Source organism: Arthrobacter sp. NPDC057009 (genome assembly GCF_042673905.1).
Classification (GTDB): domain Bacteria; phylum Actinomycetota; class Actinomycetes; order Actinomycetales; family Micrococcaceae; genus Arthrobacter.
Map to the genome: position 1 here is coordinate 519,353 of NZ_JBHUSB010000001.1, position 57,671 is coordinate 577,023.

General features: G+C 67.5%; 46 protein-coding genes and 1 pseudogene (2 of these 47 running past the window's edge). 15 read left to right on the top strand and 32 right to left on the bottom strand.

What is annotated here, in order from left to right:
* The 7 genes from ACFTR6_RS02425 to ACFTR6_RS02455 form a co-directional block, all read right to left on the bottom strand.
* On the bottom strand, positions 1–2,742 hold the 5' portion of the coding sequence (locus ACFTR6_RS02425; RefSeq protein WP_377956741.1) for an AAA family ATPase. Its footprint begins 1,410 nt before the window's first position; 2,742 of the gene's 4,152 nt are visible here — the first part of the coding sequence; its start codon is at positions 2,740–2,742; its stop codon lies beyond the left edge, outside the window.
* Positions 2,743–2,900: 158 nt separating this feature from the next.
* Complete coding sequence (gene guaA / locus ACFTR6_RS02430; protein ID WP_377956742.1) at positions 2,901–4,490, bottom strand: glutamine-hydrolyzing GMP synthase; 1,590 nt, start codon at positions 4,488–4,490, stop codon at positions 2,901–2,903.
* 71 nt (positions 4,491–4,561) lie between these two features.
* Positions 4,562–5,062 (bottom strand): DUF3817 domain-containing protein, encoded by a 501-nt coding sequence (locus ACFTR6_RS02435; protein WP_076801379.1) that lies wholly within the window; start codon positions 5,060–5,062, stop codon positions 4,562–4,564.
* On the bottom strand, positions 5,059–5,892 hold the full coding sequence (locus tag ACFTR6_RS02440; protein ID WP_377956743.1) for an SURF1 family protein: 834 nt from the start codon (positions 5,890–5,892) through the stop codon (positions 5,059–5,061). Before ACFTR6_RS02440 ends, ACFTR6_RS02435 begins: the two co-directional genes overlap by 4 nt.
* Positions 5,893–6,033: 141 nt before the next feature.
* Positions 6,034–6,522, bottom strand: a complete 489-nt coding sequence (locus ACFTR6_RS02445; RefSeq protein ID WP_076801374.1) for a PTS sugar transporter subunit IIA — start codon at positions 6,520–6,522, stop codon at positions 6,034–6,036.
* 49 nt (positions 6,523–6,571) lie between these two features.
* On the bottom strand, positions 6,572–8,323 hold the full coding sequence (locus ACFTR6_RS02450) for a glycerol-3-phosphate dehydrogenase/oxidase (RefSeq protein WP_076801371.1): 1,752 nt from the start codon (positions 8,321–8,323) through the stop codon (positions 6,572–6,574).
* Between the two features lie 110 nt (positions 8,324–8,433).
* A complete protein-coding gene (locus tag ACFTR6_RS02455) occupies positions 8,434–9,570 on the bottom strand; it encodes a GuaB3 family IMP dehydrogenase-related protein (protein WP_377956744.1) in 1,137 nt (378 codons plus the stop codon).
* A 31-nt stretch (positions 9,571–9,601) separates the two neighbouring features.
* Between ACFTR6_RS02455 and ACFTR6_RS02460 the strand changes: the two genes are divergently transcribed.
* The 4 genes from ACFTR6_RS02460 to ACFTR6_RS02475 all read left to right on the top strand — a co-directional run bounded on the left by ACFTR6_RS02460 (position 9,602) and on the right by ACFTR6_RS02475 (position 12,444).
* On the top strand, positions 9,602–10,246 hold the full coding sequence (locus tag ACFTR6_RS02460) for a hypothetical protein (protein ID WP_377956745.1): 645 nt from the start codon (positions 9,602–9,604) through the stop codon (positions 10,244–10,246).
* Positions 10,247–10,315: 69 nt separating this feature from the next.
* Positions 10,316–11,197, top strand: coding sequence for a hypothetical protein (locus ACFTR6_RS02465; RefSeq protein WP_377956746.1), 882 nt, complete (start codon positions 10,316–10,318; stop codon positions 11,195–11,197).
* An 81-nt stretch (positions 11,198–11,278) separates the two neighbouring features.
* Positions 11,279–11,935 (top strand): hypothetical protein, encoded by a 657-nt coding sequence (locus ACFTR6_RS02470; protein ID WP_377956747.1) that lies wholly within the window; start codon positions 11,279–11,281, stop codon positions 11,933–11,935.
* A gap of 5 nt (positions 11,936–11,940) precedes the next feature.
* The gene (locus ACFTR6_RS02475) at positions 11,941–12,444 is read left to right on the top strand and encodes a hypothetical protein (RefSeq protein WP_377956748.1); all 504 of its coding nucleotides are present in this window, start codon (positions 11,941–11,943) and stop codon (positions 12,442–12,444) included.
* A gap of 31 nt (positions 12,445–12,475) precedes the next feature.
* On the opposite strand, the gene ACFTR6_RS02480 is transcribed toward ACFTR6_RS02475, so the two are convergent.
* From ACFTR6_RS02480 to ACFTR6_RS02490, 3 genes are all read right to left on the bottom strand, one after another.
* The gene (locus ACFTR6_RS02480) at positions 12,476–14,335 is read right to left on the bottom strand and encodes an ABC transporter ATP-binding protein (RefSeq protein ID WP_076801358.1); all 1,860 of its coding nucleotides are present in this window, start codon (positions 14,333–14,335) and stop codon (positions 12,476–12,478) included.
* A gap of 75 nt (positions 14,336–14,410) precedes the next feature.
* Positions 14,411–15,922, bottom strand: coding sequence for an IMP dehydrogenase (gene guaB / locus ACFTR6_RS02485; RefSeq protein ID WP_377956749.1), 1,512 nt, complete (start codon positions 15,920–15,922; stop codon positions 14,411–14,413).
* A gap of 238 nt (positions 15,923–16,160) precedes the next feature.
* Entirely contained in the window at positions 16,161–18,230 is a 2,070-nt protein-coding gene (locus tag ACFTR6_RS02490) for an acyltransferase family protein (RefSeq protein WP_087874408.1), read from the bottom strand.
* A gap of 206 nt (positions 18,231–18,436) precedes the next feature.
* Between ACFTR6_RS02490 and ACFTR6_RS02495 the strand changes: the two genes are divergently transcribed.
* On the top strand, positions 18,437–19,405 hold the full coding sequence (locus ACFTR6_RS02495) for a DUF389 domain-containing protein (protein WP_377956750.1): 969 nt from the start codon (positions 18,437–18,439) through the stop codon (positions 19,403–19,405).
* A 167-nt stretch (positions 19,406–19,572) separates the two neighbouring features.
* On the opposite strand, the gene groL is transcribed toward ACFTR6_RS02495, so the two are convergent.
* The 3 genes from groL to ACFTR6_RS02510 form a co-directional block, all read right to left on the bottom strand.
* Complete coding sequence (gene groL, locus ACFTR6_RS02500) at positions 19,573–21,183, bottom strand: chaperonin GroEL (RefSeq protein ID WP_377956751.1); 1,611 nt, start codon at positions 21,181–21,183, stop codon at positions 19,573–19,575.
* An 84-nt stretch (positions 21,184–21,267) separates the two neighbouring features.
* Complete coding sequence (gene groES, locus ACFTR6_RS02505; RefSeq protein WP_003805290.1) at positions 21,268–21,561, bottom strand: co-chaperone GroES; 294 nt, start codon at positions 21,559–21,561, stop codon at positions 21,268–21,270.
* Positions 21,562–21,801: 240 nt separating this feature from the next.
* Positions 21,802–22,218: a hypothetical protein gene (locus ACFTR6_RS02510; RefSeq protein ID WP_377956752.1), complete on the bottom strand. Its 417-nt coding sequence runs from the start codon at positions 22,216–22,218 to the stop codon at positions 21,802–21,804.
* A 54-nt stretch (positions 22,219–22,272) separates the two neighbouring features.
* Between ACFTR6_RS02510 and ACFTR6_RS02515 the strand changes: the two genes are divergently transcribed.
* On the top strand, positions 22,273–23,520 hold the full coding sequence (locus ACFTR6_RS02515; RefSeq protein ID WP_377956753.1) for an SAM-dependent methyltransferase: 1,248 nt from the start codon (positions 22,273–22,275) through the stop codon (positions 23,518–23,520).
* 48 nt (positions 23,521–23,568) lie between these two features.
* Here the strand turns inward: ACFTR6_RS02515 and ACFTR6_RS02520 are convergent, their stop codons facing one another.
* Positions 23,569–24,396: a shikimate 5-dehydrogenase gene (locus tag ACFTR6_RS02520; RefSeq protein ID WP_377956754.1), complete on the bottom strand. Its 828-nt coding sequence runs from the start codon at positions 24,394–24,396 to the stop codon at positions 23,569–23,571.
* A 62-nt stretch (positions 24,397–24,458) separates the two neighbouring features.
* Positions 24,459–25,952, bottom strand: coding sequence for a glycoside hydrolase family 3 N-terminal domain-containing protein (locus ACFTR6_RS02525; protein WP_377956756.1), 1,494 nt, complete (start codon positions 25,950–25,952; stop codon positions 24,459–24,461).
* A 401-nt stretch (positions 25,953–26,353) separates the two neighbouring features.
* Here ACFTR6_RS02525 and ACFTR6_RS02530 point away from each other — a divergent pair, with 401 nt between their 5' ends.
* Positions 26,354–27,505 (top strand): glutamate--cysteine ligase, encoded by a 1,152-nt coding sequence (locus ACFTR6_RS02530; protein ID WP_076801343.1) that lies wholly within the window; start codon positions 26,354–26,356, stop codon positions 27,503–27,505.
* Positions 27,506–27,541: 36 nt separating this feature from the next.
* Here the strand turns inward: ACFTR6_RS02530 and tsaD are convergent, their stop codons facing one another.
* From tsaD to ACFTR6_RS02560, 6 genes and pseudogenes are all read right to left on the bottom strand, one after another.
* Positions 27,542–28,684 (bottom strand): tRNA (adenosine(37)-N6)-threonylcarbamoyltransferase complex transferase subunit TsaD, encoded by a 1,143-nt coding sequence (gene tsaD / locus ACFTR6_RS02535; RefSeq protein WP_377956758.1) that lies wholly within the window; start codon positions 28,682–28,684, stop codon positions 27,542–27,544.
* Positions 28,685–28,821: 137 nt separating this feature from the next.
* Positions 28,822–29,241: pseudogene (rimI, locus tag ACFTR6_RS02540) on the bottom strand (ribosomal protein S18-alanine N-acetyltransferase); the annotation flags it as partial.
* 119 nt (positions 29,242–29,360) lie between these two features.
* Positions 29,361–30,032 (bottom strand): tRNA (adenosine(37)-N6)-threonylcarbamoyltransferase complex dimerization subunit type 1 TsaB, encoded by a 672-nt coding sequence (tsaB, locus tag ACFTR6_RS02545; protein WP_377956759.1) that lies wholly within the window; start codon positions 30,030–30,032, stop codon positions 29,361–29,363.
* Entirely contained in the window at positions 30,032–30,631 is a 600-nt protein-coding gene (tsaE, locus tag ACFTR6_RS02550) for a tRNA (adenosine(37)-N6)-threonylcarbamoyltransferase complex ATPase subunit type 1 TsaE (RefSeq protein ID WP_377956760.1), read from the bottom strand. The genes tsaB and tsaE overlap by 1 nt, the downstream gene beginning before the upstream one ends.
* The gene (gene alr, locus ACFTR6_RS02555) at positions 30,628–31,896 is read right to left on the bottom strand and encodes an alanine racemase (protein ID WP_377956761.1); all 1,269 of its coding nucleotides are present in this window, start codon (positions 31,894–31,896) and stop codon (positions 30,628–30,630) included. The genes tsaE and alr overlap by 4 nt, the downstream gene beginning before the upstream one ends.
* Positions 31,897–31,976: 80 nt before the next feature.
* A complete protein-coding gene (locus ACFTR6_RS02560) occupies positions 31,977–33,068 on the bottom strand; it encodes a carbohydrate kinase family protein (protein ID WP_076801330.1) in 1,092 nt (363 codons plus the stop codon).
* A 125-nt stretch (positions 33,069–33,193) separates the two neighbouring features.
* Between ACFTR6_RS02560 and ACFTR6_RS02565 the strand changes: the two genes are divergently transcribed.
* From ACFTR6_RS02565 to ACFTR6_RS02580, 4 genes are all read left to right on the top strand, one after another.
* A complete protein-coding gene (locus tag ACFTR6_RS02565; protein WP_377956762.1) occupies positions 33,194–34,678 on the top strand; it encodes a 6-phospho-beta-glucosidase in 1,485 nt (494 codons plus the stop codon).
* Positions 34,679–34,866: 188 nt separating this feature from the next.
* Complete coding sequence (gene mshA, locus ACFTR6_RS02570) at positions 34,867–36,144, top strand: D-inositol-3-phosphate glycosyltransferase (RefSeq protein ID WP_377956763.1); 1,278 nt, start codon at positions 34,867–34,869, stop codon at positions 36,142–36,144.
* 21 nt (positions 36,145–36,165) lie between these two features.
* Positions 36,166–37,869, top strand: coding sequence for a formate--tetrahydrofolate ligase (locus ACFTR6_RS02575; RefSeq protein ID WP_377956764.1), 1,704 nt, complete (start codon positions 36,166–36,168; stop codon positions 37,867–37,869).
* 166 nt (positions 37,870–38,035) lie between these two features.
* The gene (locus tag ACFTR6_RS02580) at positions 38,036–38,992 is read left to right on the top strand and encodes a hypothetical protein (protein WP_377956765.1); all 957 of its coding nucleotides are present in this window, start codon (positions 38,036–38,038) and stop codon (positions 38,990–38,992) included.
* A gap of 111 nt (positions 38,993–39,103) precedes the next feature.
* Here ACFTR6_RS02580 and ACFTR6_RS02585 read toward each other — a convergent pair whose 3' ends face one another.
* Positions 39,104–39,640, bottom strand: a complete 537-nt coding sequence (locus ACFTR6_RS02585; protein WP_076801318.1) for a DUF2306 domain-containing protein — start codon at positions 39,638–39,640, stop codon at positions 39,104–39,106.
* 99 nt (positions 39,641–39,739) lie between these two features.
* Between ACFTR6_RS02585 and ACFTR6_RS02590 the strand changes: the two genes are divergently transcribed.
* Positions 39,740–40,363, top strand: coding sequence for a MerR family transcriptional regulator (locus tag ACFTR6_RS02590; protein WP_377956766.1), 624 nt, complete (start codon positions 39,740–39,742; stop codon positions 40,361–40,363).
* Positions 40,364–40,474: 111 nt separating this feature from the next.
* On the opposite strand, the gene ACFTR6_RS02595 is transcribed toward ACFTR6_RS02590, so the two are convergent.
* The 9 genes from ACFTR6_RS02595 to ACFTR6_RS02635 form a co-directional block, all read right to left on the bottom strand.
* The gene (locus tag ACFTR6_RS02595) at positions 40,475–41,560 is read right to left on the bottom strand and encodes an inositol-3-phosphate synthase (protein ID WP_076799957.1); all 1,086 of its coding nucleotides are present in this window, start codon (positions 41,558–41,560) and stop codon (positions 40,475–40,477) included.
* Positions 41,561–41,739: 179 nt separating this feature from the next.
* Positions 41,740–42,780, bottom strand: a complete 1,041-nt coding sequence (gene mgrA, locus ACFTR6_RS02600; protein WP_377956768.1) for an L-glyceraldehyde 3-phosphate reductase — start codon at positions 42,778–42,780, stop codon at positions 41,740–41,742.
* A 121-nt stretch (positions 42,781–42,901) separates the two neighbouring features.
* Entirely contained in the window at positions 42,902–44,710 is a 1,809-nt protein-coding gene (gene treZ / locus ACFTR6_RS02605) for a malto-oligosyltrehalose trehalohydrolase (RefSeq protein ID WP_377956769.1), read from the bottom strand.
* On the bottom strand, positions 44,707–47,019 hold the full coding sequence (gene treY / locus ACFTR6_RS02610; RefSeq protein ID WP_377956770.1) for a malto-oligosyltrehalose synthase: 2,313 nt from the start codon (positions 47,017–47,019) through the stop codon (positions 44,707–44,709). The genes treZ and treY overlap by 4 nt, the downstream gene beginning before the upstream one ends.
* Entirely contained in the window at positions 47,016–49,400 is a 2,385-nt protein-coding gene (gene glgX, locus ACFTR6_RS02615; RefSeq protein WP_377956771.1) for a glycogen debranching protein GlgX, read from the bottom strand. The genes treY and glgX overlap by 4 nt, the downstream gene beginning before the upstream one ends.
* 111 nt (positions 49,401–49,511) lie before the next feature.
* Entirely contained in the window at positions 49,512–51,056 is a 1,545-nt protein-coding gene (locus ACFTR6_RS02620) for an NAD(P)H-hydrate epimerase (protein ID WP_377956772.1), read from the bottom strand.
* 18 nt (positions 51,057–51,074) lie between these two features.
* Positions 51,075–51,422: a holo-ACP synthase gene (locus ACFTR6_RS02625; protein WP_011692749.1), complete on the bottom strand. Its 348-nt coding sequence runs from the start codon at positions 51,420–51,422 to the stop codon at positions 51,075–51,077.
* 4 nt (positions 51,423–51,426) lie between these two features.
* Positions 51,427–53,319, bottom strand: coding sequence for a glutamine--fructose-6-phosphate transaminase (isomerizing) (gene glmS, locus ACFTR6_RS02630; RefSeq protein WP_377956773.1), 1,893 nt, complete (start codon positions 53,317–53,319; stop codon positions 51,427–51,429).
* An 80-nt stretch (positions 53,320–53,399) separates the two neighbouring features.
* Positions 53,400–54,020 (bottom strand): signal peptidase I, encoded by a 621-nt coding sequence (locus ACFTR6_RS02635; RefSeq protein WP_377956774.1) that lies wholly within the window; start codon positions 54,018–54,020, stop codon positions 53,400–53,402.
* A gap of 149 nt (positions 54,021–54,169) precedes the next feature.
* Between ACFTR6_RS02635 and coaA the strand changes: the two genes are divergently transcribed.
* Genes coaA through mscL form a run of 3 tightly spaced genes read left to right on the top strand, consistent with a single transcriptional unit; the run spans position 54,170 to position 56,586 of the window.
* Positions 54,170–55,135, top strand: a complete 966-nt coding sequence (gene coaA / locus ACFTR6_RS02640; protein ID WP_377956775.1) for a type I pantothenate kinase — start codon at positions 54,170–54,172, stop codon at positions 55,133–55,135.
* Positions 55,136–55,140: 5 nt separating this feature from the next.
* The gene (locus tag ACFTR6_RS02645; protein ID WP_377956776.1) at positions 55,141–56,127 is read left to right on the top strand and encodes a D-alanyl-D-alanine carboxypeptidase family protein; all 987 of its coding nucleotides are present in this window, start codon (positions 55,141–55,143) and stop codon (positions 56,125–56,127) included.
* 51 nt (positions 56,128–56,178) lie between these two features.
* Positions 56,179–56,586 (top strand): large conductance mechanosensitive channel protein MscL, encoded by a 408-nt coding sequence (gene mscL, locus ACFTR6_RS02650; protein ID WP_377956777.1) that lies wholly within the window; start codon positions 56,179–56,181, stop codon positions 56,584–56,586.
* A gap of 79 nt (positions 56,587–56,665) precedes the next feature.
* Here the strand turns inward: mscL and glmM are convergent, their stop codons facing one another.
* A protein-coding gene (glmM, locus tag ACFTR6_RS02655) for a phosphoglucosamine mutase (RefSeq protein ID WP_377956778.1) crosses the window boundary here: on the bottom strand, positions 56,666–57,671 show its 3' portion. It continues 353 nt past the right edge of the window; only the last 1,006 of its 1,359 coding nucleotides appear in the window; its start codon lies beyond the right edge, outside the window — the gene reads right to left on this strand; the stop codon is at positions 56,666–56,668.

Genomic DNA, 57,671 nt, shown 5'->3' on the forward strand with positions numbered 1-57,671 from the left:
ACGGTAGACCGAGCGCAGCGGCGCCGTCGGCAGCACCGCCGAAAGTGCGGTAAAGGCGCTTTCGACGCTCTGGTGCGACTGCTCACCGGCCGCGAGCCGCTCGACGGCCACCGTGAAGGTGCGGGGACTGGCGATCTTGTCGTCACCGAAGGCGATCACCTGCCGGGCACGGGCGACGGCGGGGAGCACGGCCTGCAGCGACGTCGCCTCGGCGTCGAGGATCACCACGGCGTCGAACTTCTGCTCGGCGGGGAGGAGCCCGGTCATGAGGTAGGGGCTGACCGACCAGACAGGCACCAGCATGGGAACCAGCGCGGGGGCCTGCGCCGTCAGCGCGGCCAGCGTGACCCGTCCGTCCTTGAGCAGGCTTCGGAGCAGGTCCGCCTGGCGGGAATGCTCCTCGATGCCTGCGCGCCAGCGCTCGGCCAGCTTCCACCGCATCCGGCCTGCGCCGCTGGCGATGTGGGCGTTGTCCGCGAGGCGGTACTCGGCCTCAAGCTGGCGCAGCGCATCGCCGTCGGACATCGCCAGATAGTCGTCCCCGCTGATCATCGCCTCTAGCGCCGACTGCCACCAGGCCAGGTCCAGTTCCGCGGCGACGGACTCTGCCCCGACCTCGCGTTCCGCGAGGTCTGCCAGCAGTTCCCCCAGCCCATGCTCGCGCATGTTCTCGATGAGCAGGGTGCGTTCGGGCAGGGTCTGCAGCGTCTGGGTGTCCGCGACCAGCAGTTCCAGGCGCTCCATAAGCTCCGGGTACGGAATGGTCTCGAGCGAACCGCCCGCCGCCGTATGCCGCAGCGCCTCGCCCAGCATCTTCATCTCGCGGGTAAGACCCCGGTGCATGATGCTGATTTCGGCGAGGCCTGACGGCACGGCCGGGTGCCGCTGCGTGGTGGCGTACCCGGCCCACTGGGCACGCTGTTCCTGCACCAGCACCAGCGAGCTGTGAAGGTCAGAAATGTGCACCCCCGGGCGGACATACTCCTTGGCCACCCGGCGCAGGCGGGAGCGCTGCATGGAGGCCATGTCGATGCCGCGTTCCCGGCGCCAGGAGGACGACGCCGTCGCGGAAATCAGGTCAGTCACGGGCCGGTCAAAAATGTCCGGCGTGAACTTGTCCAGGCTTTCGCGGACAGCAACCAGGAGCTTGAGCTGGGAGCCCCATTCGGCGAAGGTGGCACCCAGCCGGATTTCGGCGTGGCTGGACACGTCCTTCATCCGTTCCTGCAGCAGCGGCAGCTTCTTCGCCACTGAACGCGCCAGCTCCTGGGCTTCCTCGGTTTCCTTGCGGGTCACCAGGCGTGCACCATGCCAGGGGCTGGTGGTCGATGCCCTGCTGAACGCCCCCAGTTCGGCCGCCCGCTTCAGCCGGCCCGCCAGCTCCTCGCGGTCCCGGATGTTATCCAGGACGCTGCGCTTCAGGCGGACGGTGGTGGCGGGTGCGGGCTGGATGGAGGTCAGCTCAGCGAGCGACTGCATGGCCTGGTACGGCGAGCAGCCCCACCGCTGCCGCACGTTGTGCAGCGAGGCCACATGGTCCAGAAGGGCGTGGCGGTGCTCGGTGAGGGTCTTGTGCAGGCTGCCGAGCTGCGGCTCCTGGGCCTTCTCGTTGCGCACGATGGCGCGCACCAGCTGGCCCTTGAGCTGCTGCGGCGTTGCGTTTCCGGTCAGCTGGAAAAGGATGGACTCCAGGCCCAGGTTTTCGAGGCGCCCGGCCACTTCGTTCAGGCTGGCACGCCGGTCCCCCACCACCAGGACGGTCTTGCCTTCATCCACCAGCGCACCAATCGTGTTGATGGCAGTCTGCGTCTGGCCGGTGCCCGGCGGGCTACTCACCACCAGCGAGTCCCCCGCACGGACCGCGTCGATCACGTACTGCTGGTCGGCGTCGGCATCGAGGAGGAGCAGCTCCTCCCCCGGGTCCCGCTCGTCCACGCTGGGAAAGCGCCCCGGCTGGAGCTCCGGCACGTCGATGACTTCGCCGGACGCGGCCTTGGCCAGGGATGACACCAGCGCGTTCTGCCCGTTGATCCAGGGATCGTCGAGGTTCCCGGAAAGGTCCGCGAAGGTCGAGACGAGCAGGTTGTGCTCCACGTCGGCGCCGTGGATCGGCTTGACCAGGGTGCTGATCCGGTCCAGCACGGGAAGGGGGTCGAACCGCGCGGTGCTGTATGCCATCCGGGTTACGGCGTTGACGTCGAACACGATCCCGTGGATGGTCTTCAGGTGACGGATCAGGGCCGGATTGATGTGCGCCTGCTCCGTGAGCTGCAGTTCGTAGTCGTCTTCCCCGGGGCGGATGGTGAGCGACATGGCGGTCAGCATCACCGGTGCCGAGACGCGCTGCGGCTTGCCTCCGACGGCGGAGGTCCACACCACGGTGCCGGCGGAGAAGTACCCGGCCTCGATGCCGCGGTCATTGGCCAGTTCGAAGATCTTGGAGCGCAGGTTCCGGCAGGCGCGCGCCGCCACTACGTACTGCTGCTGGTCACGGATCAGCGTCGAGAGCCGGGTGCGGCGCCCTGCCATGAGCTGCGCCAGGCCGGAAGGATGCGCATGCGTAAGGTCGATGGAACCCTCGGGCGTCTTGGTGAAGCGCAGCATGGTGTCTGCCCCGGTAACGGGCTTGAGCCCGGACAGCCACTTCCGGAGCTCCTCCGAACCCTCGGAGTCGAGCTGACCTACTGACACTACTGCCTTCTTTTCTGCGCTTGCACGTGACGCCTTGGACCATACGGGCATAGCTTCGAGCGTAGCCGGAAACCCGCCGCGGTTGAGAGACCGCAACACTGGGCGGCCCAAGTTGCGGCGCATTTCGCACATGCGGCCGCCGGGAAAGCGCAGCCGCCGGGATGCAAAAATGGCCGGCCTCCCCGCGGAGGCCGGCCATTTTTACAACGCTATTCCCACTCGATGGTTCCCGGCGGTTTGCTGGTGACGTCGAGCACCACCCGGTTGACGCCGTCGACCTCGTTGGTGATCCGGTTGGAGATCCGGGCCAGCAGGTCGTAGGGAAGCCGTGACCAGTCCGCGGTCATGGCGTCCTCGGAGGAGACGGGGCGCAGCACGATCGGGTGGCCGTAGGTGCGGCCATCGCCCTGGACGCCGACGCTGCGGACGTCCGCGAGAAGCACCACCGGCATTTGCCAGACGTCGTTGTCGAGTCCGGCGGCGGTCAGCTCGGCACGGGCGATCGCGTCGGCCTTGCGGAGCAGGTCCAGGCGCTCCTTGGTGACTTCGCCGACGATCCGGATTCCCAGGCCGGGGCCAGGGAACGGCTGGCGGCCGACGATTTCCTGGGGCAGGCCGAGCTTGGCGCCCACGGCGCGCACCTCGTCCTTGAACAGGGCACGAAGCGGCTCGACGAGCTCGAACTGCAGGTCCTCAGGCAGCCCGCCCACATTGTGGTGGCTCTTGATGTTTGCTGCACCCTCGCCGCCGCCGGATTCGACGACGTCCGGGTACAGGGTGCCCTGCACGAGGAACTTGATCTTTTCGCCGTGCGCTGCGGCGTCGGCGATGATGGCGCGCTCGGCCTCTTCGAAGGCGCGGATGAATTCGCGGCCGATGATCTTGCGCTTGGTCTCGGGGTCACTGACGCCTGCCAGCGCGGACTGGAACCGCTCCTGCTCGTTGGCCACGTAGAGGTTCACGCCGGTGGCGGCAACGAAGTCGCGCTCCACCTGCTCGGCCTCGCCTTCGCGCAGCAGCCCGTGGTCGACGAAGACACAGATCAGCTGGTCGCCCACGGCGCGCTGGACAAGGGCGGCGGCAACGGCCGAATCCACGCCGCCGGAGAGGCCGCAGATGACCCGGGCATCGCCGACCTGCTGGCGGATGCGCTCCACCTGCTCCTCGAGGATGTCACCCGTGGTCCAGTTCTGTTCCAGCTTGGCGCCCTTGAACAGGAAGTTCTCCAGCACCTGCTGGCCGTAGGCCGAGTGCTTCACCTCGGGGTGCCACTGCACGCCGTACAGGCACTTCTCCTCGTTGGCGAAGGCGGCCACCTCGGCACCTGCCGTGGTGGCCAGCACCTCGAAGCCCTCGGGTGCCGCGTGGACGGAGTCGCCGTGGCTCATCCAGGTGTTCTGGTGCTGCGGCATTCCCTCCAGGATGGAACGGTCGTCACCGAGAATGGTGGTCTGGGTGGAGCCGTACTCCCGCAGGCCGGTCTTGTCTACCTTGCCGCCAAGGGCGTTCGCCATGGCCTGGAAGCCGTAGCAGATACCGAAGACCGGGACACCGGCCTCGAAAAGGTCGGCGCCGACGCTCGGAGCACCGTCGGCGTAAACGCTGGCGGGGCCGCCGGAGAGGATGATGGCGGCAGGGTTCTTGGCCAGGAGCTGCTCAGTGCTGTAGGTATGCGGAACCACTTCCGAATACACATTCGCTTCCCGGACGCGGCGGGCAATTAGCTGCGCGTACTGGGCACCGTAGTCAACTACCAGCACCGGCTTCTGGGAAGTTTGGGATGCAGTGGGAGTAGTCACCGTACTAGCCTACTTGGCGCGCTTGCCCCCACGCACCTTGAGCGGGCCCGCTGTGACGCACGGAACGCCGATCAGTAGCGGCTGGCAGCCTGCGGGTTGGCGGCGAGTTCGGCCTCGACCTCGGCATGGAACTTCTTCTCCACGATGAAGGACAGGAACGGGATGACGCCGCCGAGTGCCAGCAGGATCATCTTGAGGAACGGCCAGCGCATGAGCGTCCAAAGGCGGAAGTTGGACATCAGGTACACGACGTACATCCAGCCGTGGACGATCAGCACGGTGACGGACACGTTGAACCCGCCGAGGACGCCCTTCGGTTCGGCCTGGGCGAAGCCGAAGCCGAACGGCTGGCCGGTCAGGGCGTCCGTTCCGCCCGCGAAGAGGTACTGGCCGAAGCCGTAGCGGGCAACGAGCTCCGCACACAGCAGCAGCAGCATGGCACCGGTGAGGTAGGCCATGACCTTGTAGAACTTCAGGGCGGAGCGGATCTGCGCCTCCGTGCCGCCGAAGCGTCGCTTCTTCGCCGCCCCGGCGGGGTTCGAGGGCTGGATGGCCGGCTTGGGTTCGATCATGGCTGTACCTTTTGTTGGATCTCGTGGGGTTGGGTGTGCTCTGGTCCGTCGTCATCCTCGGCGTCCTCGAGGCTTCTGCGGTGGTCATCCTTGACCAGCCGCCACCAGATGAACAGGGCGAAGCCGGCGAACACGATCCACTCCACGGAGTAGAACAGGTTCAGCCAGTTGACCTTCTCGGCCGGGGGCTGGGCGGGAATATTGAGCGGCTCCAGGCCGCTGCCAGCGGCAGCACCGACGTCGTCCGTTCCTGCTTTTTCCGCCGTGGCGGAAACGAAGGCGGGGTAGCTGCTGACGTTCCAGGCGTTGATGAGTTCAGCGACGGAGACGGCGGTCGCCCGGCCCGGTTCGGGGGCGGTGTTGGGCACCGGCGCCTCGGACGGCAGCAGCCGTCCGGTCAGCTGGATGGTGCCCGACGGCGGGGCGGCGGCCTTCGCCGGTTCAGCGATCCAGCCGCGGGCCACCGGGATGTAGGTTTTCGGTGAGGCTGCCACGCCCTTGAGCACGGGGGCATCCGCCACCGCGAAGGCGGTGACCACCCAGTATCCGGTCTTGCCGTCCTTGAGGCGGCCGGGCACGAGGACCTGCTTCGCGGCATCGTAGCTGCCGGATGCGGACACCATCTGGTCGGCCACGGAAGCCCGGAAGAAGTCACCGGGCTGCAGCGTTTCGGTCAGCGGTTTGACCTGTTCCGTGGCGGAGTTGACCGGCACCTCGGGCTGCGTGGAACGGCCGAACTGCCACTGGCTCAGGAGCACAAAGACACCCGAAACGGCGATCGCAAAGACCAGGCCTGCGATCCACCGGGGCTGGAGGGCTGTTTTCCACACCCCTTAACGTTACTTCGTCCTCCTGTAGAACAACGAACCGCGGGTAGCGCGAACGTACACTTGTGGCCCCTCGCAGAGGGGCCGCAAGTGTCCGTTCGCGCTGTGCAGGGCGCCCAAGAGCGGGGCAGCCGGGTTCAACGATCAGTGGTCGAAGAAGACCAGGCTGGAGTTGATGAGCTCGGCGATAACCTCGGCGTCGTAGGCCCGGCGCAGCGATTCCCGGAACGATTCCTTGGACAGGGACCGCGCCAGGGTGGCCAGCACCTCAAGGTGGTCGGAGAAGGAACTCGCCGGCGTGGCGATGAGCAGGACCACCGTGGCCGGACCGTCAGCGGCGCCAAAGTCCAGGGCCTTGCCGTACTTGGTGATCCCGACGGCGATCGAGGTCTCGGAGACGAACTCACTGCGGGCGTGCGGCAGGCCCACTCCCCCGGGCAGGCCGGTGGCCAGCTGGTGCTCCCGGGCGTTGACGTGCCCCAGGAAACCCTCGAGGTCTGAGACGCGGCCGGCGTCGAACAGCTTGCGGGCCAGCTGGCTGGCCGCGTCCACCTTGTCCTCGGCGTCCATTTCGAGGATCACCAGGTCAGGTGTGGTGAGTTCCGCGTCGTAACGGTCCAGTGGTTCCGCCAAGTGGTGTCCCTTCAGTGGGGCCGGGCCTGTCCGGCGGCGGGTTGCGGTCTCAACGCAGCGGGACGATATCCTCCGCGCCCAGCCGGGCAGCGTCCGCCGACTCGTCATCGGGCTGCTGCTGGCTCAGCCGTTCGGCTTCCACCCGCGCCAGGTAATGCTTGATTTCGCTTTCCCGCTGCGCATCGCTCCAGCCAAGAATTTCTCCCATAAGCTTAGCGACTACCGGCACGGCAGACACACCGCGGTCCCAGGCCTCGATGGAGATCCGGGTCCGCCGGGTCAGGACGTCGTGCACGTGCCGGGCGCCCTCATGGGTCGCCGCGTAGACCGCCTCGGCCTGCAGGTAGTCGTCGGCCCCGGGCAGCGGTTCGGCCAGTTCGGGCCGTTCCTGGATGAGCGCCAGCACCTCTGACGCCATGGAGCCGTAACGGTTCAGCAGGTGCTCCACCCGTGCCACGTGCACACCGAATTCCTCGGCTGTCCGGTTGCGGCGGTTCCAGGCGGCCCGGAAACCGCTGGCTCCCAGCAGCGGGATCGTCTCGGTGCAGCTCTGCGGCACGCGCTCGTCCATGCTGCGGGCCGCCTCGTCCACCGCGTCCTTGGCCATGACGCGGTAGGTGGTCCATTTGCCGCCGGCCACCACCACCAGGCCGGGCACGGGATGGGCAACGACATGCTCGCGGGAGAGCTTGGCGGTGGAGTCGCTTTCCCCGGCCAGCAGCGGCCGCAGGCCGGCATAGACGCCCTCCACGTCTTCCCGCGTGAGGGGGCGTTTCAGGACCGTGTTGACGTGCTCCAGCAGGTAATCGATGTCCTTACTGGAGGCTGCGGGGTGGGCCTTGTCCAGATGCCAGTCGGTATCCGTCGTGCCGATGATCCAGTGCCGCCCCCACGGGATGACGAACAGCACGGACTTCTCGGTCCGCAGGATCAGGCCCACAGTCGACTGGAAGCGGTCCCGCGGCACCACCAGGTGGATACCCTTGGACGCGCGCACCTTCAGCTGGCCGCGCTCGGTGACCATGGCCTGCGTTTCGTCGGTCCAGACGCCGGTGGCGTTGATGACCTGCTTCGCCCGGATGTTGAAGCTGGAACCGTCCTCGCGGTTGACCACCTTGGCGCCCACCACACGCTCCCCTTCGCGGAGGAAGTCGACGACGGCGGTCTGGTTGACTGCGTGGGCACCGTAGTAGGCGGCAGTGCGCACCAGGTTGGCTACGTACTTGGCGTCGTCCACCTGGCCGTCGTAGTAGCGGATCGAGCCGACGAAGGCATCGTCCTTCAGGCTTGGGGCGGCGCGCAGGGTGCCGCGCCGCGACAGGTGCTTGTGGAACGGCACGCCGCGCTTGTGCCCGCCGGAGATGGACATGGCGTCGTACAGCGCGATGCCGGCGCCGATGTAGGGGCGCTCGACGAAGTGCTTGGTGAGCGGGTACAGGAATGGCACCGGCCGGGCCAGGTGCGGCGCCAGCTCGGAAAGCAGCAGCCCCCGTTCCTGCAGCGCCTCCTTCACGAGTGCGAAGTCGAGCATTTCCAGGTAACGGAGGCCGCCGTGGATGAGCTTGGAGGACCGCGACGACGTCCCGGCGGCCCAGTCGCTGGCTTCCACGATGCCGACGTTCAGGCCGCGGGTCACAGCGTCGAGGGCGACCCCGGTGCCGACGATGCCGCCGCCGACGATGAGGATGTCCAGTTCCTTGCCGGGCTCCGCCGATGCCTTCAATGCGGCCAGCGCGGCCTCCCGCGCCTCGGGCCCCAGGGCACCCCTGGCAGCCGCCGGACGTTCACCGAAACCGTTCATGACAGGCCTCCATCCTCATCGAACGTTGTAGTTCACCAGAGTACTTCGAACGTCTGCCGATGGGCAGGGCGCGAACTGTGTTGCCGGGGGCTGTGTTGCCGGCGGCCGGATCAGTTTCCGGCGTAGGGCGAAACCACGACGTCGACGCGCTGGAACTCCTTGAGGTCCGAGTAGCCGGTGGTGGCCATGGAGCGGCGGAGCGCGCCGATCAGGTTGGAGGTCCCGTTGGTGTGGTGGCCCGGCCCGAAGAGCACTTCTTCCAGGGGACCGACAGTCCCGATGTTGACCCTGTCGCCGCGGGGCAGTTCCAGGTGGTGCGCTTCCTGGCCCCAGTGCCAGCCCTTTCCGGGGGCTTCTTCCGCACGGGCGAGGGCGGTGCCGAGCATGACGGCGTCGGCCCCCATGGCGATGGCCTTGACGATGTCGCCCGAGGAGCCCATGCCGCCGTCGGCGATCACGTGGACGTAGCGTCCGCCGGACTCGTCCATGTAGTCGCGGCGGGCGGCGGTCACGTCGGAGATGGCCGAGGCCATGGGCGAGTGGATGCCCAGGGCGCGGCGCGTGGTGGTGGTGGCTCCGCCGCCGAAGCCGACGAGGACGCCGGCCGCGCCGGTGCGCATGAGGTGCAGGGCGGGGGTGTAGCCGGCGGCACCGCCCACGATGACGGGGACGTCGAGTTCGTAGATGAACTGCTTGAGGTTCAGCGGTTCGTGGTCCTTGGAGACGTGCTCGGCGGAAACCGTGGTTCCGCGGATCACAAAGATGTCGACGCCGGCGGCCACCACAGTCTTGTAGTGCTCCTGGGTGCGCTGCGGGGTGAGGGCTCCGGCCACGGTGATGCCTGCCGCGCGGATTTCGGCCAGCCGCGAGGTGATCAGTTCGGGCTGGATGGGTGCCTGGTAGAGCTGCTGCATCCGGCGGGTGACGGCCGGGCTGTTGGTCTCGTCAGCGAGCGCGCCGATCTCGTCCAGGACCGGCTGCGGGTCCTCATAGCGGGTCCAGAGGCCTTCGAGGTCCAGGACGCCCAGGCCGCCGAGCTTGCCGAGCGCAATCGCGGTCGCCGGGGACATCGCGGAGTCCATGGGGGCGGCGATGACCGGCATGTCGAACTTGTAGGCATCGATCTGCCACGAGACGGAGACGTCCTTGGGGTCACGGGTGCGACGGTTGGGGACGATCGCAATGTCGTCCAGGGAGTAGGCACGACGCCCACGCTTGCCACGGCCAATCTCAATCTCGTAAGTCACTGCTCTAGGTTATCCCAGCTAGAGTGGCTGGATGGGCAGCCGGTGGATCTTCGACGGCCACATAGCGGGGATCGGAACCGGTTCCGGCCTGCGCGCGGTGACGGGGATTTGGCAGGAGTCGCCCTTCGGTCCGTTTGCCGACGTCATGGTCCAGCTGCCCTCGGGGCGGCGGTTGCTGCTGGCACCGAGGGAGGACGTGGCTGAGTTCATTGCCGCCACCTACCGCTTCGAGGAGGTCCGCGTCGTGGACGTCGCTGCCATCCTGACTGGGCAGGCATTGACGATCGAAGCCGGGCCCTTGCTGATTCGGGCAGGCATCGGCGGCCGGGCCTTGCTGGGCGCACTGCTGCGGACGGTGCCCCGGCCGATTGCCGTACACACGAGCTGGCTGGCCGCAGTCAGCCCGCTCGTGACTGCGGCCGGCACCGGAACCCGGACCTTCGGCACGGCGGGCAACGGCAGGCTGGAGTATTACGGGGTGAGCGACCTGCACAACGTGAGCTCCGCCGTCGTCAGCTGGGAAGGCAGGGACGCTGGACCGCTGTCCCCCATAAGCCCTCCGGTGACCTTCGGGTTCAGCAGCGTTCCGGTGCGGCCCAGCCTCGCCCGCGTCCGGACCACCGTGGTGGAAATCCGCGCGGCTGGGGACAACTCCCCATCGAAGCCGGCTGGATGATGCGGTAGCTTGGAGCACTGTCCGGACGGCCGCCGCCGACGGCGAGCACCAAACTTATTGGGGGAATCAATGGCATCTGGAATTTACGGTGCTGACATCGACCAGCTTCGCGCCCTGTCCAAATCAATAGGCCAGTCCAAGCAGCGTCTTGAGAACGTGGAGTCCACCGTGAATTCCCTTCTGCAGTCAGCAGCCTGGAAGGGCGCCGACGGGGACAAATTCCGGAATGCCTGGACCTCGTCCCTGCGCCCGATGCTGAGCAAGGCGACGGAGTCCCTGGAGCATCAATCCAAGTCGCTGCTGACGCAAGCGGCCGAACAGGAAAAGGCAAGCAGTGCCGGCGGTGTGAATACGTCCCTCACGAGGGGAATATCAGTCCAGGCGTCCACGGGCAAAAGCAGGAATTGGGGCGGCGCATTTACCGACCCGAACTATGACCATGCGCCCTCAGGAGTGGAATGGATGGTGGAAAAGTTCGGAGCCGAGGACGGAAATGCCGCTTCCGACATCGCCAGTGCCATTCAGTTCGTGGCGGACAAGTTCAGCTGGACCACTGACCTTGGCCAAATCGAAAAGGGAGTCAGCAAGTTTTTTGACTTCATGAGGCCCGTCGGCAAGGTGTTGGGCGTGCTGGGAGCCGCTGTCGGGGCCTTGGATATAGGCTCCGGACTCGAGGGCAAGGATCCATTCAGAATGGCCGACGGCTTCATCGGCGCCGGCCTCTCCGTAGCGGCCATTGCGGCCACTGGAACCATCCTCGGAGCACCGGCCGGCATAGTGCTGGGCGGGGTCGCGCTCGGCTGGGGACTGCTGGGCATGATGTCCGGCGATGTTCCGGTCACCAAGAGAATCTGGGATTTTGGAGCAGGATTAGTAGGCGGCGTTAGGGATATGTTGGGGACCGCCAAGGACGCCAAGGGGCGGTCGGGCGGTAAGTTCGAATTCGGCTAGGGCACACCCTGCACACCCTGCACACCCTGCACACCCTGCACACCCTGCACACCCTGACCGGAAACTACCCCACATTAGGACATGATGACCGACTCCGCCACGCCCTCAGCGGCGTACCGCATGACCAGTCACGAGATTCTGGCGCTGCTGGCTTTCGAGCCTGGTGCAGGAACAGCCCTGACCCGCAGGGTGCTTGGACTTGCCGAGCTCGCAGACGATCACGACTTGGTGCGGGCAGGCATCGGCACTCTGAACATCCGGGATACCGTGGAAGTCCAAGGCGAAGAAGTGGCCCTGCTCGCCGAGGCGAAAATTCTGGCCCGCATCTTTGCAACGTCTTCCACATGGTTTGACATCACCCGGATCGGGTCAGCCGCCTTTTCTCCCAGCTACTTGGTGGACTCCCCTGCGGGCCGCGCAGCAATCTTCCTCCGACCGCTAAGCGAGTATTTGTGCCTTCCGCTTCGGGACGATGTGGACCTCCTGGATTTCGTGCAGACGACGGTGGACGGCGCAGTGGCGGCTATTAGCGAGGAGGGCGGAGGAATAGTCAGCTCCCGGCGGTACAGCGCAGAGACGGCTGCGCCTGTGGTTGCCAATATCAAGGTATCCGAAGCCGGATCCCTGCAACTCGCATCTGCCCCGTTGGATGAAAACGGACAACTCCGTGTCCGCGACCTGGACGGCGGGGAGCAACCCGGCCACGTAATCCGTACCCTCTTGGCAGCCGCGCCATGATAGGGATGGCCGAGCCCCGCAACCTTGATGCGAAGAATCTTGCACTGGGGTACGCGCATCGCCGCGCCCGCGTCTTCTGGTTCTGGTGGATGGGAGTGGTCTTCGCCATCCCGGGCGTTGCCCAGGGGGCCGCTTTGGCCGCAACAGGGCAAAATCCAGAGAACGGCCTAGTGCTCGCGAGTTTGGGGCTGGGGATTTCGGGGATTGGCTGGCTGTTGGCAATCGGACCAAGGTTTACACGCACTCCACCGCAACCTGCCGACGACGTCGCCCGCGCCGAACAGTATGTCCGCATTGTTCCCGGTGTCGCCATAGCCTCGGTGCTCGCCATGTTTGTGATCGTAACGGCCTTGATGTTCGCTACACCGCGAGGAACATCCCCGGAGGTACTGCCCATCCTGGCGTTCCTGGCTGCATTTCCGCTTCCGGTTGCGGCGGGCATGCTCTATTCAAGGCATTTGCACCGTGACCGCGACCGCCTGTATGCAGCGTGGCTGGGACGTCGTTAGATAAAGCAGGGCGGTGAGTACTGGTGAACATTCAGATCCCGCCGGCCTCCTCAACGCTGAGCTGTGACTCGAACATCCGGAAGTAGCGGCCGCGCAGGGCCACCAGTTCCCGGTGCGTGCCCTGTTCCACGATCCGGCCCTCCTCCAGCATGTACACGATGTCCGCCTTTTCGATCGTGGCAAGCCGGTGGCTGATGGCGATGATGGTGCTGCTCCGCTCGGCGAACAGCCGGGTGAAGATCCGGTGCTCGGCCAGCGCGTCGATGGCCGAGGTGGGCTCGTCCATGACCATGAAGGAAGCGTTGCGGTAGAAGTTCCGGGCCATGGCGAGCCGCTGCCACTGCCCGCCGCTGAGTCCGCTCCCCTTGCGGCCCCGAGGATCCTCCATCCAGTTGCTGACGTGGTTGTCCAGGCCGTTGGGCAGTTTGTTGATGAAGTCCAGGGCCTCAGCATCGGCAGCGGCGTTCCGGATCCGTCCGTCGTCGCGCGGCGAATCGACATCGCCGAAGAGTATGTTTTCGGCTGCTGTCGCGAACTCGTACTTAAGGAACTCCTGGCTCAGGACCGCCAGGTGGCGGTGCCAGGAGGTGACGTCGACGGCGGCGAGGTCGACGCCGTCGAGCATCACCTGGCCGGAATCCGGCCGGTAGAGTCCGGCCAGGATGCGGATCAGGGTGGACTTGCCGGCGCCATTTTCCCCCACGATGGCGATATGCTGGCCGGCGTGGATGGTCATGGAGATGCCCTTGATGACCTCGAGATCGCTGCCCGTGTACGTGAAGCGGATATCTCTTAGCTCAACGGTCTTTGGCGCCTCCAGCAGCGGCGGTGCGTGGCTCGAATGGACAGGCAGCGCCATGAACAGCTCGTAGTCCTTGAGGTTGGCCAGGTCCTCGTCGATGGAGCTGAGCGAGGACACCAGGCCGTTCGCCGTGGACAGCGCTCTGCTGACGATCTGCTGGACGTAGAGGAACTGCCCCACCGGCTGGGCGCGGGCGATGATCTGGCCGACCACCCAGATGAGCGAGACCACCTCCGCGGCGTACTGCACGGCGTCGGCGGCGAGCTGCTTGGGGATGTACCGCTTCTGGAAATCCAGCCTGCGCTTCTCGTCGGCGTCCCGGAGCCGGGAGCGGAAGTCCATGAGGTACCGGACGATCCCGTACAGGCGCATCTCGGCGATGTGCTGCGGGCGGAGCAGGTTGGTCTCGATCATCCGCCGCTGCCGCCGTGAATCCACCTGGGTGTTCCAGTGTGCAATCTGCTCACGGGACAGCTTGAACTGCAGGTAGACGCTGGGGACGATCGCGACCAGCACGATCACGGCAATCCACCAGCTCACCAGCAGCAGCGCGCCGACGGCCAGGACCACCGACACCAACTGCGTGAAGATGGCCGCGATCCGGTCCAGGACCCTGGCGTAGGAGTCGGAGAACCGTTTGGCGCGGTCGTAGAGGTCTACGGTTTCCTTGTCGTCATACCGCCAGAAATCCAGCGCAAGGAACCGCTCATACATCAGGTCGCCCACGATGGCCCCGACCCGGAAACTCATGACCTGCTGGATGTAGCGGTCCACGCTGCTGAACGCGCCCCAGAACAGGCCCAGCGCAGCGGTGATGATGACGTACACGACGGCCTGCTGCCCGGCGCCGGCGTCCCCGTTGTAGGCGGCCGCCAGCGCAGTGGTGGTCAGGCCGGCAAAGTACGTGGTGACCAGCGGCAGCACCGCGGAGATCAGTGATCCGGCCACCTTCATGAGCACGGCACCCGGCGACGCGCGGAAACTGACGCGCAGCACCTGTGCCACGGCACGGGCATAAGGCTTCAGTGCCAGCCGCCGCTGGGGTTCCCTTTTAGGGTTCAGTTCGGCGGGGTGGCGTGGTTGGGACATGGCTCCAGCCTAGCCCCGCGGGAAACGCAGAGAGGGCTCGCCGGGACGTCGGCAAGCCCTCTCAGCGGCCAGTGGCTAGCGGGAACCGTAGTTCGGCGCCTCGACCGTCATCTGGATGTCGTGCGGGTGCGACTCCTTCAGCCCGGCCGGGGTGATCCGGACGAACTTGCCGCGCGCCTTCAGATCAGCAATGGTCGGAGCGCCGGTGTAGAACATCGTCTGGCGGAGCCCGCCCACCAGTTGGTACGCCACCGAGGCCAGCGGGCCGCGGTACGCCACGCGGCCTTCGATGCCCTCGGGGATGAGCTTGTCATCGCCGGAGACGTCGGCCTGGAAGTAGCGGTCCTTGGAGTAGGACGTGTTCTTGCCGCGGGACTGCATGGCGCCGAGGGAGCCCATGCCGCGGTAGCTCTTGAACTGCTTGCCGTTCACGAAGATGAGCTCGCCCGGGGATTCGTCACAGCCGGCCAGCAGGGAACCGAGCATCACGGTGTCGGCGCCGGCAACCAGCGCCTTGCCGATGTCGCCGGAGTACTGCAGGCCGCCGTCGGCGATCAGCGGAACGCCTGCCGGAATGGCGGCCTTGGCCGATTCGTAGATGGCGGTGATCTGCGGAACGCCCACACCGGCCACCACGCGGGTGGTGCAGATGGAGCCCGGACCCACGCCCACCTTGATGCCGTCGGCGCCGGCGTCGATCAGGGCCTGGGCACCTTCGCGGGTGGCAGCCTGGCCGCCGATGATGTCCACGTGCGCCGCCACCGGATCGGACTTGAGGCGGCGGATCATGTCCAGCACGCCCTGTGAGTGGCCGTTGGCGGTGTCAACGAAGAGGGCGTCGACGCCGGCGTCGATCAGTTTCATGGCGCGTTCCCAGCCGTCACCGAAGAAGCCGATGGCGGCACCGACGCGGAGCCGGCCCTCATCGTCTTTGGTGGCCAGCGGGTACTGCTCAGCCTTGGTGAAGTCCTTGGTGGTGATGAGGCCCTTCAGGCGGCCCTGTTCGTCCACGAGCGGGAGCTTCTCGATCTTGTTCGTGGCCAGCTTGTGCGAGGCTTCCTCGCGGCTGATGCCCACATGGCCGGTGACGAGCGGCATCTTGGTCATGACGTCGCTGACCAGCCGGATCGGGAAGTCGGATTCCGGCACGAAGCGCGTATCGCGGTTGGTGACGATGCCGAGGAGCCGGTTGCCGTCGTCGACCACGGGCAGGCCGGAGACGCGGTAACGGGCGCACAGCTCGTCGAGTTCCTGCAGCGTGGCCTCGGGGCCGATGGTGAGCGGGTTGGTGATCATGCCCGACTCGCTGCGCTTGACGCGGTCTACCTGGTCGGCCTGGTCGTCGATCGCGAGGTTGCGGTGGACGACGCCGAGGCCGCCCTGGCGTGCCATGGCGATGGCCATGCGGGATTCGGTGACGGTGTCCATGGCCGCGGACAACAGCGGCGTCTGGACGGTGATGCGCTTGGAGATCCGGGACGACGTGTCGGCCTCGGAGGGGATCACGTCGGTATGGCCGGGAAGCAGCAGGACGTCGTCGTACGTCAGGCCGATGAAGCCGAAGGGGTCGTGCTCGGGCTGGGTCATGAGTGCGCCTCTTACCTTGGTTTACAGGTTCACGGGTAGGGGTTGCAGCCGATGACCAGCCCGTCATTACGGGACTGGCCTGTGCAGGGTTGGCCCTGTGCTGGTTAAAGCGGGGCCAGGAGGTGGTTCTGGAGGAATTGAATTAATACTAGAACCTTGGCGGCGATCCCCATATTCCATCCCGGCTTTGTGAGCAAGGGCACCCCCAACCGCTGGGCGCGGGCCCGCCAAACACCCCCTACTTCCACCCCGTGGCAGCCAGCAGCCGCTTCTCGAACATCGGAATCATCGACTGGACGTAGGTCTTGGTGAGGTGGTTGTCGTCCTTATAGACGTAGACGTTGCCCACCACGGCCGGGCAGATGCCGCCGGCGCAGATGAAGTCGCTCATGTCCATCAGGTAGAGTCCCTTCACCTTGCCCCGGTACGCGTCCAGCGGCGACTTCGCGGCAAGCGATTCGCCCAGAGGCGGGTTGCACTCCGGCGCGTCGGTGCCGTACTTCTGGACGCATTCGGGCATGTTGATGGTGAACCTGGGGTTGTCCCGGACACCCACCACGTCGATCCCGGCGTCGGTGAACGGTTTGATGCCCTCCAGGTAGGCGGGAACCTCGGTTTCAAACGGGGCTTCCTTGTGCGTGAGGGATGCCACGGTGAACACCGCATCCGGCTTGTGCTCCATCACGTACGCGGCGCTGGCCTTGTTGAAGGCGTTGCAATCTGCGTCGCGCTCCGGCGATTCGGCACCGAACCGGCAGTTGCCCTTCAGGAGGGTGACGACCTCCCAGCCGTGGTCCCTGGCGATCGGCCCGAGCGCGGCCATGTACTGCTGGGCGTGGGAATCGCCGAGCACCACGATCCGCTTGGTGACCTTGGCCGGTTTGCTGTTCTGGAGGCAGCCGTTGAGCAGCGGGTCGCTGGGGACGTTGTCGCCGGTGCACAGCCCGTCGATGTCCGCCCACTCGTTCTTCATGGCGGCCGGGGCGGGAATGACGGTGGCCTCCGGCGTCGGCTTGCCGGCGTTCTCAGGTGCCAGCGCGGCGGCACCGGGGGTCAGTTCGCGCGGCTGCGCCGCCGCTGCCGCCTCGTCGGCGGTCAGTTTGGTCTGCCACAGCGCCACCGGCCCTGCCAGCAGGGCACCGCAGGCAACAATGACGACGGCGGTGCGCCAGGCGCGCAGCTGCGGCCAGTGCCATTCGCGCAGGGGCTTTTCGACGAACCGGGTGGTGAGCACGGCCAGCACCACGGAGCAGGCCACGATGACCAGGCCCTGGAACAGGTTGGGCGCCGAGATGCCGCTGCCGGCCAGCGCCAGCACCAGGACCGGCCAGTGCCAGAGGTACAGGGCGTAGGAGTTGTCACCCAGGGCCACCAGCGGCTTCGAGGAGAGGATCCGGTCCACGCCGAACCGGCTGCCGCTTTGGCCGGCAACGATGATGGCAGCCGCGGCCAGCGTGGGCCACAGCGCGACGAAGCCCGGGAAAGACCGGTCCACGGTGAGCAGCAGGCCGCAGGAAATCATGGCGGCGAGCCCGGCCCAGCCCAGCACCACACGCAGCACCTTGCCCGGCTTCACGTAGGGCAGCACCAGGGCCAGCAGTGATCCCAGCGCGAATTCCCACAGCCGGGTCCGGGTGTCGAAGTAGGCGTAGGCCTGGTTGGTGGCCGTCTGGTCGATCGAGAACACCAGCGACGCGATGAAGATGCCGCCGAAGGCAACCATCAGGACAGTCCGGTAGCTGACGGCACGGCGGCGCTGCAGGAGACGCCACACCAGGGCGGAGCCGGCGAAGACGAGGGGCCAGAGGATGAAGACCTGACCTTGGATGGACAGCGACCAGAAGTGCTGGAGCGGGCTGGCGCCGGAGTGGTCCTGCGCGTAGTAGTCCACGGCCGTGTTGGCCAGCAGCCAGTTTTGGCCGTAGAGCAGGGATGCCCAGGCCTCGTTGAGAACGTCCGGCCAGCGGCTCTGCGGCAAGACCAGCCAGGTGCCGGCCAGCACGCCCAGGATCACGACGACGGCGGCCGGGATTAGCCGCTTGAAGAGGTGCAGCCAGTGGTTCACGAGGCGCAGTGGCGTGCCCTTCTCCACCTTGCGGACGAAGGACAGGGTCAGCAGGAACGCCGAGATCAGCAGGAAGATGTCCACGCCGCCGGAAACCCGGCCAAGCCACACGTGGTAGGTGACCACCATGAGCACCGCCAGGGCACGCAGGCCCTGCACCTCGGGCCGGTAGCCCGGCTTTGCCTTCAGCCGGGCAGCGCGCGGCTCATGGTTTTCTTTTCCTGCCGGCTCCTCGCGCGGCATGCTTTTCAGCGGGTCCGTCGTTCTCGCTTCTGGCACAGATAACCCCTCAAACGGCAGCACAAAGTACCCATGTTACCGATTCGTGATATTCGAGACGAATCAAACGCGCCTAGTGTGATTGGCGTCTCAGCCTGGCCGGGTCCGGCATTTTTAGGCGTTGTAGAGTCGGCCTCACAGGAGTTTCGGCGTGGCGATGGGAGTGTCCGGTGATCGTGCAGATGCGGATTTGCGTCCCGGCAGAACTGACGGGCCTCGTAGCCGAACAGTGCGAACAGCAGCCCGGCACCGCGGAGGTGGCGGTGCATGCGGGGGCCTCGGTCCATCCCAGGGGAGACGTCGTGGTGGCGTACATCGCACGGGAATCGGTGGAGGAACTGCTGGAAAAGCTCCATGTCCTGAAGATCGAAAGTCTCGGGTCCATTGCCGTGTCCGCCCCGGAGTTCGTCCTCTCAGACCGGGCTGACAGGGCCGAGGAGACCGCCCCGGGGGAAGGTGCCGACACGGTCATTTGGGAGGAGGTATCGCGGCAGACCGGCGAGGAGTCGCGGCTCAGCTGGACCTTCCTGTCGTTCCTCGTGCTGGCCACCCTGCTGGCCGCCATCGGCATCGTTACCGATTCGACCATCGCCATCGTCGGCGCCATGGCCGTGGGGCCCGAGTTCGGGCCGCTTGCTGCCCTGGCTGTCGCCGTGGTGCGCGGCAACTGGAGGCTCGGCGGGCGCGCGTCGCTGGCCCTCGGCCTGGGCTTCCCGACGGCGATGCTCACCACCGCGCTGATCACCTGGCTTGCACTGCCCGCCAACCTGTTCCCCCGGGACGTGCTGGACCGCGCCTCCGCTGCGGAGTTCATCTACCACCCCGGACCGTTTTCCCTGGTCGTGGCCGTCCTCGCCGGCGGCGCCGGGATGCTGTCGGTCATCAGCGGGCGCTCGGCCGCCCTGATCGGGGTCTTTATTTCGGTGACCACCGTCCCCGCGGCCGGTTTCGTCGCCGTGGCACTGGTCCTGGGCGAATTCAACAAGGCGGCCGGTTCTGCCCTGCAGCTGCTCGTGAACCTCGGCGGCATCGTGGCAGCCGCCGTCGCGGTCCTGTACTTCCACCGGCTGGTCACCAGGCGGCTTTCCGACGGCGCGGCGCTCCGGCTTCGGCGGCAGGCCCTCCGCGCCCGGCGCTAGGATCAGCGCGCTGCGCTGGACGTGCTGCGCTCGACGCGCTGCGCTGGACGCGCTGCGATAAACCGGGCTAACGGGCTCAGGCAAGCAGGTCCCTGCAACACCAAGGGACCCGGCCCAGCGTCAGCTGGACCGGGCCCCTTTCGGAAACCGCGGGTGCGGGCAGCAGCTTAGTGGCTGTGGCCTGCGTGCTCGTCTTCCTCGGCCGGCTTGTCGGCCACAAGGGTCTCGGTGGTGAGCACCAGCGCAGCGATGGAGGCTGCGTTGCGCAGTGCTGCGCGGGTGACCTTGACGGGGTCGATGACGCCCGCTGCGATCAGGTCCTCGTACTCGCCGGACTTGGCGTTGAAGCCGTGGTTGTTGTCCTGCTCGGCAACCCGTGCGGTCACAACGTAGCCGTCGTGGCCGGCGTTCTGGGCGATCCAGCGCAGCGGCTGGACCAGCGCACGGCGGACGATGCCGACGGCGGCAGCCGCGTCACCTTCGAGCGCCGTGACGGCCGGGTCCTCGTCGAGTGCCTTCAGCGCGTGGATCAGGGCGGAACCGCCACCGGCCACGATGCCTTCTTCAAGGGCGGCGCGGGTAGAGGACACTGCATCTTCGATGCGGTGCTTCTTTTCCTTCAGCTCAACCTCGGTGGCTGCGCCGACCTTGATCACGCCGATGCCGCCGGCCAGCTTGGCCAGGCGTTCCTGCAGCTTTTCCCGGTCCCAGTCGGAATCGGTGCGGGCCAGCTCGGCGCGCAGCTGCGCAACGCGTGCGGACACGTCTTCAGCCGAACCTGCGCCGTCAACGATCGTGGTGTTGTCCTTCGTCACCGTGATGCGGCGGGCGGTACCCAGCACCTCGAGGCCAACGGTATCCAGGCTCAGGCCGAGTTCCGGGGAGACAACCTGCGCACCGGTGAGGGTGGCGATGTCCTGCAGCATGGCCTTGCGGCGGTCGCCGAAGCCCGGGGCCTTGACCGCCACGACGTTCAGGGTGCCGCGGATGCGGTTGACGATCAGCGTGGACAGGGCCTCGCCGTCGACGTCCTCGGCAATGATGAACAGGGGCTTGGACGCCTGCAGGGCCTTTTCCAGCAGCGGCAGGAATTCCTGCAGCGAGGAGATCTTGCCCTGGTTGATCAGGATAAGGGCGTCCTCGAGGACGGCTTCCTGGCGGTCCGCGTCGGTGATGAAGTACGGGGACAGGTAGCCCTTGTCGAACTGCATGCCTTCGGTGAGGGCCAGCTCGGTCTGCGTGGTGGAGGATTCCTCGATGGTGATCACACCATCCTTGCCAACCTTGCCGAATGCCTCGGCGAGCAGCTCGCCAACCTCTTCGCTCTGGGCGGAGATGGCGGCAACGTTGGCCACCTGCGTGCCTTCGACGGGACGGGCGTTCTCCAGCAGGCGCGCAGCGATGGCCTCCACGGAGACCTCGATGCCGCGCTTGATCTGGCCCGGAGCGGCGCCGGCGGCTACGTTGCGCAGGCCTTCCTTGACCAGTGCCTGGGCGAGCACGGTGGCGGTGGTGGTGCCGTCACCGGCGACGTCGTTCGTCTTGGTGGCGACTTCCTTGGCCAGCTGGGCGCCAAGGTTCTCGTACGGGTCGTCCAGCTCGACTTCCCGGGCGATGGTCACGCCGTCGTTGGTGATGGTGGGGGCGCCCCACTTCTTGTCCAGCACGACGTTGCGGCCGCGGGGACCAAGCGTCACCTTAACCGTGTTGGCGAGCTTGTCGATGCCGGCTTCAAGCGACCGGCGGGCAGCGTCGTTAAACGCAAGCTGCTTTGCCATGGTTTGTCCTTTCAAGACAGAACCCCGTGCAGCCGCCCGGTCAGAAAAAATCAGACGCGGGCAGCGGCACGGGGACCCAAAGAGTTACTTAACGACGATCGCCAGAACGTCGCGGGCGGAAAGCACGAGGTACTCGGTGCCGCCGGTCTTGACTTCGGTTCCGCCGTACTTGGAGTAGATGACGACGTCGCCAACGGCTACGTCCACCGGCACGCGGTTGCCGTCTTCGAAGCGGCCGGGGCCCACTGCTACAACTTCGCCTTCCTGCGGCTTCTCCTGTGCGGAGTCCGGGATAACCAGGCCGGAAGCGGTGGTCTGCTCGGCTTCGAGCGGGCGGACAACAATGCGATCCTCAAGAGGCTTAATAGAGACCGACACTCGGACCTCTCCTTTTCGTCAAAATTCATGGACAGTAAAAACTGTTGCGCCGTGGCGGCAGACCGTCGTCGCGGTGCCGGCAGCAGCCAGGCTGGCAGCTCTTCGTGTATTAGCACCCGCCTAGGGAGAGTGCTAATGATGACTCTATGTAAGGGGTTAGCACTCGGTCAAGGCGAGTGCCAGAAATTCACCTCACGTAACCCACGCTGCCCCGGCCCGTAACCGTTCCGGCTGCGGCAGTCAGCGGCCGGCGAGGTCGTCGAACCCCAGGTCCTCGCCGCCGTCGGCGTCTCCTGTCTTCCGCTGCTCGCGGACCAGGACGGCGGCGGACGCCGCGGCGGTCAGGACCGACACAATCAGCACCACGATGCCGCCTATACGCGCGCCCAGATACAGATCGCGGATCTGCCGGGCTTCCTCGGTGGCGTCGCTGATGTCCTTGCCGCCCACTGAATAGACGGTGGCGTTGAAGGAGTCCAGCAGGAAAATGATCACCAGCAGGACAAGGCAGACGACGGCGACCACAGCGCCGGCGATCAGCGCCGGGCGCGCATACCGGACCAGGCGGCCATGCTGCTCCGGCACCGGATCAGGGTTGTTGCGTTCGGGCTGACCTGAACCGGACTGACCTGGGGCGGGCGTTTCGCTGGATTCCATTCAGACCACCCTATCGGGAACAGCCGGGGCGGCCGCTCCACTAGGCTTGATCCCATGTCTGAAGCACCGCAGGACCAGATCGCCCCGCTCCTCACAGAAGAAGGATGGGAGCTGCTGGCCTCGCTCGGACCCTACCGGGAAGACGATTCCTTCACCCTCACAGCAAACCTCCGCAAGGCCGGCCACTCCCCCGAACTCGTGTCCGCCGTCCTGACCCAGTCACGGCTCCGGACCAAGGCCGAGGCCAAGTTCGGCGAATTCGCCCGGCAGATGCTCTTCACCCAGGCCGGCCTGGAGCAGGCCACCCGGCTCAACGTCGCGGCCCGGCATGCGCAGCGCTTTGCCCAGGCCGGCGTCCGGCACGTCGCCGACCTCGGCTGCGGCCTCGGCTCCGATGCCATGGCCCTGGCGTCGCTGGACATCGCCGTGACCGCCGTGGAGGTCGACGAGACCACCGCCGCCTGCGCCACCATCAACCTGATCCCCTTTCCGCACGCCAGGGTGGTCCATTCGGACGCGACGTCGGTGGAGCTGGAGGACGGGGCCGGCGTCTGGCTGGACCCGGCCCGCCGCACCACCACCACGTCCGGCACCAAGCGGATCTGGGATCCCGAGGCCTTCTCTCCGCCGCTGTCCTTCGTGGAGTCGCTCGCCGCTGCAGGGCGCGCCGTCGGCGTCAAGATGGGCCCCGGCATGCCACATGAATCGGTGCCTGCCGGCTGCGAGGCGCAGTGGGTCTCCGTGGGCGGGGACGTCACGGAAGTCACGCTGTGGTTCAACGCCGTGGCCCGTCCCGGCGTCCGCCGCGCCGCCCTGGTCATCGGGCCGGACGGCGCCGCGGAAATGACCAGCGGCGAGGGGTTCGACGCCGGACCCGTAGCCCCCGTCGGCCCGGTGGAGGGCTACCTGTACGAGCCGGACGGCGCGGTCATCCGGGCCGGTCTCGTGGCCGACCTCGCCCTGGAACTGGGCGGGCATCTCGTGGACGAGCACATTGCCTACATCTGCGGCCCGGAGCTGGTGGACACGCCGTTCGCGCGGGCTTACCGGGTCCTGGAGGTCATGCCGTTCAACGTCAAAGCCCTCAAGGGCTGGGTCCGGGACAACGGCGTCGGCGTGCTGGACATCAAGAAGCGCGGCACCTCCGTCACCCCGGAGGAGCTGCGCAAGCAGCTGCTGCCGGCGGGCAAGGGCGCCGGCAAAGGCGGTAAAGCCGAAGGCAAAACCGCCAAGAAGACAGCCACCCTGGTCCTCACCCGGATCGGGGAGGAAAGAGTGGCTGTCTCCGTGGAGCCCGTGTAAGTACGGGGACCACTACCTCCTGCGCCTGCTAACTACTGCGCCTGCTAACTACTGGGCGCGCACGAACGCCTCGGCGTCCCGGACCTGCTGCTCCGTGGGCCGGATGCCCGTGTACAGCACAAACTGCTCCAGCGCCTGGATGGTGGCCACCTCCGCACCGGTGATGACCTGCTTTCGGGCCGCCCGCCCCGCCTTGATGAGCGGCGTTTCCGGGGGCAGCGCTACGACGTCGAAGACAACCTTGGCGGCCTCGATGGTTTCGGCGGGAAAGGACAGCGCGTCCGCTTCGGGTCCCCCGGCCATTCCCACGGGCGTGACGTTGATGATCATGTCCGCCGTCGCCTCCGCGCCGGTGCCGAGTTCGGCGCGCCAGGCGAAGCCGTAGAGATCGGCGAGCGCCCTGCCGGCGGCTTCGTTGCGGGCGATGATGGTGACGTCCTTGAAGCCCGCGTCACGCAGCGCCGCGGCCGTGGCCTTGGCCATGCCGCCGGCGCCTTTGAGCAGCACCGACGACCCGACGGGCACGGCGTTGCTCTGCAGCAGCTGCTCGATCGCCGTGTAGTCGGTGTTGTATGCGGTCAGCCGCCCGCCGTCGTTGACGATGGTGTTGACGGAGTCGATCGCCTTCGCGGACGGGTCCATGGCGTCCACCAGGGCAATGACGTCCTCCTTGTAGGGCATGGAGACGGCGCAGCCCCGGATCCCCAGGCCGCGGACGCCCGCGATCGCCTGGGCCAGGTCAGTGGGCGCGAAGGCCTTGTAGATCCAGTTCAGGCCCAGCTGGTCGTACAGGTGGTTGTGGAAGCGGGTCCCGTTGTTGCTCGGCCGGGCCGAGAGGGAGATGCACAGGGTCATGTCTTTGTTCAGAATCGGCACCCCTCCATTAAAGCCCGTGCATTAAACGGCGGGCACGCCCGTGTTACCTGCAACCGGTGCCATTACCTGCAGCCGGTGCCCACCGGGTAGGGTCCGACGGCGGCCGGCAGCTTTCCAGGGGCGCCGGCCTTGCCCGCCAGGACGGCAAGCAGTGCTTTGTACGCGCCCGGCGAGCGGCCGAAGAGTGCGATCTTGGTGGGCGCAGCGGATTGTGCCAGCGGCCACGGCGCGTCCAAGGCCACCGCGAGGTCGCTTTTCACCGGCCCGCCCCCGTACCCGATCAGCGTGACCAGCGGCCCCCTCCCCAGCGCGATTCCCGCGTCCTTCGCCGCCGCGGCGAAGCGGGCCCGGTCCACTGGCGTGCCGCCTGCCACCCGGACGCTGCCGGGCACGGACGCGCCCTTGCACCGGCCTGCCACCACCGTGATGGCCCGGGCCGAAATCTGCGCGGACAGGGCCTCGCCACTCCCCGGAGCTGCCGGGGGCCTGGGCTTTGCTGTCCGTCCGCGCCAGACCATCATGGTGACCACCCGGCGGGCGGCCTCCTCGAGGCGCTGCAGCGGGAGCTTTCCCCCGGCGACGGCCCGGACGACGGCGGCATGTGCGGCGGCCGCGTCCGCCGGCATCAGCAGCAGGTCCGCCCCCGCCGCCAGCGCGGCAGGGGCTGCGGACCCGTGCGGATACCGGCCGGTCACCGCGCCCATGTTCAGCCCGTCCGTGACAGCAACGCCTTTGAAGCCCAGGCCGCGAAGTGCCGAGTACGTCGCCTTCGACAGGGATGCGGGCACTCCCGGCTCCAGCGCCCGGACGGCGATGTGCCCGGTCATGATCATGGGAGCCCCTGCCTTGACCGCGGACTGGAACGGCTTCCAGTCCCGCGCCTTCAGCTGCGGGAGGGTGGCGTTCTGGACCGGGAGGGCCTTATGGGAATCGGTGGTCACCGAGCCGTGCCCCGGAAAGTGCTTGACGGCGGGCAGCACGCCGCCGGCCAGCATGCCCTTGGTGAAGCCGGCACTCAGCGATGCCGCGGCGCGGGGGTCGGCGGACATGGACCGCGCTCCGATGGTGGGATCGGCGGGGCCGATCGTGACGTCGGCGGTTGGCGCGAAGTCCACGGTGAAACCCAACGGCGCCAGTTCCGCTGCCAGCCCCCTGCCGGCCTCGGCGGCCAGGGGCACGCTGCCCGCCGCGCCGTAGCTCATGGGGGCGGGCCAGCGCGTGAGCGGAGCGCCGACGCGGCTCACCGCCCCGCCTTCCTGGTCGACGCCGATGAGGCCGGGCCAGGTGCGGCCGCCGGCGCGGGCCGCCTTGTCCAGCCGGCCCGTCACGCCGGCCAGTGCCCGGACGTCCACCAGGCCGGTGGCGGTTCCTGGCACGTTGTCGGCCATGATCATGGAACCGGCCAGGTGGAGGCGTTCCACCTGGGCGGCCTGGGCCTCGTGGTCCAGGCCGGTGTAGAAGGGGAGGATCACCTGCCCGGCCTTCTGTTCCAGGGTCATTTTCGCCACTGACGCTGCGGCGGCATCGGCGTCCCGCTGCTGCGGGCCCCAGCCCAAAGCCGCAGTTTCCCTGGGTGCAGGCGCAGCCGTCGGTGGGGCCGGGCTGCGCGTGCCTGTTTCCGGAGGGGCTGTCTGCGGCGCCTTGGGTGAGCCGGAAGCGGAAGCCGCGGGCGCCGTCGTCGTACTTTGTCCCGGCTGGGGTGCCGGCGGCGCCGTGCAGGATGCGACGGCGAACAGCGCCGCGAGCGCTGACGCAGTCCGGACGCTTGCCGTGCCGGGAAGTTTTCTGGGGGTTTGGGGGCGGCCGGTTTTGTGAACACTCTCACTCGCCCTGTGTAGCCAAGCCATCACTCCGATGCTACCCCTGCACTAGACTTGAGTGACCGTTCCCCTGCCAGCTGTTCGCCAGGAACGGACGGCGGACCATCGGCAATTGCCACCAAAACAGTGAGGGACACATGAAGATTGATTTCGCTTCATCCAGGCAATCAACTCTTGGTGTGGAATGGGAACTCGCGCTGGTGGATGCGCAGACCGGCGAACTTTCGTCCGTGGCCAACGAGGTCCTGCGCGGGGTCGCAGCACGGCATCCCGAACTGAACGAGGATGACGAGCACCCGCACATCAAGCAGGAGCTGCTGCTGAACACCGTGGAGCTGGTGACCGGCATCTGCGAGACCGCTGCGGAGGCGAAGGAAGACCTCGCCCGCTCCCTGGCCGCCCTCCGTGAAGTGACGGACCCCATGGGCGTGGAAGTGTTCTGCGCCGGGAGCCACCCGTTCAGCCCGCCGCAGCTGCAGCCGGTCACGGACAAGGAGCGCTACGCCAAGCTGATCGACCGCACGCAGTGGTGGGGCCGGCAGATGGTGATCTACGGGGTGCATGTCCACGTTGGCCTGGACCGGCGCAGCAAGGTCCTCCCTGTGCTGGACGGCCTGGTCAATTACTTCCCGCATTTCCAGGCCCTCTCCGCGTCAAGCCCGTTCTGGGGCGGCGAAGATACGGGCTACGCATCGCAGCGGGCGCTCATGTTCCAGCAGCTGCCCACGGCGGGACTGCCCTTCCAGTTCCCCAGTTGGGAAGAATACGAGTCCTACGTCCAGGACATGTTCACCACCGGCGTGATCGACACCATCTCCGAGATCCGCTGGGACATCCGCCCCGTGCCCGCCCTGGGCACCATCGAGATGCGCATCTGCGACGGCCTGGCCACGCTCGAGGAAGTAGGCGCCGTCGCAGCCCTCACCCAGTGCCTGGTGCATGAATTCTCCGGCATCCTCGACGCCGGCGGCAGCATTCCCACCATGCCCCCGTGGCACGTCCAGGAGAACAAGTGGCGGGCTGCCCGCTATGGGATGGATGCGATCATCATCCTCGATGCCGAGGGCAATGAGCAGCTCGTCACCGACCACCTGTTGGAGACGCTGAACCGGCTCGAGCCGATCGCCGCCAAACTGCGCTGCTCCGATGAGCTGGCCGACGTCGAAAAGATCATCAGCCGCGGCGCCGGATACCAGCGCCAGCGGCGCGTGGCCGCCGAAAGCGGCGGCAACCTCCAGGCCGTGGTCCTCGACCTCGTCAAGCAGATGCGGAACGGCCCCACGGCGTAAGGCCCCGCCTCCGCGGATGAGGGGGCCCGCATGGTCTTAAGCGCTCGCGCCGGCGCGGGCTGTGTTCGTGGCCGGCGCTGACACCGTGGTCACTGGCATGGACGAGTCCGGCGCGAAGCCGATGCCGCTGGGGTCGATGCCCGCCATGACCAGCTGGGCGCCGAGCGCTGCCACCATGGCGCCGTTGTCCGTGCACAGGGCCAGCGGCGGGACGTGCAGCGTGATGCCGGCGGCCGAGCAGCGCTGTTCGGTCAGCTGCCGCAGCCTTGAATTGGCGGCCACTCCCCCGCCCAGCAGCAGCTCCGTGATGCCACGCTCGCGGCAGGCCAGGACGGCCTTCGAGGTGATGACATCCACCACGGCTTCCTGGAACGCGGCAGCGATGTCCGCCACCGGAACGGGTTCGCCGGCGGCTTCGAACTGCTCCACGCACCGCGCCACCGCGGTCTTCAGGCCGCTGAAGGACCAGTCGTACCGGTGCCGGCCCGGTTCCTCGGCGGTGCCCATGTACTTCGGCTGCGTCAGTCCCCGCGGGAACCGGATGGCCTTGGCGTTTCCTTCCCGCGCCAGCCGGTCGATGGCGGGGCCGCCGGGATAGCCCAGGCCCAGGATCCGGGCCACCTTGTCGTAGGCCTCGCCGGCGGCGTCATCGATCGTGGAGCCGAGCAGTTCGACGTCGTCGGTGATGCTGCGGATGCGCAGGATCTCGGTGTGGCCGCCGGAAACCAGCAGGGCGCCCAGGTTTTCAGGCAGGACCGGGTTTGCCGGATTCCTGCCCGAGTTTGCCGTCCTGTTGCCCGGGTTCAGCAGGCCGACTCCCACGTGGGCCACCAGGTGGTTGATGGCATACAGCGGCTTGCCCGTGGCAACGGCGAGCGCCTTCGCTGCGCACACGCCGACCATCAGCGCGCCGGCCAGTCCCGGACCGGACGTCACCGCGATGGCGTCGATCTCGTCCAGCGTCACGTCCGCCTCGGCCAGGGCTGCCTGGAGTGCAGGAACGAACGCATCCAGGTGGGCACGGGAGGCGATCTCCGGAATCACGCCGCCGAACCGTACATGCTCCTCCATGGACGAGGACACCGTGTTGGTCAGCAGGTCGGTGCCGCGCACGATGCCGACGCCCGTTTCGTCGCACGAGGACTCGATGCCGAGTACCAGCGGCTGTGAGCGGTTCATTTCTGGTCTGCCTCCGTCGGAGCGGTTGCGCCGGCGCTGCCGGCTTCGTCAGTCTGCACGGACTGGGGATCGTGCAGGGTGTCCTGGTGCCCTACGTCCTCTTGCACAATTTCATGGTGCAGCGTGAGCACGTCCTCCAGCTGCAGCCGCATGATCAGGGCATCGACGCCGTCGCGGTAGTACCGCTTCCGCACGTGGATCTGCTCAAAGCCGAAACGGACGTACAGCTGCTGGGCGCGCGGGTTGTCCGCACGGACCTCCAGCAGGATGTCCGCTGCGCCGCGGCGGCGCCCCTCGGCGATCAGGTCGGTGAGGAGCGCTGTGCCGATGCCCCTGCCCTCATATTCGGGCACGACGGCGATGGTCTGGACGTCCGCGATCGGCTCGACGCACATGAGTCCCGCGTAGCCGACGATGCCGTCCGGCCCCTCGGCCACAAGGTATCTGCGGGTCTCCGGCTGCACCAGTTCGTCCCAGAACATCTGCAGCGGCCACGCGTCCACCGGGAACAGCCGGACCTCCAGCTCGTGGACGGCGGGGATGTCGCCGGGAAGCATGTCCCGGACGGTCACGCCTGAGTCCAGCTGGCGGGGCAGGACGGGAGCGTTGCCGGGTGTGGGGTCGCCGGGTGTCGAGTCGCCGGGTGTCGGACTTCCGGGTGAGTCAGGCAGCAGGTTCACAGGGCACGCTTCCGGGGGCCGGGGACCTGGGCGTCGGACTCACGGAGGTAGAGCGGCGTGGAGTCCAGGAGCTGCTCCCCCGCCGCGAGCCGCGCCAGCGCGAACTGGCCCAGGTACAGGGCGTCAGGCTGTTCGGTGCTGAAGTCGGGGTCCGCCCGGACATCCCCGGGGTAGAGGCCTGCACCTGCGCCGTAGGCCGGCAGGTCGGGAAGGTCCGCGGCAAAACCAACGTGCGGCCCGTCCGTGAGCGTTGGCAGCTGGCCCGCGGCCAGGGTGTAGCGCGCCCAGTAGACCTCCTTGCGCCGGGCGTCGGTGGCAACGAGGAACTCGGCGGGCGCGTCGGTGGACTCCGCGACTTCCAGGGCGACGGCGTCGAGGCTCATCATGCCGTGCAGCGGGGTGTTCCAGACAAACGCGAGGGTACGCGCCGTCGCGATGCCGGACCGGAGGCCGGTGAAGGGGCCCGGCCCCACTCCCACGACGATGGCGTCGATGTCGGCCCCGGTCACTCCGGCGTCCGCCAGCAGCCGCTCGATTCCGGGCGCGAGGACCTCGGCGTGGCTTCTGGTGTCTTCGGTGGAGAAACTGCCCACCACGCCTTCCAGCGCATCATCGGACACCAGAGCGGCGCTGGCCACGGCCGACGTGTCAATAGCGAGAATGAGCATCAGGAGATTCCTTCCGCCGCCAGTACCGGCTGTTCGGCCCAGCGCGGCCCGAAGCCGCGGATGATGATGGTGCGGGCCTCGTCGTCGTCCTCCGACTCGAAGTCCAGGGCGCCGTTCCCGGTCTGGTGGGCAGGGGCGGCGCCGCCCAGCTGGCGGTGCAGTTCCACCTCGAGCCGGCTCTCGGTCAGGTGCTCCACGCGGTCACGGCCCCACTCCACCACGGTCACGGCCGAGTCGAGCGTGTTCTCCAGGTCGATGTCATCAATTTCCGCTGCAGATCCAAGACGGTAGGCGTCCACGTGCACCAGGTCCGGCCCGCCCGGCCGTGGCCCCTCGGGAAGGTTCGGGTGGATGCGCACCAGCACGAAGGTCGGGGAAATGATGCCCTCGCGGACGCCCAGGCCCTCACCGAGGCCCTGGGTGAAGGTCGTCTTGCCGGCGCCCAGTTCGCCGGTAAGCACCAGCAGGTCCCCCGCCCGGAGCACCCCAGCCAGAGCCGCGCCGAGCGCATGGGTCTGGTCCGCCGTCGTAACCGTCAGGGTCTGGACCCACAGCGGAGCGCCGCCGCTCTCCTTACCGCCGGTTTCCGGGACACTCATGGCGCCGGCGCTTCGGTTGCGGCCGCTCCGCTGTCCCGCGCTTCGCTCACGGGCGATTCGTTGATGAAGGTGCGGGGAACGCGAGGGCTGATGCGGGTGACGATCTCGTAGTTGTTGGTGCCGGCCGCGCGGGCCCAGTCATCGGCCGTCGGGCCGCCGTCGGAGCCGTCGCCGAACAGGACTGCCTCGGCGCCGAGGACGGTGTGGCCGCCCCGGGTCACGTCCAGCGGGCCCAGGTCGATCACCATCTGGTCCATCGCGATCCGTCCCACCACGGGGTAGGTGACGCCCTCCACCCGGACAGGGCCTCCGGTGGCGACGCGGGGCACGCCGTCGGCATAGCCGAGCGGGATGAGCCCCAGCGTGCTCTCGCCGGAGGTGTGGTAGTTGAAGCCATAGGAGACGCCCTGGCCGGAGTGCACGTCCTTGCAGTGGGAAACGACGGTGCGCAGGGTCATCGCGGGGCGGAGGCCCAGTTCCGCGGACGTCTGCCCCTCGAACGGCGAGAGTCCGTAGATCCCCAGCCCCACGCGGACCAGGTCAAAGTGTGTGTCCGGCCGGGACAGCGTGGCCGGGGTGTTGGCCAGGTGGCGCACTTCGGGGTCCACGCCGGCGTCCTCGGCGATAGCCAGCACCTCACGGAACGCGGCGAGCTGGTCATCCGTTTCCGGGCGCTCGGGCTCATCGGCGACGGCGAGATGGGAGAAGATGCCCACTACGCGCAGCAGCCCCTGGTCCTGGTATTCCACCGCTTCGCCCACCAGCCGGTCCCATACCTCCACCGTGGCGCCGTTGCGGCCCAGTCCGGTGTCCACCTTGAGGTGGACGCGTGCCGGGCGTTCCTGCTCGCGGGCGGCGGCCACGATCCGGTCCAGCTCCCAGCCGGAGCAGCCGATGTCAATCCCTGCGGCCACCGCCGCGCCGAAGTTGCTTTCGGGGGTGTGCAGCCAGGCGAGCAGGGGCGCTTCGATCCCTGCTGCCCGCAGTGCGAGCGCCTCGGAGATGTGGGCGACGCCCAGCCAGCTGGCGCCGGCCTCAAGGGCAGCGCGGGCCACCGGCACGGCACCGTGCCCGTACGCGTCGGCCTTGACCACCGCCATCACCTTGGCCGGCTCCGCGGCTGCGGCGAGCCGCCGGACATTGTGCCGGATGGCCTCAAGGTCTATCACGGCGGAGCGTTCATGGGCCGGCCGGGTGGAACCGTCGAACGTGCCGCGCGGGCCCGTTATTGCCGGGCGGTCTCCTGTTGCTGCTGGATAAATCACTCTACTGATTCTAGTGCTGGCGCTTCGGGCCGAATAATTGCCCGGAAAACATAGTGCCGGTCGTGTGGACGGCCGGCTCCTCAGGCGTCCGAGAGGTGCGCGATGGTGGCGGACGCGCGGCGCTGGGCCTCCTGCGGAACGTCCCGGACAATGTCGGCGAGGAAGGAGTAGCGGCGCAGCCATTGGCTGCCGCGGCGCTCCGGCCGGGCGTTGGCGCGCTTCCACCAGTCGGCAATGTCTCCCCAGCCCGGCGCCGCGAGGGAGCCGCCCACCTCCTGGACGGCCAGCGCGGCACAGAGGTTGGCGAACCGCAACCGGTCGCCGAGGCGCCATCCCGCCAGGCTGCCGACGATGAACGCAGCGCCGAAGCAGTCCCCGGCACCGGTCGGATCGAAGGCGGCCACAGGCAGCGAGGGCACCCATTCCTCCTCGCCGGTTTCCGAGTCGACGGCCACCGCTCCCTGCGCCCCCAGCGTCACCACCGCCACCGGCACCCGGTCCGCGAGGGCATAGAGCGCCGCCCAGGGATCGTTTTTGCCGGTGAAGGCCATAGCCTCGCGCTGGTTGGGCATGAAGGCGTGGAAGTACTGCAGGTTCTCAAGCCGCGCGTTGGCCCACTCGCCGGTGGGGTCCCAGCCGACGTCGCCGAACAGCTTCACTCCCGCCTTGTGCGCCGCGAGCGCCCACGGCTCCAGTTCATGGCCCAAATCCGCAACGGCCGCCAGGGCGCGGGGCGGATCCCCGATCAGCTCGGAAGCAGTAACCGGCGCCGGGTGCCCGTGCGTGACCATGGACCGGTCGTGGTCCACGCTAAGCGACACTGTCACCGGCGAGTGCCAGCCCGGGACCCGGCGGGACAGGGACAGGTCCACGTGCTCCTGCCCGGCCAGGATCTTCCAGTTGTAGTCCCCGTAGCCGTCATCGCCGAAGGCCGCCGCCAGCCCGGTGCGCAGGCCCAGCCGGGCCGCGGCTATCGCCTGGTTCGCGACGCCGCCGGGGCAGCTGCCCATCCCTTCGCTCCAGATTTCGGTTCCGGGTTCGGGCGCGTGCGGCAGTCCGGTGAAAATGATGTCCTGAAAGACGGTCCCGGCCAGCAGCACATCGAACTCCCCGGCCGCCTGGGTTCGGACGGCCGCGAGGGGATCGAAACGGCGTGCGGGATTCGCCTCCATGCTCGGCACATTACGCCACGGACCTTGGCGTTGAAACCCCGCGAAGTGGGGGTCCGGCGGCGCCGGGCCGCTTTGCGCACGGCGGCTCCTGCCCCGTTGCCGGCTGCGGCGCATAGACTCCTGCCATGCGGCTCATGATCGCCGGCGGCGGCGGATTCCGGGTTCCCCTCGTTTATCGTGCCCTGAGTTCCGGGCCCTATTCCGGCCTGGTCAGTGAGGTGGTGCTGTACGACGTCGACGGCGGCCGCCTGGCCGCCATCGAGGCCGTCCTGAGGTCCATGTCCTCGGAGGCGGGCGGTGCGCGGAACGGAAGTCCCGCCGTCGGACCTTCCCCCGGGCGTCAGCCCGCGGTGACATCCACCACGTCCCTCCCCCGCGCCCTGAACGGGACGGACATCGTGTTCGCCGCCATCCGCCCGGGCGGAACTGCCGGGCGCGTCGCCGACGAACGTGTGGCCCGGGACCTCGGGCTGCTGGGGCAGGAGACCACCGGCGCCGGCGGCATGTCCTACGCCCTGCGGTCCATCCCGGCCATGCTGGAGCTGGCCGCCGCCATGCGGACGCACTGTCCCGACGCCTGGCTGGTCAATTTCACCAACCCGGCCGGGATGGTCACCGAGGCGCTGGTTCCTGTGCTGGGCCGGAGAGTGATCGGCATCTGTGATTCCGCGAGCGCCCTGGTGCACCGCGCCGCCCGGGCGGCCGGGGCGCCGCTGCCGCCGGGAAGGCTCGACGGCGTGGGCTACTTCGGGCTGAACCATCTCGGCTGGCTGTACCGGCTCGAGCGCAACGGCCGCGACCTTCTTCCCGGCCTGCTGGCGGATGCGGACGCCCTGGCGGGCTTCGAGGAGGGCAGGCTGTTCCCGCAGCCGTTCCTGCGCGGTCTCGGGCTGCTGCCGAATGAGTACCTGTTCTACTACTACGAGGCGGCTCGCGCGGCGGCGGGGATGCGGGCCATGGCCCTGACCCGCGGCGAATCGATCCACGGCCAGCAGGCGGAGCTGTATCCGCGGCTGGCAGCGGCCGGGGACGAAGCATACGGCCTGTGGGAGGCGGCGCGGCTCTCGCGCGAGGAAGGGTATCTGGCCGAAGCCAGGACCGGGGGCGAGCCGCGGCACCCCGAGGATCTTGCCGGCGGCGGCTATGAGCAGGTGGCGCTGGCGGTGATGCGGGCGGTGGCAGGCGCCGGCGATGCGGGCGCCGGCGGTGCTGGCGCCGGCGGTGCTGGCGCCGGCGATGCTGGCACCGGCACCCAGCTGATCCTCAACACCCCAAACTCCACCCGACAGTCTTCGACCGGCCCGGGTGGCACCCGGGCCGCGATTCCCGGGTTGCCGGCGGACGCCGTCGTCGAAGTCCCCTGCACCGTCACGCCGGAGGGGGCAGTGCCTCTGCCGCAGGACAGGCCCGATGCACCGCAACTGGACCTTCTGCGGCAGGTCAAGAATGTGGAACTGCTCACCGTCCGTGCGGCAACCACCGGTGACCGCAGTGCGGCACTGGAAGCCTTCGCCGGGCACCCCCTGGTGGGCTCCGCGGAGCTGGCTGAGGCGCTGCTTGCCGGCTACGAAAGAGCGTTTCCAGGGCTGGCCGCACTGTGGCGCCGCTGAGGCGGGTGGCCGGGCGAGCCGCTATTTAACCTGCGCGTGCAACATGCGCGGTCCTCCTGCCGCGGACGGCACCGGGTTTTACGCAAGCCCGCACGCGAGCAGCGGCCGCCCGGCCGCCGTCGCACCGGCGCTTCAGGAGTAGTGTTTTATTCGATGCAGTCCCAGCAGCACGGAGAGGAGGGAGGGCCATGTCTGTGATCAAGCGAGTGGCTTTCCTGTCCCTGCATACCTCCCCCATGGAGCAGCCGGGTTCCGGGGACGCCGGCGGCATGAACGTCTATATCCGCGGCCTCGCCTCCGCCCTGGCCGAAACCGGCGTCGAAGTGGAAATCTTCACCCGCTCCACCTCCGCCGGTCAGCCCGCTGTCGAACACCCGGACCCCGGCGTCTGCGTCCACAACGTCCTGGCCGGCCCGCCCCGCAAACTCCCCAAGGAGGAACTGCCGGAACTGCTGCACAGCATGGTGGCCGAGATCGAACGCATCCGCGCCCAGCAGCCCCACGGCCGCTATGACCTCATCCACTCTCACTACTGGGTCTCCGGCGTCGCCGGCCTCGAACTCTCCGAGCTCTGGAACGTTCCGCTCGTGCACACCATGCACACCATGGCCAAGGTGAAAAACCTCCTCCTGCACTCCGGCGAGCAGCCCGAGCCCCGGCGCCGCGAGGACGGCGAACACCGCATCGTCGACGGCGCCACCCGCCTCATCGCCAACACCACTGCAGAAGCAGCCGAGCTGGTCTCCCACTATGGCGCCGATTTCGACCACATCGACGTCGCACCCCCCGGTGTCGATCTGGCTGTCTTCACCCCGGCGTTCCGCGCCGCCTCCCGTGCCGCCCACAGCATCAGCCCTGACACCTTCCATATTCTCTTCGCCGGCCGGATCCAGCGGCTCAAAGGCCCGCAGATCCTGCTCAAGGCCGCCGCCCTGCTCCGCGAGCGCCGTCCGGACATCAACCTGAAACTGACCATCCTCGGTGCCCTCAGCGGCGCCAAGGACTTCAACCTGACGTCGCTTGTCAGCGCGGCCGGAATGGACGACGTCGTGACGCACCACCCGCCCGTCAGCGCACCTGAGCTGGCTGGCTGGTTCCGCTCGGCCGACGTCGTTGCCATGCCCTCCTTCAGCGAATCCTTCGGCCTGGTGGCCCTCGAAGCCCAGGCCTGCGGCACCCCCGTGATCGCCACCCGCGTCGGCGGCCTCACCCGCGCCGTCAGCCACGGCCGCACCGGCCTGCTCGTCAACGGACACCACGCCTCCGACTGGGCCGACGCCCTCGAAGCCCTCCACGACGACCCCGCCACCCGGCACAACATGGGCACCGCCGCCGCCATCCACGCCGCCAACTCCGGCTGGCAACGCACCGCCGCCATCACCCTCGACAGTTACCACGCCGCCATCGACGAACACGCCTCCAGCCACCCCATGGCCGCCGTCTACGGGTCACAGCTCACCGGCTGAGGCCAAACTGAAAGGACAACGATGTCTGACAGCACTCCCCCGAGCAGTACCGTCACTTCCCTGAGCGACCTGGAGATTGCCCGCCGGGCAGTGCTGCAGCCCATCGAGGACATCGCCGCGGCCGCAGGCATCGATCCCGATGCCGTGGAGCACTACGGCCGGTACAAGGCCAAGATCGACCCCGCCAAACTGACCGCCCCGGCGCCCGCCGGGAAGGTGGTCCTGGTGTCGGCGATGTCGCCCACGCCGGCCGGGGAAGGAAAATCGACCACCACTGTGGGGCTGGCGGACTCCCTCGCCCGGGCGGGCCACAAGGTCATGGTCGCGCTGCGGGAGCCCTCACTCGGCCCCATCCTCGGCATGAAGGGCGGGGCCACGGGCGGCGGGCTGTCCCAGGTGCTGCCCATGGACGAGATCAACCTGCATTTCACCGGCGACTTCCACGCCATAACCTCGGCTAACAATGCCCTCATGGCCCTCGTGGACAACCACATCTACCAGGGCAACCAACTGAACGTTGATCCGCGCCGGATGACGTTCAAGCGGGTCCTGGACATGAACGACCGCTCGCTTCGAGAAATAGTCATCGGACTGGGCGGGGCCACCCAGGGGGTCCCGCGCCAGGACGGCTTCGACATCACCGTCGCCTCCGAAATCATGGCCGTGTTCTGCCTTGCCACGGACGTGGCGGACCTGCGGGACCGGCTGGGCCGGATCACTTTCGGCTACACCTATGACCGGACGCCGGTTACCGTGGCGGACCTGGGCGTGCAGGGCGCGCTGACGCTGCTGCTCAAGGACGCGATCAAGCCCAACCTGGTCCAGACCATCGCCGGCACCCCGGCACTGGTCCACGGCGGCCCGTTCGCGAACATCGCCCACGGCTGCAACTCGCTGATCGCCACGCAGACCGCCCGCCGTCTGGCCGACATCGTGGTTACGGAGGCTGGGTTCGGCGCGGACCTGGGCGCGGAAAAGTTCATGAACATCAAGGCGCGCATCGCGGATGTGGCACCTGCCGCCGTCGTGGTGGTGGCCACCGTGCGCGCGCTCAAGATGCAGGGCGGGGTGGCCAAGGACCGGCTCAGCGAGCCGAACGTCGAGGCGCTGGCGGCGGGGGTGGTTAACCTGCGCCGGCATGTGCGGAACGTGGAGCGGTTCGGGGTGACGCCGGTGGTGGCGATCAACAGGTTCCCGTCCGACACCCCGGAGGAGCTCGACTGGCTGCTCGGCTGGTGCGCCGGCGAGGGCATCCAGGCGGCCGTGGCCGACATCTGGGGACGGGGCGGTGGCGGCGACGGCGGCGATGAGCTGGCTGCCAAGGTCGCCGCTGCCGTGAACGGGCCGTCAGCGTTCCGGCATCTCTATCCGCTGGACATGCCTGTGGAGGACAAGATCCGAACCATCGTTCAGGAGATCTACGGTGCCGACGGCGTGGACTTCTCCGTGCCTGCCCTTCGCCGGCTGGCGGAGATCGAGAAGAACGGCTGGTCCGGGCTGCCTGTCTGCATGGCGAAAACCCAGTACTCGTTCACGGACGACGCCTCGAAGTTGGGCGCGCCCAAGGGCTTCACCATCCACGTCCGCGACCTCATCCCCAAGACCGGCGCCGGCTTCATCGTGGCCCTGACCGGGGCAGTGATGACCATGCCCGGCCTGCCCGCAGTTCCGGCGGCAATGCGGATGAACGTGGACGACGCCGGCAACCCCGTCGGCCTGTTCTAGACCCTCTCTCACTCCCTGCCGCCCCCACCCAACCCTCTCTCACTCCCTGCCGCCTTCCACCCAACCCTCTCTCACTCCCTGCCGCTTTCCACCCAACCCTCTCTCACTCCCTGCCGCCTGTGGATAACTTCTGCAGCCCTACCTCAAGTTGCGTCACAATGCCTGCATGGAAATGCGCGACAGCTTACCGCCACGTTTGGCATCAGCTCCGTTCACCTTCGACTTGGCTCGAGCCGAAGGCATTCCCCCGTCGAGACTGCGGCGTCGCGACGTGGTCCACGTGGGGCGTGGACTCTACCGCCCGTGGGACTGGGACTTTGACCTTGAGGCTGCGGCGCGGGCGCTGTCTGAGGTTTCGCCCGGCGCCTGGATCTCACATGTCACGGCGGCCCGGCTCCGCTGCCAGCTGCTCCCGCCGTGGCTGGCGGACTCTACTGAACTGCATTTGAGCAAGCCGAAACGCCTGCCCCCGGCGCGTCGCACGGGAGTGCTCGGCCACACCGTACTGGCCGAAGAAGGCGAGATTGAAACGGTCGATGGTATCCGGCTCAGTACCCGCTCCCGAACGTGGCTGGATCTGGCACGACGGCTGCCGCTGAAAGACCTGGTGTGCATGGGCGATCAGATAATCCGCATTCCTCGGCTGGAGTTTGAGGGCCGGACAGAGCCCTTCGATACGTTGCACGGATTGCGTTCCCTGGTTCTGCGGCACCCCAATCTGCAGGGCGTTGTCCGTGCCCGAGAAGCCTTGGACCTGATGCGGGTGGGTGCAGATTCGGCGCCGGAAACCATGCTGCGCTTAGCGATGGTGGACGCTGGCCTTCCTGAGCCTGATCTTCAGCTCACGCTGAGAAGCGGCGACCCGTCGTCGCCGTCGGCCGATCTTGGATACCGTGCCCGCCGGCTTGCCATCCAGTACGACGGCGACCATCACCTCGACGAGGCTCAGATCTTTAGTGATAAACGGCGAGATAAAGCGTTCGAAGCAGCGGGATGGATTGTCCTGACTGTAAAAAAGGATGACCTTGCCGATGGTTTTGAAGGGGCGGTTACCCGCATCAAGCGGGCACGGCGAATGGCGCAGCTGGATCATCCTCACGCTGCGGGCTTTGCCGATGGGTGAGGGAGCGTCGCCGTCGAAGCCGCAGAAAGTGATAGCGGGTGGCACGAATGCCTGCAGCAAATGATAGAGCGTCCCCTCAGGGCGTACTGCTTCGGTTTGCTACCCGTCCACTTAGGGACCAGTCTTAGGAGCGCGGTCGGCGCCTCTTGCGGCAAGGGCCACTGTTTGTCCCGTCGGCTGCGATCCACTCCCCTCACGGCCTCCGCGGCGCAGCGAAAGGAAGACGACGGCGGTGCTGAGCGCCACCAGCGCGGTCACATACAGGGCTGTCGGAAGATCCTCGGCCAGGAGACGCGGAATCGCGCGGCCCGGGGCCGAGACAGCGAAGCCGAACGCCACGACGATGCCGATGTAGCTGCCGATCATGTTTCCCCGGTGCGCCGGGATGTTCCGGCGCACCGCGCTGACGAGCCCGAGCGTCACAGTCACGATCGTGAACGCGGAGAGTCCGTGAAGCCAGCTGAAATGCCCGTCACGGACGATCCAGAAGCTGCTGAAGCAGACGTAGTACATCGCCGCGACCCACAGGTGCCCCATCGTGCGGTGGACGCGGTCGCGGCGCCGCCGAAGGATCTGCACAGGGCCGATGGCGAGGACAAAAAGGGCGCCGATCACGTGGCTGGCCAGCAGTACATTCCAAGGCTCCATACCCCTAGGATAGAAGCACTATCCAGTGCTGTAAATCAAGATAGCCAGCGGCGCAGCAACTATCCAATGAGTCGATTGCCGCCGGGGAACGGAGCGGACATGCAGCTGAAGGAGCTCAGCGAGCGGACAGGGGTTTCCCCTGCCAGCATCAAGTTCTACCTCCGGGAAGGGCTGCTGCCCGCCGGCCGTGCAGTCCACGCCACCCGGGCCGAGTATTCGGAACAGCACGTGAGCCGGCTGGAACTGATTCAGGCGCTGCGGAACGTGGTAGGGCTGCCCATCGCCAAGATCAGTTCCCTGGTCAGAATGGCCGACGACGGCGAACCCCGCCTTGAGGTCTTGGCCGCGGTGCAACGTACGGTGCTGGGCCTCGACGAGGTGAGCACAGAGCACGGTGACGTGCGGACGCCGGCGGGTGACGCCGTCGTACGTTTCCGGAACTGGCCGGACGTGCCGAGCGACGCCAGGAATGCCCTCAATGCCCAGCTGGTCGTCATGGAAGACCTCGGCGTACCCGTCACGGCTGAGTTGCTCGACGCCTACAGCGAGGCGGTGGACGCCATTGCCGCCGTGAACATTTCGGCCACGACCGAGCCGGAGGACGTAAACCAGCTGATCATGACGGCGGCCGTCGGCATGCACCTGCACGGCCAGCTGGTCCTGAAGCTGCTGGCACTCGCGCATGCCAGCCACGCGATCCGGCGCTACGAAAACGAGGCTTAACGCGCGATGCTCCCCCACCCGGAGGTGAGAGAGCATCGTGTCAAAACCTGCAGGGAGTAATAGGGCGTCGGCCTGAAACCTGCAGGAAGTGATAGAGCGTCGGGAAGGGGTTTAGCGGTCCAGGTCGCCGCGGATGAAGGCCTCGACCTTTTCGCGGGCGAGGTCGTCGTTGAACTGCTCCGGCGGGGACTTCATGAAATAGCTCGACGCCGAGACCAGCGGACCGCCGATGCCCCGGTCCAGGCCGATCTTCGCCGCACGGATCGCATCAATGATCACACCGGCCGAGTTCGGCGAGTCCCACACCTCCAGCTTGTACTCCAAAGACACCGGCGCGTCACCGAAGTTCCGGCCCTCCAGGCGCACGAACGCCCACTTCCGGTCATCAAGCCACTGCACATAATCGGACGGACCGATGTGCACATCCTTCGCCGACAGCTCCGCCTCAACGTTCGAGGTCACGGCCTGGGTCTTGGAAATCTTCTTCGACTCCAGCCGGTCACGCTCCAGCATGTTCTTGAAGTCCATGTTCCCGCCCACGTTCAGCTGGTACGTCCGGTCCAGGGTCACACCCCGGTCCTCGAACAGCTTCGCCATCACCCGGTGCGTGATGGTGGCCCCGATCTGGCTCTTGATGTCATCACCCACAATCGGGACACCGGCTGCGGTGAACTTATCCGCCCACTCCTTGGTGCCCGCGATGAACACCGGCAAAGCGTTCACGAACGCCACCCCGGCATCGATCGCGCACTGGGCGTAGAACTCCGCAGCCTCCTGCGACCCCACCGGCAGGTAGCAGACCATGACGTCCACCTGCGCGTCCTTGAGCGCCTGGACCACGTCAACAGGCTCCTCGGTGGACTGCTCAATGGTCTCAAGGTAGTACCGGCCCAGGCCGTCCAGGGTGTGGCCGCGCTGCACCGTCACACCGGTCGGCGGGACCTCGGCCAGCTTGATCGTGTTGTTCTCACTGGCCAGGATCGCATCCGCCAGGTCATGCCCGACCTTCTTGCCATCGACATCAAACGCGGCCACAAACTGCACATCACGGACGTGGTACCTGCCGAACTCCACATGCATCAGACCCGGAATCGTGGCCCGCGGGTCAGCATCCCGGTAGTAATGGACACCCTGAACCAGCGAAGCGGCACAGTTACCCACACCGACAATAGCTACACGAATCGGATTCGAAGACACGGAACTCCTTTGAGAACAAACTTCATGTGCCCTGCGCGTCAATACCTTGTTGTACAACGGCGTCTGACGGGCACCGCGCCACGCGGCGCGTTTATCAGTCTAACCAAACGCCGCCGGGGCCGGCTTTGTTCCCGCCGTCCCCGGCCGCTTGATTACGCGCTTCTTTTTGGACGTCCCGTTCAGACCCGCTGTGCCCAGAGGTTGATGTCGGATTCGACGGCGAACTCGTCGATCGCGGTCAGCTCCCCGGCGCTGAATTCCAGGTTGTCGACGGCGGCCAGGCTGTCCTCGAGCTGCCTGACGCTGGATGCACCGATGAGCGCCGATGTCACCGGGGAGCCCTTGGGCTGGTCGCGGAGGATCCAGGCGATGGCCATCTGCGCGAGCGACTGTCCGCGTCCGGCGGCGATGGCGTTCAGTCCCCGGACCCTGCCCAGCTTGTCCTCCGTCAGGGCCGATTCGGAAAGGAACCGTGCCTTGGCCGCGCGGGAGTCGGCGGGCACGCCGTTGAGGTACCGGTCGGTCAGCATGCCCTGGGCCAGCGGCGAGAACGCGATGCAGCCGGCGCCCACCTGGTCCAGCGCCTCGTAGAGGTTCGGCGAGCCGTCCTCCGTCCAGCGGTTCAGCATGGAGTAGCTGGGCTGGTGGATGAGCAGCGGCGTGCCGAGTTCCTTCAGGATGCGGGCGGCCTCGAGCGTCTGCTCCGGGGTGTAGGAGGAGATGCCCGCGTACAGGGCCTTGCCTGAGCGGACCGCGTAGTCCAGCGCGCCCATGGTCTCCTCCGGGGGCGTCTCCGGGTCCGGGCGGTGGCTGTAGAAGATGTCCACGTAGTCCAGGCCCATCCGCTGCAGCGACTGGTCCAGGCTGGAGATCAGGTACTTCCGGGAGCCCCACTCACCGTACGGACCGGGCCACATGTGGTAGCCGGCCTTGGTGGAGATCACCAGCTCGTCGCGGTAGGGCCTGAAGTCGTCCTGCAGGTGGCGGCCGAAGTTGGTCTCCGCGGATCCGTCCGGCGGTCCGTAGTTGTTGGCGAGGTCGAAGTGCGTAACGCCGAGGTCGAAGGCGCGGCGCAGGATGGCGCGCTGTTCGTCGAAGCGCTTATCGTCGCCGAAGTTGTGCCACAGGCCCAGCGAGATGGCCGGCAGTTTCAGGCCGCTGCGTCCGACGCGGCGGTAGGGCATGGTGCTGTAGCGGGTGTCCAAGGCCACATAAGTCATGCGCTCCATCCTGCCAGCCGCGCCCGGGCCGCGGGGAAGGCGTCCACCATCCGGTCAACCGGCGGTGGACGCCTTCCCCAAGACCGGCGGTGGACACCTGCCATGCGGCTAGAGCCGAGGCTCAGTCGCTCACGACGGCGGCGCTCAGCGGCCCGAGCTCCGCACGTTCACCTTCCAGCTGGGCGACGTCGTCGGTGGCCAGCAGCAGGGCCCTGCCCGCCCCGTCCAGGCTCACCGGCTGCTCGGAGAAGTTGAGCAGCACCTGCACGCCGCCGCGCCGGAACCGCAGCCAGCGGGCGTCCTCGTCGAACTCCACCTGGGTGTCCTCGAAGCCCAGCTTGGTGAGGTCCGGCGTCGAGCGGCGCAGCGCAGTGAGGGAACGGTACAGCTCCAGCAGCCGTGCGTGGTCTCCTTCGGCGGCCTCTGCCCAGTCCAGCTTGGAGCGGCGGAACGTCTCCGGATCCTGCGGATCAGGCACGACGGCGGGATCCCACCCCATACGCTCGAACTCCCTGATCCGGCCTTCCGCCGTGGCCTTGCCGAGCTCCGGTTCGGGGTGGGAGGTGAAGAACTGCCACGGCGTGCTGGCACCGTACTCCTCCCCCATGAACAGCATCGGGGTGAAGGGACCCGTCAGGGTCAGCACAGCGGCCAACGCGAGGCTCCCGTACGGCAGGCTCTGGGAGAGCCTGTCCCCGGTGGCGCGGTTGCCGATCTGGTCGTGGTTCTGCGAGCAGACCACCAGGGCGGCCGGGTGGACCGCGCTGAAATTGATCGGCCTGCCATGGTGCCGGCCGCGGAAACTGGAGTAGCTGCCGTCGTGGAAGAAACCGTCCCGCAGCACCTTGGCCAGGGCCGCAAGCGAGTCGAAATCGCTGTAGTAGCCCGTGGTTTCGCCGGTGACGTTAACGTGGACGGCGTGGTGGAAGTCGTCGCTCCACTGCCCTTCCAGCCCGTACCCGTTGACGTCCCGCGAATACAGGAGCCGCGGGTTGTTGAGGTCCGACTCGGCAATGAGCGTCAGCGGACGCCCCACCTCAGCGGAGATCTGGTCCGCCAGCGCCCCGAAGTCCTCCAGGATGTGGACCGCCCGTTCGTCCTTGAGGGCATGGACGGCGTCCAGCCGCAGGCCATCCACCCGGTAGTCGCGCAGCCACATGGCCAGGTTGTCCAGGATGTACCGGCGCACATGATCGGACCCGTCCCCGTCCAGGTTCACGGAGTCGCCCCACGTGTTGCCCTCGCCGTGCTTGAGGTAGGGCCCGAACCGCGGCAGGTAGTTCCCGCTGGGTCCGAGGTGGTTGTACACCACGTCCTGGATCACGCCGAGGCCTGCGGAGTGGGCCGCGTCCACGAACCGCTGGTACGCCTCCGGTCCGCCGTAGGCCTCGTGGACGGCGAACCACTGCACGCCGTCGTAGCCCCAGTTGTGCGTGCCGTTGAACGCGTTCACCGGCAGCAGTTCGATGAAGTCCACGCCCAGGCCGGCCAGGTAGTCCAGCTTGCCGGCGGCGGCATCCAGCGTCCCTTCGGGCGTGAACGTGCCGAGGTGCAGCTCGTAGATGACCGCCCCCTGCAGTTCCCTGCCCTGCCAGCCGTCCTCCTGCCACTGGTGCGCGCCGGGGTCGAACGTGCGGGACAGGGCGTGGACGCCGTCCGGCTGGCGCCGGGTCCGCGGATCCGGCAGCGGCGTTTCATCGCCGTCCAGAAGGTACCCGTAGTCCGCCTCGCCGCTTGCCGGCGCCTCGGGAGCCGTCCACCAGCCCTCGTCCTCCGGCCCGGTGCCCGACCTGCGCTGCATGGCATAGCGCTCCCCGCCGGCCAACAGCGTCACGGACTTGGCCTCGGGCGCCCAGACGTCAAAGCGCTCAGGTCCCTGCACGGGCTTTGCTGCTTCACGGGGGTAGGTTACCTGGCCTGTCTGCGTCATGACTCTCCTCCGGTCTGCGGCACCAGCAGCGCAACGGGGTAGGTGCGGAAAATGTCGGCCACCTTCACGCTCCCCGGCCCGTAGCCGGTACCGGTCAGTTCGTCCTTCATGGCGGTCTTAAGTTCGACGGCGGTGTCCCGCCACCCGCCCGACCGTTCCAGTCCGTAGGGCAGCCGGGTGGCCAGGGTGAGTGCTCCGCCCCGGTCGAACCCGAGCAGGTGCCCTGCGGCAGGACCGCTGGCCTGGACCGGGCTGTAGCCGGTGAACAGTTCCGGCCGGCCGCGGCGCAGCCGCAGGGCCCGCGAGGTCACCAGCAGCTTGGCGGCCTGATCCGTGAACGACGCCGGCAGCTCGCCCGCGTCCAGCTGCTCCAGGGCGGCGCGGCGGTCGTCAAAGCTGAACGGGCGCCGGTTGTCAGGATCCGTCAGCGACCGGTCCCAGAACTCCGTGCCCTGGTACACGTCCGGAACGCCGGGCATGGTCAGCTGCACGAGCTTTGCCGCCAGCGAGTTCGAGGCACCATGCGGTTCCAGGAGCTCCACGAGGGCCTCCACCTCGGCCTGCACCGCAGGGTTGTCGAAGACAGCGTCGACGGCGGCGGTCAGCTTCTCCTCAAAGGCGGGATCAGGATCGGTCCAGCTGGTCGAGTTTGCGGCTTCGCGCGCGGCCTTCATCGCGTAGTACTGGAGGCGTTCCCGGCTGGCGGGCCAGGCGCCGGCGACGGCCTGCCAGAGCAGTGCCGACAGCGGGCCGTCAGGCAGCGGGGCCAGTTCCCGCAGCCGGCGCAGCGCCTTTTCCCATTCACCGGCAACCTCGGAGATGACCGAGATCCGCGCCCGGGTGTCCTCGCTGCGTTTGGTGTCGTGCGTGCTGAGCGTCGTCATGGACAAGGGCAGCTCGGCCTGCCGGCGTGCCATCCGGGCATGGAACTCATCCGGCTCCACGGAGAATTCGGTGGGATCGGCGCCAACTTCCGTGAGGGTCCCCAGACGGTTGAAGCGGAAGAACGCGGTGTCCTCCACGCCCTTGGCCATGACCATTCCCGAGGTCTGCTGGAAACGCCGGGCCAGCTCCAGTTCGGTGTCCAGCAGCAGCGGCTGCAGCTCCTGGATGGTCTGGTCGAGTTCCGGCCGCCTGCGGGCCGCAAGCTCGCAGGCTTCCTTCAGCACCTCGGCACCCTCCGGCAGGTAGGTGCGGTAGACCGGGAAGGCGGCGATGATCTCGGCGATCGCGTCTGCCGCGGCATCGGCGGACAGCCCCGCGTCGCCCGGAACCAGCCGGGTCAGCCGCAGGATTTCCGAGTGGAGGATACCGTCGGTGATCCGGCGCTTGGTTTCGCGGATCATGTCCTCATAGTCGGCGGGCTCACCGCCGCGCAGCGACGCGTCCAGCCGGTCCAGCGGCTCCTGGCCACGGGGATCGACGAGGACGCGGTCGACGTCGGCGAGGGCGTCGTAGCCGGTGGTGCCTTCGCATTCGAAGCTGGCCGGCAGCTGCTCCCCCGGCTCGAGGATCTTTTCGATCAGCAGGTAGGCGCCGCCGGTGGCCCCGCGCAGCCGCTTCAGGTAACCCTCGGGGTCGGCCAGGCCGTCCGGGTGGTCGATCCGAAGGCCGTCCGCGAGCCCCTCGCGGAACCAGCGCACAACCTCCTGATGCGCCTCGTCGAAAACGGCGGGCAGCTCCACACGGACGCCGGCGAGAGTGTTGACCGCAAAGAAGCGCCGGTAGTTCAGCTCGTTGTCCGCGCGCCGCCAGCCCATGAGTTCATAGTGCTGCCGGGCGTGGACGTCCCGCGGTGCGTCGCCTTCGGTGTAGGTGCCGTCAGCGAGGGGGAAGCGGTGGTCGTAATACCGCAGCTCCCCATCCTTGATTTCGAGCTTGTCCAGGTCATCGTCGCTCCCCAGAACCGGAAGCCTGATGCGTCCCCCGCCAAGGTCCCACTCGACGTCGAACGCTTCAGCGTAGCGGGACTGGCGCCCCTCCTTGAGCAGCGACCACCACCAGGGGTTCTGCGCCGGAGTGGCGACGCCGACGTGGTTGGGCACGATGTCGATCAGGACGCCCATGCCGGCAGCGCGGGCTGCCTTGGAGAGTGCAGTCAGCCCCTCCGGACCGCCGCGCTCGGGGTCGATGGCGGAGGGGTCGGTGACGTCGTAGCCGTGGTCGGATCCCTGCTCGGCGGTCAGGATCGGTGAAAGGTAAACCCAGTCGACGCCGAGCGACCGCAGGTACGGCACGGTTTCGGCCGCGTCGAACAGCGTGAAGCCCTTCCTGATCTGCAGCCGGTAGGTGGAAACCGGTGTTTTCATGCGCCCTCCCCCGGCTTGCCCGGATTGGCCTTGCCGGTCCGCTTACCCGCGGGCTTGGCGGCGGGCTTTTCCGCCGGCTCGGCCGCGTTCGCCGGCGCGGCAGCAGAATCACCGGCTGGCCGCTCCTCGGCTGCCTTTCCAAGCTGAGGGTCCGGCTTCTTCGTCTTGGCCGGTTCAGGGACGGCGGGGGCCGTGAGCGCCGCGGTCTCGGCGGTGGCCGTCTGCGTCAATGCGGCCAGCGAAGCAGCCACGGAATGGTCGGGCTCCTCCTCCGGGGCGCTGTGCGCACGGAGCACCACCAGGGACTTGGCCGCCACGGACAGCAGGCTGCCCGCGTTCGCCGGCTCGGAGTCCGCCCCTTCGCCCGCGGTGTCGATGATGATGTCCCAGGCCGGGGCGTATTCGTCCGGCGGCAGCGTGAATTCAACGTCGCCGTCGTGCGCGTTGAAGTAGAGCAGGAAGTTCACGTCGGTGATGCGGCGGCCGCGGTCGTCGTGGCCCTGGATGCCGTCGCCGTTGAGGAACATGCCCACCGAGCGGCCGAAGCCGCTGTCCCAGTCCTCCGGCTGCATGAGGTTGCCGTCGGGATCCAGCCAGACGATGTCCGGCAGCCGCTCGCCCTCACCGCGCCGGACCGGCCGGCCGTCGAAGAAGCGGCTGCGCCGGAAGGTCGGGTGCTTGGCGCGCAGCGAATTGACGGCCGCGGTGAATTCGATGAGGGGCTGGTCCACGCTGTCCCAGTTCATCCAGGTCAGCTCCGAGTCCTGGCAGTACCCGTTGTTGTTGCCCAGCTGCGTTCGGCCCATCTCATCGCCGTGCGCGATCATCGGCACGCCCTGCGAGAGCAGCATGGTGGCGATGAAGTTGCGCTGCTGCCGGGCCCGTAGAGCCAGGACCTTGGGGTCATCCGTGGGACCCTCCACACCGCAGTTCCATGAGCGGTTGTGGGATTCGCCGTCCTTGTTCTCCTCGCCGTTGGCATCGTTGTGCTTCTCGTTGTAGGAGACGAGGTCCCGCAGAGTGAAGCCGTCATGCGCGGTGACGAAGTTAATGGAAGCGACGGGGCGGCGGCCGGAGTGCTCGTAGAGGTCTGCCGAGCCGGTGATCCGGGAGGCGAACTCGCCGAGCGTGGCAGGTTCCCCGCGCCAGAAGTCGCGCACGGTGTCCCGGTACTTGCCATTCCATTCCGTCCACTGCGGCGGGAAGTTGCCCACCTGGTAACCACCGGGGCCGACGTCCCACGGCTCGGCGATGAGCTTGACCTGGGAGACCACCGGGTCCTGCTGGATGAGTTCGAAGAAGGTGGAGAGCCGGTCGACGTCGTAAAACTCGCGGGCCAAAGCGGCGGCGAGGTCGAAGCGGAACCCGTCCACGTGCATCTCGGTGACCCAGTACCGGAGCGAGTCCATGAGCAACTGCAGGGAGTGCGGCTGGCGGACGTTCAGGGTGTTGCCGGTGCCGGTGTAGTCCATGTAGTACTGCTTGTCGTCCTCGACGAGCCGGTAGTAGGCCTCGTTGTCGATGCCCTTGAAGCTCAGCGTGGGCCCGAGGTGGTTGCCTTCGGCGGTGTGGTTGTAGACGACGTCGAGGATGACCTCAATGCCGGCGCGGTGCAGTGAGCGGACCATCGCCTTGAAGTCCTGGACCTGCTGGCCTGCGTCGCCGGTGGAGCTGTAGGTGTTCTGCGGCGCGAAGAAGCCGATGGTGTTGTAGCCCCAGTAATTGCTCAGGCCCTTCTCCTGCAGCGTTCCGTCGTTGACGAACTGGTGCACGGGCATGAGCTCGATCGCGGTGACGCCCAGCTTCTGCAGATGCGAGATGACTGCGGGGTGCGCCACGCCAGCGTACGTGCCGCGCTGCTCCTCGGGGATTTCCGGGTGCAGCTCCGTGAGCCCCTTGACGTGCGCTTCGTAGATAACCGACTTGTGATACGGAATGCGCAGGTTCTGGTCGTTGTCCCAGTCGAAGAACGGGTTGATCACCACGCCCATCATCATGTGCGGCGCAGAATCGGCGTCATTCCGCGATGAGGGGTCGCCCATGTTGTAGGAGAACAGCGCGGGGTCCCAGTCGATCTGGCCGGCGACGGCCTTGGCGTAGGGGTCCAGCAGCAGCTTGTTCGGGTTGAAGCGCTGGCCGTTGGCGGGGTTGTACGGCCCGTGGACGCGGTAACCGTACTTTTGCCCGGGCTGCACCTGCGGCAGGTAGCAGTGCCACACGTAGCCGTCCACTTCCCGGAGTGTCACCCGGGATTCGGTGCCGTCCTCGTCGAAGAGGCAGAGTTCCACCTTTTCTGCGTGCTCGCTGAACAATGCGAAGTTGGTTCCCGTGCCGTCAAACGTGGCTCCCAGCGGGTAAGCCGATCCGGGCCAGATTTCCATTCGTGCTCCTATACATCGTCCAACACTGCGTCCGGCAGGTCTTCACGCACCACCTGCACGGAACTTGGTCTTACCGTAGCGGCTGGGTATGACTATTACACGGCCCTACCGCTAATTACTAAGCGTGCTGACTTTACCCCATATTTCGGGTAGGGCGTCGGATATGCGGCCCGCTGTCAAGGGTCCGCCGGCCGCAGCGGCCGCTCCGGCCATCCCGTGCAGGCTGGCCCCCATGGCGGCGATGGCCGCCCAGCGCTCATCCGGATCGATGCCCACCGCACGGAAGCGTCCGACGTCGGACCCCACCTGGGCGAGCAGCGCACCGATGATTCCGGCCAGCACATCACCGCTGCCCGCGGTGGCCATCCAGGGCGTGCCCTCGGCCTGGCTGTAGAAGTCCTGGTACGGAGATGCAATCAGCGTGGTGGCACCCTTCAGCAGCACCGTGGCCTCGGTCAGCCCGGCGGCGCGGCGCACGGCGGCGAGGGTGGCGGCTTCGACGGCTTTACGGTCCAAATCGGCGCCGAGGCGCTGCAACAGGGTGGCCAGCTCCCCGGCGTGCGGCGTCAGCACCACCTGCGGAGCCAGCACGTCCGGCAGCACGGGCAGGGCTCCGGCGTCGGCCACGATGGGCAGGCCGGAGTCGACGGCGTCGCGGACGCGCTGCATCTCCTCCTCGTCCGTACCGTCCATCCCCGAACCGACGAGCCAGGCCTGGACATGCGTTTCGGCCACGGTGCCGGTGCTGCAGACCACCTCGGGGCAGCTCTGGCGGATGAGGTCCGCCACCTCGGGCGGCCCGACGTAGCGGACCATGCCGACGCCGGCGGAGAGTGCCCCGCGGCAGGCGAGCACGGCGGCGCCCGGGTAGGCCGGGGACCCGGCCACTACTCCGAGGACGCCCCGCGAATACTTGTGGGCGCGGCGCGTGGGCCGCGGGAGCAGGGTTGCGAGGTCGGCGGCTTCGACACGCCGCAATGCGGGCCAGGGCAGCGAGTCTTCGATGCCGATCGGGACCACCACCACCCGGCCGGCGAAATCCGCCCCGGGGTCCGCCAGCAGGCCGGCCTTGGCCCCGCCGAACGTGACGGTGATGTCCGCCGGCAGCACGGGTCCTGCGGCCTCGCCGGTGTCCGCGTCCACGCCGCTGGGCACGTCGCACGCCACCACGATGCCGCGGGGGCCGGTAACAGGCAGCATCCCGGCTAGCCGTGACACGAGTTCCGCTGACGCTTCCCGGAGTCCGCCCCGGGCGCCGGTTCCCAGAAAAGCGTCAATTACGACGTCGGCCCTGCCGGCCAGCGCTGCCAGCTCACCGGCATTCGCGTCGGTCAGCGTCAGGACCCGGCCGCCGGCGCGCCGGAAGGCGGCCAGGCCGTCGGGGTGGGCACTCGCGGAGGCGAGGACCGCCGTCGTCCGCATGCCCCGCCCTGCAAGGTGGGCGGCGGCGAAAAGGCCGTCGCCGCCGTTGTTCCCCTTGCCGGCCAGGACCACCACGCTGGAGCCGTACAGGCGGCGCCCGCGGCCACGGAGCTCCGCGATGGCGGCGCCGGCCATGCCGCGGGCTGCCCGCTGCATGAGAACAGCGCCCATACCTGAATCCAGCAGGGGCTTTTCAGCGTCCCTGATCTGGGTTCCGGTATAGGCGCTGATCATTTGGTCAGTCCGTCCGGGTCAGCCCTCGGCCAGCACCGTGGCCGTGGCAATGCCGCCGTCGTGGCTCATGGACAGGTGCCACCGTTTGACGCCCTTGGATTCGGCCACGGCGAGCACCGTCCCCTTGACCTGGATGGTGGGACCGTTCTGGTCCAGTCCGATCCAGCAGTCCTGCCAGTTCATGCCGGCCGGCGCGCCCAGGACCTTGGCCACGGCCTCCTTGGCGGCAAACCTCGCTGCCAGGGAGCGGGTGTTCAGTTCCCGTTCGGCCGGCACAAACAGCCGGTCGCGCAGCCCGGGGGTGCGCTCCAGCTGCCGTCCGAAGCGCTCGATGTCCACTACGTCTACGCCGATCCCAACAATCATGGGCTTACTCTACTGTGACGCTCTTGGCCAGGTTGCGCGGCTGGTCCACGTCGTAGCCCTTGCCGGCGGCAAGTTCACAGGCGAAGATCTGCAGCGGCACGGTGGTCAGCAGCGGCATCAGCAGGGTCGGGGTTTCCGGGACGTAGAAGACGTGCTCGGCGTAGTCGCGGACCGCGTCGTCGCCTTCCTCGGCGATCACCAGAGTGCGGGCACCGCGGGCGCGGATCTCCTGGATGTTGGAGACCACCTTGGAGTGCAGCGAGTCCCGGCCGCGCGGGGACGGGACCACCACGAACACCGGCTGGCCCTCCTCAATCAAAGCGATCGGGCCGTGCTTGAGCTCACCGGCGGCGAAACCCTCGGCGTGGATGTACGCGATTTCCTTCAGCTTCAGCGCACCCTCCAGCGCCACCGGGTAGCCCACGTGCCGGCCCAGGAACAGCACGGACTTCTCGTCCTTCATGCTCCGCGCCAGCTCCCGCAGGTCCTCGGCCGAGTCCAGGATCTTCTGGATCTTCGCCGGGATCTTGCCCAGGTCAGCCAGCACATCCTTGATCTGCCCGGAGAAGATGTTCCCGCGCAGCTGCGCCAGGTACAGGCCCAGCAGGTACGCCGCGGTGATCTGCGCCAGGAACGCCTTCGTGGAGGCCACTGCGATCTCCGGCCCGGCGTGCGTGTACAGCACGGCGTCGGATTCGCGCGGAATGGTCGATCCGTTGGTGTTGCAGATCGACACCGTCTTCGCGCCCTGCTCCCGGGCGTAGCGGACCGCCATCAGCGTGTCCATGGTTTCGCCGGACTGGCTGATGGAGACCACCAGGGTGTTCTCGTCCACGATCGGGTCCCGGTAGCGGAACTCGTGCGCGAGCTCCACCTCGGTGGGGATCCGGCACCAGTTCTCGATCGCGTACTTGGCCACCAGGCCCGCGTACGCGGCCGTGCCGCAGGCCAGCACGATGATCTTGTCGACCTTCTTCAAAAGCTGCGGGTCAATGCGCAGCTCATCCAGGGTCAGCTTCCCGTTCGCGTCCGACCGGCCCAAAAGGGTCTGCGCCACCGCGTCGGGCTGGTCATGGATTTCCTTCTCCATGAACGACGCGAAGCCGCCCTTCTCCGCGGAGGCCGGGTCCCAGTCCACGTGGTATTCCTTGCCCTCGGCCGGGGCGCCGTAAAAGTCGGTGATGTCCACCGTGTCGGCGGTGATCGTCACGATCTGGTCCTGGCCCAGCTCCACCGCACGGCGGGTGTAGTCAATGAACCCGGACACGTCCGAACCCAGGAAGTTCTCACCCTCACCCAGGCCCACCACCAGCGGCGAGTTCCGGCGCGCGGCCACCACCACGTCGGGCTGGTCGGCGTGCACGGCCAGGAGCGTGAACGCACCCTCAAGCCGCTGGCACGCCAGCTCCATCGCCCGGGTCAGGCCGCCGTCGGAGACGTCCCCGCCCAGCTTGTTCCGAAAAATATCACCCAGCAGCGCCGCGGCCACCTCGGTGTCCGTCTCCGACGCGAAGACCACACCCTTGGCCAGCAGCTCCTGCTTCAGCTCAGCAAAGTTTTCAATAATGCCGTTATGGATCACCGCAAGCTTCCCGCCATCCGACAGATGCGGGTGCGCGTTCTGATCCGTCGGACCACCATGCGTGGCCCAGCGCGTGTGCCCGATACCGGTCAAAGACTCCGGCAGCGGCCGCTCCTCCAGCTCGGCCAGCAGGTTGCTCAGCTTCCCGGACTTCTTCCGCGAGGAAATCTCCCCGTCAGCCACCACTGCAACACCGGCCGAGTCGTAACCCCGGTACTCCAGACGGCGCAGGCCCTCAAGAACAACATCCAACGCACCATGCCCGGCATCAGCCCGGCCCGACGTACGGCCAACATAACCCACGATTCCACACATGGGTATAAGCCTATCGGTCTTTGCGGAGAACCGACGTCGGATGACCTCCTCCGGCGGCCGTCAGCCTGCCCGGCGGCCCGTCAGCCTGTCCGGCGCCTGCGGGCGCCAAGGAAGATGAGCAGCATGCACAGGCCGGCGAGGCCGGCTGCTGCCTGCACCATCAGGAGGTCACGGTCCATGTCGCCAGCCGCGCCGGCAAGGTAGCCTGCCAGCGGGATGGCGTAGAGCGGCTTTCCCATGATTTGGCGGGCATGGACGGGTTGTGCGTCGTTGACGACGGCGTTGTCAGCCTTGGTGATCAGGGTCCTCTCACCGTTCTGCTGGGCACCAAAGCCCACGATCCGGCGGGTCAGAACCTCGGTGCTGTCCAGGGTGGGCCGGTAGGTGACGACGTCGCCGTACTTCAGCTGGCTCAGGGGTGTGGGTTTCACCACCAGGAAGGTGCCTGCAGGGTATGCCGGGGCCATCAAATCCGTGCGCACCGTGTAGGTCCGGGATCCGGTGGCCTGGGGAATGGCAACCAGGACGGCCGCGGCACAGGCAAGGACCAGGAGCACTAGGAAGTTGGCCCAGCGCCCGGCCGCGGCGGAGCGCTTGCGGCGGCGTATTTCGGTGATCCGGGTGGCTGCTCCCCCGCCGCGCCTGCCGCCAAAGTCGCGGCCCGTCCGCTGCGGCAGCTCCGGTATAACTGCCTTCCCCATGTTCAGACCCTTCGTATTTCTGAGGCGGTTCTCCCTTATTTCCTGCACTGTTGCGTGGCAGGCTCAGGAACCGGTCATGGGTAGGGTCAAGATTCACTCAAGAACGGCCGCATTTCGCTCTTGGCGCAGGTCGGGGCAGAATCTCTAGGGTGACTTTGCAACGCAACGAAGCGAACGGAGAGGGTGTTTCCCCGTTCGTGGAGCTGGACCGGCAGACCTGGTCCCGGCTTTCGGCCCAGATGGAGCAGCCCCTTAATGAAGAGGACGTGCTGCGCCTTCGCGGCCTCGGCGACCCCCTGGACATCAGCGAGGTGCGGGACGTCTACCTCCCCCTCTCCCGGCTCTTGCACCTGTACGTGGAGGCGGCAGGCCAGCTGCATGCGGCCACCACCACGTTCCTTGGCGAGCAGACCCAGCGCACGCCCTTCGTGATCGGCGTCGCCGGTTCGGTCGCAGTGGGCAAGTCCACCATCGCCCGTGTTCTCCGCGAGATGCTGCGCCGCTGGCCGGGCACGCCGAACGTTGAGCTCATCACCACCGACGGCTTCCTGTATCCCCTGGCCGAACTCAAGCGCCGGCAGCTACTCGACCGGAAGGGCTTTCCGGAGTCCTACGACCGCCGTGCTCTGCTGCGCTTCGTGAGCGAGATCAAGGGCGGCGCCGAGGAGGTGCGGGCGCCCTGGTACTCGCACGTCACCTATGACATCGTCCCCGGCAAGGAAGTGGTGGTCCGGCGGCCGGACGTCCTGATTGTCGAGGGCCTGAATGTGCTCGCCCCGGCGCGGCCGCGGCACGATGGCCGCCAGGGCCTGGCCCTCAGCGACTTTTTTGACTTTTCCATCTATGTGGATGCCAAGACGTCCTACATCGAGGAATGGTACGTGGACCGGTTCCGCAAGCTCCGTTCCACCGCCTTCGCGCAGCCGGAGTCGTACTTCCACCGCTATGCCACGCTGTCCGATGAAGAGGCCGAAGCGACCGCCCGCAACATCTGGAAGCGCATCAACGAACCGAACCTGGAAGAGAACGTGCTGCCCACCCGGGGGCGGGCGCAGCTGGTGCTCACCAAGGAAGCGGACCATTCCGTCCGCAGGATGCTGCTGCGGAAGGTCTAGCGCACGTGTGCTACGACTGCTCTTCCGCTGCTTCCGTAAACGCCCGGTCGGGCGGCCGCCCCAGCCGGCGCGCAGTGGCGCAGCTGCTGCTGACGGGAGCCGGCCTGTCTGCCCTTGCCGCCTGCACCCCCGGCCCTGCCCCCGAAGCCCCGGGTTCCGCGGCATCGGGTTCCACGGCCATGGGCACGGCCTCACCTGCTGCTTCCGGCACGGCCACCACGGTTCCGACCGGTACCACGCCGTCCGCCGGGGGCTCGGCCCCGGCCTCCGCTACTGCTTCCGCCGCCTCGCCACCCAGCACGTCGGCGAAGCCGCCGTCCGCCACAGTGCCGGCGCCGTCCACGACGGCGGCGGCAGCACCGCCGTCGGCCGCCTCACGCCTGCCCAAGCAGCACTCACTGACCGCGCCCACCAGTCCCTGGGTCATCGTCAACAAGCACCGCCCGCTCAAGCCGGCCAACTACGTCCCGGCCGATTTGGTCCGGCCGCGTATGGCCCTCGCCGTCGCCGGCGAGGCGGCGCAGTTGAACAGCACGACGGCGGCTGCCGCGGAAAAGATGTTCGCCGCAGCAGCGGCGGACGGCGTGACCATGACGCTGGCGAGCGGCTACCGCTCCTACGCGACGCAGACCGCCACCTACAACGGCTACGTGAGCTCGCGGGGCCGGGCGGCAGCAGATACCGCCTCGGCGCGCCCTGGCCACTCGGAACACCAGACGGGCTGGGCGTTCGACATCGGTGACGGCGGCGGAGCGTGCAGCTTCCAGCCATGCTTCGCCGAGCAGCCGGCCGCCGTCTGGGCCAAGGCCAACGCGCACCGCTTCGGCTTCGTGGTCAGGTATCCGTGGATGCAGCACACCATCACCGGGTACTTCTACGAACCGTGGCACCTGCGGTACATCGGCGTCGAAGCGGCCACGGATATGCGGAAGCGCGGCATCGCCACGCTCGAGCAGTACTTCGGCCTGGAAGCAGCCCCCGGCTACCGCTGAGGCTGTCCCCTAAACTCTGGCCCGTAAACCCGGTGCGGTAGTTTGGTTGGCATGCTTAGTGGATTCAAGAAGTTCATTCTCAAGGGAAATGTCATCGACCTGGCCGTGGCAGTGGTGATCGGTTCGGCGTTCAGCGCCGTGGTGGATGCCCTGGTCAAGAGCGTCCTGATGCCGCTGATCTCGTGGCTCGTGGGAGAGCCCAACTTTGACGATTTCCTGGCGTTCGGTGACGTGCGCTTCGGCGTGCTGCTCACCGCGGTGGTCAACTTCCTGCTGGTGGCCTCAGCGCTGTACTTCGTCATTGTGGCCCCGATGAACAAGCTGATCGAGCACCGCAACCGGAAGCTGGGCATCGGGCAGGACGCCAAGCAGGAAGCAGCCGAGGATCCGCAGATCGCCCTGCTCAAGGAGATCCGCGACGCCCTGCACGCACAGAACCAGAACCAGGCCGCCAAGTAGCGCCGGCTATTTCGCCACAAAGAAGCAGCCCGCCTCCTGACTTTTCAGGGGGCGGGCTGCTCTTTGCTCTTGGGGTGCTTTAGCCGACGGGCTCCAGCGCCAGCTGGGTCTTCACAACCTGGGCGAGGCGTTCGGCGATTACCTGGGCGGTCTGCTGGTCGCCCGCCTCCACCATGACGCGCACAACCGGTTCGGTGCCGGACGGGCGCAGGAGAACGCGGCCGGTGTCACCCAGCTCGGCTTCAGCTGCCTTCACGGCGGCGGCCAGGGTCTCGTCTCCGCCCACCCGGCTGCGGTCCACGTCCTTCACGTTGATGAGGACCTGGGGCAGCTTGGTCATGATGGTCGCGAGGTCCTTGAGCGGGCGGCCGGTCAGGGCCACCTGCGCCGCGAGCTGCAGGCCGGTCAGGACGCCGTCGCCGGTGGTGGCGTAGTCGGCGAGGATCACGTGGCCGGACTGTTCGCCGCCGAGGTTGTAGCCGCCGTCGCGCATTTCCTCCAGCACGTACCGGTCCCCCACGCCCGTTTCGCGGATGGCGATGCCGGCGTCGCGGAGGGCGATCTTGAGGCCGAGGTTGCTCATGACGGTGGCCACCAGGACGTCGTCCTTGAGCTTGCCGGCATTCTTCAGCGCCACGGCGAGGATGGCCATGATCTGGTCGCCGTCCACCTCGTTGCCTTCATGGTCCACGGCAAGGCAGCGGTCGGCGTCGCCGTCGTGGGCAATGCCGAGGTCGGCGCCGTGCTCCACCACGGCCGCCTTGAGCAGGCCGAGGTGCGTGGAGCCCACGCCGTCGTTGATGTTCAGGCCGTCCGGTTCGGCGCCAATGACCACCACGTCAGCGCCGGCGTCCTTGAAGACCTGCGGGGAGCAGCCGCTGGCGGCACCGTGCGCGCAGTCGAGGACTACCTTGAGGCCGTCGAGGTTGTGCGGGAGCGTGCCCAGGAGGTGGACGATGTACCGGTCCTCGGCGTCGGAGAAGCGCTGGATGCGGCCAACCTCGCCGCCCACTGGGCGGACGGGCTCCTTGCCCATCTGGGCCTCGATCGCGTCCTCCACCTCGTCGGGGAGCTTCTGGCCGCCG

Coding starts and splice junctions, on each gene's coding strand:
- ACFTR6_RS02435 (WP_076801379.1), bottom strand. CDS start 5,062: ATGATCGAACCCAAGCCGGCCATCCAGCCCTCGAACCCCGCCGGGGCG.
- ACFTR6_RS02450 (WP_076801371.1), bottom strand. CDS start 8,323: ATGAACGGTTTCGGTGAACGTCCGGCGGCTGCCAGGGGTGCCCTGGGG.
- ACFTR6_RS02460 (WP_377956745.1), top strand. CDS start 9,602: ATGGGCAGCCGGTGGATCTTCGACGGCCACATAGCGGGGATCGGAACC.
- ACFTR6_RS02465 (WP_377956746.1), top strand. CDS start 10,316: ATGGCATCTGGAATTTACGGTGCTGACATCGACCAGCTTCGCGCCCTG.
- ACFTR6_RS02470 (WP_377956747.1), top strand. CDS start 11,279: ATGATGACCGACTCCGCCACGCCCTCAGCGGCGTACCGCATGACCAGT.
- ACFTR6_RS02475 (WP_377956748.1), top strand. CDS start 11,941: ATGGCCGAGCCCCGCAACCTTGATGCGAAGAATCTTGCACTGGGGTAC.
- ACFTR6_RS02480 (WP_076801358.1), bottom strand. CDS start 14,335: ATGTCCCAACCACGCCACCCCGCCGAACTGAACCCTAAAAGGGAACCC.
- guaB (WP_377956749.1), bottom strand. CDS start 15,922: ATGACCCAGCCCGAGCACGACCCCTTCGGCTTCATCGGCCTGACGTAC.
- ACFTR6_RS02490 (WP_087874408.1), bottom strand. CDS start 18,230: ATGCCGCGCGAGGAGCCGGCAGGAAAAGAAAACCATGAGCCGCGCGCT.
- groL (WP_377956751.1), bottom strand. CDS start 21,183: ATGGCAAAGCAGCTTGCGTTTAACGACGCTGCCCGCCGGTCGCTTGAA.
- ACFTR6_RS02510 (WP_377956752.1), bottom strand. CDS start 22,218: ATGGAATCCAGCGAAACGCCCGCCCCAGGTCAGTCCGGTTCAGGTCAG.
- ACFTR6_RS02515 (WP_377956753.1), top strand. CDS start 22,273: ATGTCTGAAGCACCGCAGGACCAGATCGCCCCGCTCCTCACAGAAGAA.
- ACFTR6_RS02530 (WP_076801343.1), top strand. CDS start 26,354: ATGAAGATTGATTTCGCTTCATCCAGGCAATCAACTCTTGGTGTGGAA.
- tsaD (WP_377956758.1), bottom strand. CDS start 28,684: ATGAACCGCTCACAGCCGCTGGTACTCGGCATCGAGTCCTCGTGCGAC.
- tsaB (WP_377956759.1), bottom strand. CDS start 30,032: ATGCTCATTCTCGCTATTGACACGTCGGCCGTGGCCAGCGCCGCTCTG.
- tsaE (WP_377956760.1), bottom strand. CDS start 30,631: ATGAGTGTCCCGGAAACCGGCGGTAAGGAGAGCGGCGGCGCTCCGCTG.
- ACFTR6_RS02560 (WP_076801330.1), bottom strand. CDS start 33,068: ATGGAGGCGAATCCCGCACGCCGTTTCGATCCCCTCGCGGCCGTCCGA.
- ACFTR6_RS02565 (WP_377956762.1), top strand. CDS start 33,194: ATGCGGCTCATGATCGCCGGCGGCGGCGGATTCCGGGTTCCCCTCGTT.
- mshA (WP_377956763.1), top strand. CDS start 34,867: ATGTCTGTGATCAAGCGAGTGGCTTTCCTGTCCCTGCATACCTCCCCC.
- ACFTR6_RS02575 (WP_377956764.1), top strand. CDS start 36,166: ATGTCTGACAGCACTCCCCCGAGCAGTACCGTCACTTCCCTGAGCGAC.
- ACFTR6_RS02580 (WP_377956765.1), top strand. CDS start 38,036: ATGGAAATGCGCGACAGCTTACCGCCACGTTTGGCATCAGCTCCGTTC.
- ACFTR6_RS02585 (WP_076801318.1), bottom strand. CDS start 39,640: ATGGAGCCTTGGAATGTACTGCTGGCCAGCCACGTGATCGGCGCCCTT.
- ACFTR6_RS02590 (WP_377956766.1), top strand. CDS start 39,740: ATGCAGCTGAAGGAGCTCAGCGAGCGGACAGGGGTTTCCCCTGCCAGC.
- mgrA (WP_377956768.1), bottom strand. CDS start 42,780: ATGACTTATGTGGCCTTGGACACCCGCTACAGCACCATGCCCTACCGC.
- treZ (WP_377956769.1), bottom strand. CDS start 44,710: ATGACGCAGACAGGCCAGGTAACCTACCCCCGTGAAGCAGCAAAGCCC.
- treY (WP_377956770.1), bottom strand. CDS start 47,019: ATGAAAACACCGGTTTCCACCTACCGGCTGCAGATCAGGAAGGGCTTC.
- glgX (WP_377956771.1), bottom strand. CDS start 49,400: ATGGAAATCTGGCCCGGATCGGCTTACCCGCTGGGAGCCACGTTTGAC.
- ACFTR6_RS02620 (WP_377956772.1), bottom strand. CDS start 51,056: ATGATCAGCGCCTATACCGGAACCCAGATCAGGGACGCTGAAAAGCCC.
- ACFTR6_RS02625 (WP_011692749.1), bottom strand. CDS start 51,422: ATGATTGTTGGGATCGGCGTAGACGTAGTGGACATCGAGCGCTTCGGA.
- glmS (WP_377956773.1), bottom strand. CDS start 53,319: ATGTGTGGAATCGTGGGTTATGTTGGCCGTACGTCGGGCCGGGCTGAT.
- ACFTR6_RS02635 (WP_377956774.1), bottom strand. CDS start 54,020: ATGGGGAAGGCAGTTATACCGGAGCTGCCGCAGCGGACGGGCCGCGAC.
- mscL (WP_377956777.1), top strand. CDS start 56,179: ATGCTTAGTGGATTCAAGAAGTTCATTCTCAAGGGAAATGTCATCGAC.